We start from the raw sequence: 57,197 nt of genomic DNA, 5'->3' as shown, positions 1-57,197 counted from the left end.
AAACCGCCTGGCACCACCAACACACCAGCCAGACCGAGCCAGATAGCGTCACCCCTGCACCGACCGGCAGCAGGTAAACACCCCTCCATCAAAGCTGGGGAAGCTCACCACCGGCACGCCGTAGGGGTTGATGGCGATGAACCGGGTCTGAGTCCCCGCCGGCGCGGTCTACGTCGCGCCGCCCGCGCTGAAGGAGGGGCCGCTCACCTCGGTGACCATCCGCCGCCAGGTGCCGTCGTTCTCGGTCACGGGGTCGGTGGCGGTGACCCAGTCGATGATCTTCCGCTCACCGGTCGTGGTCTTCTGCAGCGCCGGCTGGTCCAGGTCGATGCCGGAGTCCATGATGCCGATGGTCACCCCGCGGCCGTCCCACTGCGGGTGGGCGGCTTTGAAGGACTCCGCGCCGGTCTCGTTGGTCGGCATGTACGGGTTCACAGCGCCGGTGCCCGCGCCGGGACCGCTGAGCGTCGCGCCCTGCGTGGCGGCCTTCGCGCCGGCGGTCGCGGTGCCGGCGGTCGGGTCCGGCAGCTGGATGACCTCGTCCAGGTCGATGGCGGTGACGCCCGGTAGCCTGGCGGCCTTGAGCACCTTGCTGGTGGGCACGGTGGCCAGGACGTAGCCGATCTGGTCGAAGCGTCGGTTGACCGCGTCGCTGAGGGCCTCGACCCCGTCGACGACGGCGTTGCTCTGGCCCTTCTCGGCGGCGACGATCAGGGTGACCGTCGGCGCGTGCTTCGCCTCGGCCTGGGCGAGCAGCTTGGCGTCGTGCGAGCCCAACGCCTCGGCGGGGGGTGCCCTGCGCAGTGTCGGGGGTGGAGGGAGCGGCGCTCGCGGTGGCGGCACCACCCGTCACGGTCATGGCACCGGAGGCCAGGACCGCAGCGAAGAGCGCGGCGGAGGTACGCCTGCTCAGGTTTCGGGATCTACTCACGTTCTCTTTCCTCCAGAGAACGGGGCCCTGAGATGACAGGGCGCGTATGAGCGCATCCTTCGTGGTGTTGGTAGTCGATGTCGATAGATGGATCGACGTTGTGATCTCCCCGTGACATCATCAGCTGGCTCTTCATCTCTGAGGGCGAGGTCGGCCGCTATGACCTCGAAGGACGGGTTCCCTGACCAGAATCGGCCACGGGCCACGCCGCGGGAATCCGGCGTCGGATCGCCGCTCATCGACCGCCGCGTGCCAGCAGGGTCGCGCGGATGTCATGCCGAGCGAACGGCGTTGGTGACGTCGACCGGACCGACCTCACCACGCTGGGCCGACGCCGCAAGCTCCGCCAGCAGGCCGCCTGCGGAAACCGCGTTTCGCCGGCGTTGCCGCTCTGTCGCTTATGCTGCCCTATCAGCACTCGTTCCGGTTTTCATTACCGCGCTCGTGGGTCGCGCTCCTCCCGCCGCGGGCTGATTCGCACTGCCCCGCAACGGCAAGGAGATGGGGGGGATGGTGCGGCGGCGTACATGCGCAACGACGCATAATGGTCCGACGGGCAGCGAGGCGACGTGTCGGCAGCGGTAGGCCCGGCGGCGCCCGAAATCACGGGAGGATGGCGGCCACGGTGAACCAGGCGATGCCGAATGTGACCCGGAACACCCGACAGCGGGCAGAGGTGCTGGCGCTGCTGCGCGAGGTGGAGGGCTTCCACTCGGCGCAGCAACTGCACCAGATGCTGCTCGCGCGGAAGGCGGGCGTCGGCCTGACCACCGTCTATCGAACGTTGCAGCTGCTGGTGGATGCCGGTGAGATCGATTCGACTCGACTGCCGGGCGGCGAACAGCTCTTCCGCCGGTGCAGCCAGAGCAAACACCACCACCACCTGGTCTGCCGAGACTGCGGACGCACGGTCGAGGTGGCCGGCCCGGCCGTGGAACGCTGGGCCGACCAGGTTGCCGCCCAGCACGGGTTCGTCGACGTCGGCCACACCTTGGAAATCTTCGGCACGTGTGCCGAGTGCGTGCGCTAAACGATCGACGGTCGTCTCCTGAAGCCAAGGCGGGAAGTCCGGAAGAACCCGGGCCCTGGTCGGTCGGTCCGTGGTAGCCGAGCGCCTCGACGTGGGGCTGACTCAGGGCGCGTCGCGTCGATGAAACTCATGGGCGCACTGAGGGAAGCTCCCAGTCCTGGCCGCCGACGCCGCCAAGCTGCACCAGCCCCTTAACCTCTTCCAGCTTTCCTGCAACTCGTTACCATTGTCGATATCCGTCGCAGGAGGGGTGCTTCTGGTAGGGCGGATTCCGGTCGGCGCGGCACCCTGGCGTGGCGTCGCGCCGGCCGGCTCCACCCGACCCGGCCAGAGCCCTTGCGGCCAACAGTGCTCTCGCACTTGTCTCACTCATGAGGCCGCTCACCCATCAGGCGGGTCCGCGGCGGAGCGTGCTACCTCCGGTCGCCTCGCGGTCTTCGATGTCTCACGGCGTGGCGCTGGGCACAGTCAGCAAGAAAGCTGCTGTCCGGTCAGTGGCCTGCTTACGTCGGGTCCGCCCCACCGCCGCTAGCCCGTCCGCCGGGTCGCCGGACCGGCGCGTCCAACCAAAAGGTCATGCGGGTGAGCCCTCAGGCACCCGAGCCCCTAATCAAAAACGGGAACCATTAGCATCTTGCCGAACCCCGGTGAGGAGATCCTTCATGGCCGTGCCCAAGCGCAAGATGTCCCGGTCCAACACCCGCCACCGTCGCGCACATTGGAAGGCGACTGTGCCGCAGTTGACGCCTTGTCCTTGCCCGCGCAAGGAGATGGCGGTGCCGCACCGAGCCTGTGCGCACTGCGGCCTGTACAAGGGGCGCCAGGTAGTGGATCAGCCGTGACGGGCCGGCTACCGGTGACAGTGCTGTCCGGGTTTCTCGGCGCGGGCAAGACCAGCCTGCTCAACCACGTGCTGGCCAACCGTGACGGGCTGCGGGTGGCGGTGATCGTCAACGACATGAGCGAGATCAACATTGACGCTGCCTTGGTGCGGGACGGCGGGGCATTGTCGCGGACGGAGGAGCGGCTCATTGAGCTGACCAACGGCTGTATCTGCTGCACCTTGCGCGACGATCTGCTCGATGAGGTGACCCTGTTGGCCCGGCGGGGCAGCTTCGACTACCTGCTGATCGAGTCCAGCGGCATCTCCGAGCCGATGCCAGTGGCCGCGACGTTCGCCTTCGGCGTAGAGGACGGGCAGATCCTCGATGACCTGGCTCGGCTGGACACCACCGTGACGGTGGTCGACGCGGCGGGCCTGCTGGCCGGCATCGAAGCGGAGGAGACCCTCGAGGCACGTGGGCTGGCCGCGTACGAGGGAGACGACCGGAGCATCTCCGACCTGCTGGTCGACCAGATCGAGTTCGCCGACGTGCTGGTGGTCAACAAGACCGACCTGGTCGCCCCAGAGGATCTGGCCGTGGTCGAGGCACTGCTGACCCGCCTGAATCCGGCCGCCCGACAGGTCCGTGCCACGCATGGCCGGGTGCCCCGGCGGAGATCCTGCACACGGGCCGGTTCGACCTGGAGCGGGCCGAGACGGCGCCCGGCTGGGTCGCCGAGCTCAATGGCGGGCACGTCCCGGAAACCGAGGCATACGGCATCTCCAGCATCGTCTTCCGCGACCATCGACCTATGCACCCGCAGCGACTGTGGGACCTGCTGGCCGGCGGGCTGGACGTGTTCGGTGTGGTGCGGTCGAAGGGATTCCTGTGGCTGGCCAGCCGCCCGGACGTGCAGGCACTGTGGTCGCAGGCCGGCCCTTCAGGCCGGTGCGATCCCGTCGGCGTGCCCGTCGTGGTCTCCGGGGAATGGCCCGAGGATCCCGACGAGCGCATCGAGCTGGAGTCTCGCTGGCATCCGGTCTTTGGAGACAGGCAGCAGAAACTCGTCCTCATCGGTATCGACCTGGACCGTCAGGGCCTACGGGTAGCCCTGACCGCATGCCTGCTCACCGACACCGAGATCGCCGCCGGACAGGATTCCTGGCGGGGGCTGCCCGATCCGTTCCCCACCTGGGACCTGAGCGACCTGCACGAACACGACCATCGCGACCCGGTTCAGATCTGAGCATGACAACCACCTGACTCGGACGATGTCACCCGGTAGCGGCGCGATCGTGAGCCGCTTTACCCCGTACGAAGCTGGGCCGCGGCGCGTCCGGGCCGCTGATCGCGTCGGCGCCGAGACCGTACGCGGACACGTGCCCAGAGGGCGCGCGACGGCGTCGAACTGGTGCGCGCGTTGGCATCCGGCCAGGCGTTGGTGTCATCGACGTCGGGCTGCGGCCCGGAGCGCCGAGGCGGTCCTCGCCGGGCTGGTCGCCTTCCTGTTGCCGGATCCTCAGCAGAAGAGTCGTCGTAGTGACCGCGCTCAGGCGTACCAGGGTGTGCGCCTGACGCTCACCGCCGGGCTGCTCAGCGCCCTGTGAGGAGTCCGGTCGGGCCGGGTGGCGCATAGCCCCCGGCCTGCAGCGCTATGACGGGGCGGCTACGCCCGGTGGGGGTCAGACCTGTGTGAGGTTCTCCAACGCGTGTGAGGTTCTCCAACGCGGCGCGCCGGAGCGCGCAGCGTCTCCCGCGGGGCTGCTGACTCGGCGCAGGGCTGCTATCTCGGTCGGGACGTCAGCGCGGCGGAGCGATCGGGTCATGGCGAGGGCCTTCCCGCCGGCGCCGCCGCTGACGGTCGACCGCGAGTCGGTCGCCGGGGGTGACTAGCTCGCGGTCGACCGTCAGGTGCCAGACCCGATCGTGCCGGGCGGCCCGCACCAGCTGTGACGCCGGCCGGTCCAGTCGATCGGCACCCGATGGTCAGCTGCTCTGGGGTCCGCGGCGGGCGTACTTCTGGCGGAACTTCTCGACTCGCCCCGCGGTGTCGAGCAGGCGTTGCTTGCCGGTCCAGAAGGGGTGGCTGGCGGAGGAAACCTGGACGTCGATGACGGGGTAGGTGTTGCCGTCGGTCCATTCGATGGTTTGGTCGCTGGTGGTGGTGGAGCGGGTGAGGAAGGCGAAGTCGGCGCTCTTGTCGCGGTAGACGACGGGTCGGTAGTCGGGGTGGATTCCGGGCTTCATGCGGGTTGCGCTCCTTCAGTGTCGGTGTCTGCCAGTTCCTCCGCCTCGAGGGGGAAGCAGCCGGCGAACGGGTCGTGGTAGGTGCGCCACATCGCCTCGCCGTCGGCGAGTTCGGCGTCGGTGAGCAGGCAGCGGGCGAGGGCGCGGTGCAGGTCGACGGGGTCGACGTCGAGGCCGATGAAGACCAGGTGCTGGTGGCGGTCGCCGTAGTAGGGGTCCCACTCCATGGCGGCGGCGAGGCGGCGTTGGTCGTCGACGTGCTCCCAGCGGTCCTCGGGCAGGCTTGCCAGCCAGTGTCCGAGTGAGCCCATGGCCAGACCGCCACCGGCGAACTCCCAGGCCACGACGGTGTCGGGTTGGCTGGCCAGCCAGAGGTGGCCCCGGGAGCGGATCATCTCGGCGTTGACCTGCTCCAGGACGTCGTGCAGGCGTTGCGGGTGGAACGGGCGGCGGGCACGGAAGACGGCGGAAACCACACCGCAGTCGGATTCCGGCTCGTGTGTTCCCAGCGTGTAGCCCTGTAGGCCGCGGGCGAATACCCCGGGGGTCTCTGGCCGGTGCCGATGGGTGTGGCGCAGTTGGCGGGTCAGCGTGCTGGCGTCGACGCGGTCACCGTCGATGCGGATGTGCACCGCCCAGGGCGCCATGCGCTGCAGCAGGACCGACAGCCGGCTGGTGTCGAAGGCGCCTTCCCGGGACTGTCCCCAGAGCACCAGGGTGTCGGCGTACTCGATCTGGCGGACCACGACGTCGGCGAGCGCTCTGTCGTCGTCCTCTGCGGCCTGGATGCCGAGTGCGGTGAGGTCGTCGGTGCTGGCGAGGCCGTCGAGTAGGTGTTCGGCGTCGAGGACGGTGACGTAGGAGTCGACGCGCATGAGCGCGGTGATGGGTGCGCCGTCGACGAGGCAGTGGGCGCAGGCGGCGGCGACCGCCTCGGGTTCCACCACTTCGGGCAGCATCAGCACCAGGTCGTGGCCGGGATGGCTGCGGGCGAGTCGGACGAGGGTGGGCAGCACGTCCTCGCGCAGGGTGCACGAGATGCAACCGTGCCTCAGGTTGACCTGCTCGTCCTCGACGATGCCTTTGGTGCAGCGCACCACACGGCGCACAGCGTCCTCGCGGATCCCGGTGAGGTCGTGGCGCACCAGCAGCAGTGACTCGTCGGCGGCGAGCAGCGCCCGGGCTACGGCGAAGGTCGCCGCTGGCCAGAACCCGGACAGCACCGTCAACGAGGGTCGGGTATCCGCGTCCGTTGTCACGACGTGGGTCGGGGCCTGTGGTGACGACGACATCGCACTCCTCTCGATACTTACTGAAAACGATTGTCATTCTAGGCGCACGAGGGCTGGTGAGGCGAACGGCGGTCAGATGGGCGCGACGGCTCCGGCTGGTTTCGTCAGCAATGACCCGGGGTGGACCTGACCGATCGGATGATGTAGAACTGAAAACCGTTGTCGTTATCATTCCAACGAGCAAGGGAGCGCTCACTGTGTCCCGACGTTGTGACGTCACCGGCGCGAAGCCGAGCTTCGGCAACGCCGTGTCCCACTCCCACCGGCGCACCCGCCGCCGGTGGAACCCGAACCTGCAGAACCACCGCTACTGGCTGCCGTCGCAACGGCGATGGGTCAGCCTCACCCTGACGACGAAGGCGCTCAAGACCGCGGACCGAAAGGGCATCGAGAAGGTCGTCGCCGAGCTGCGCGCCCGGGGGGTGAAGCTCTGATGGCCCGCCAGACCGATGTGCGACCGATCGTGCGGCTGCGCAGCACCGCCGGCACCGACTACACGTACGTCACCCGCAAGAACCGCCGCAACGACCCGGACCGGTTGGTCCTGCGCAAGTACGACCCGGTCGTCCGCCGGCACGTCGAGTTCCGCGAGGCCCGCTGATGGCCAAGAAGAGCCTGGTCAATCGGCAGGCGCGCCGCGAGGAACTAGTCGCCCGGCACGTCGAGGGGCGGGCGGAGCTGAAGCGGCTGATCGCCCATCCGGACACCGACCCGGAGGTACGCGCCGAGGCGGTGCGCCGGCTGAGCCGGCTGCCGCGGGATTCCAGCCCGGTGCGGCTGCGCTCGCGCGACCAGATCGACGGGCGCCCGCGCGGGGTGCTGACCCGGTTCGGGTTGTCCCGGGTGCGTTTCCGCGAGCTGGCTCTGCGTGGCGAGCTGCCCGGGGTGCGCAAGGCGTCCTGGTGATGTCACCACATGTACCACCGCTCAGGTCGCGCGGTGCTGAAAGGGGAGGTATGAATGCGACTCTGATGGCTCGCGGTTTCGCGGCCCTGGTTGCCGGGGCGGTGGTGGTCGCCGGCACGGTGCTGGCGCCGACCGCTGCGTCGGCGGCCGAGAAGGTGGTGTTGTCCAAGGGGCACACCGATGCGCTCGACGTGCACTACGAGGATGGTTCGCTGTCGTTGAAGGTGCACGACGACACTGTCAGCCCTTCGGTGACGAGGGACCCGGCCGACGTGACGTTCCAGGTTCTGCCCGAGGCGGCGATGGCTGTTCCGGACGATCCCCGGTTCGCCTTCCTCGGGCCGGCGGGAAGCCAGGTCTGGCTCCTGCCGTTGACCCAGGACCCGGATCTGCTCTGGCCGGGCTGGAACACCACGACGCTCGGTTCGGGGGTGTTCGAGGGGAACAAGGTGCGGCTGAGCCTGGTCGATGTGCAGGGGCCGGGCAGCGTCACGCTGTTCACGCAGGACTCGTTCGGCGGTCCGATCATCAAGTTCCGCTCCGACGACGGTCTGCCGGACGCGATCGACGTGCCGGTGCACACCCACGCGCACTCGAACTGGGCGTTCGGCGCGATGGGCAACTACACCCTGACGTTCCAGGCCGACGCGACGTTGACCAACGGCACGACGGTCAGCACCGGGCCGGTCAACTACGCGTTCGTCGTCGGTGAACTGTCCGGCGGTGGGCCGCAGGTCAGCCTGGCGGTCAGCGGCATGGCCGACGAGTACCAGCCCAACGACACGGTGACGCTCAGCGCGGTGCAGACGCCGCAGACCGAGCTGGACCACTACCACTGGTTCAGCAGGTGCCCCGGCACGGAGGACTGGGCCATCATCGCGGGTGAGGCGGGAGCGAGCTACTCGTTCACGGCCATTCGGGAGCTGAACGCCTGCGAGTACGTGGTCAAGGTGTACGGCGACGCCCACGAGGTGGTAGCGACCAGCGAACCCGTGGCCCTCTGGGTGGCGTTCCCGCCGCAGGAGCCGGGCACCTCGCAGACGATCACCGCGTCGATCGACGAGACTCAGGGTTCTCTGGTGATCAGCGTCAATCCGGACGACCGTGCCGTGGTGCTGCCACCGGCGCAGCTCACCGCCGGTGGTGACCGGTGGGAGAGCAACGGTGAGCTCCGTCCGGTCACGGTGACCGACACCCGCGCCGGCCGACCGGGGTGGAGTGCGTCCGGGCAGATCCCGGCGGACTTCGTCGGGCCGGATGGTGCGACGTTCAGCTCCGGCTACCTCGGCTGGAACCCTCGGCTGATCGCCCAGGGTTCCGGGCAGGGTGTCGTCGCTGGTCCGGAGGTTACGCCGTACGTCGTCGGGTCCGGCGGCGGTCTTGGTAGCAGCGCGGTGCTGGGAGCGGCGCCGGGCGGTGCCGGGCGGGGCACGGCGCAACTGGGCGCGGGTCTGCGGCTGAACCTGCCCACCGAGACGGCTGCGGGGACGTACTCCGCGACCCTCACCCTTACCGCGATCTGATCGCCCGAACCCGTCCGGTGGCCCGGCGCTGAACCGTGCCACCGGACGGTCGCGGGGTGGGAGGGCCGTTGCCGCGACCCGCTCACTCCTCTGATCTAGGAACGGAATTCATCCCCGCCATGCGCCTGCTCGCCGCCATCGCCACCGGCATCGTCCTGTTCGGCGCGGCCCCGGCACCTCCTACGCCGTCGCCTCCTACGCCGTCGCCTCCTGCGCCGTCGGCACCGTCTGCCGTGACGTGGGGAGTGTCGCCGTCGAGCGCGAAGGGCCCGAACGGCCGGCCAGCGTTCACCTACAAGCTCGACCCCGGCGCCACCCTAACCGACTACGTCGCGGTCACTAACCACTCGTCGCGTCCGCTGACCCTGAACCTCTACGCCAGCGACGCGTTCACCACCGCGCAGGGCGGGTTCGACCTGCTTGCCGGTGGTCAGAAGCCCACCGACGTCGGCGCCTGGGTCCGCTTCACCGGCGCCACCGTGACCATCCCGTCCACGTCCCGCCTGGACATCCCGTTCACGCTCACCGTGCCGAACAATGCCACGCCCGGGGACCACGCCGGCGGAATCGTCGCCTCGCTCGCCGCCACGGCGGCAGACGCGCAGGGCAACCAGGTCGCCGTCGACCATCGGGTCGGCGCGCGGATCTACCTGCGGGTGAGCGGCGAGCTGCGACCGGCGCTGGCTGTCGAGGACCTTCGGGTACGGCACACGGGCTCGCTCAACCCCCTCGCCGGTGGGACGCTCACCGCGACCTTCACCGTCCGCAACACCGGCAACGTCCGGCTCACCGGGCAGCCCGCGCTCGCCGCATCCGGACCGTTCGGCCTCGGCCGGCGCTCGACCGACGGGGCGGCCCTGGCGGAGATTCTGCCCGGTGGCGAACTGACCACCACCGTACGTATGACGGGCGTGCCGCCGCTGTTCCAGCTGACCGCGAGCGCCGCCGTCGCGCCCGCTGCGGTGGGCGACCAAGTCCTCGACCCGCAGCCGCACAGCCGCACGGCGCGCACCACCGTCTGGGCGATGCCCTGGCCACAGATGGGCCTGCTGGTCCTGCTCGCCCTCGTCGGCTGGGCGCTAATCGCCGCGCGCCGGCGGCGGGCCCGACAGATCGCCCGGACGGTAGCCGCCGCCCGGGAGGAGGGTCGTTCCGAGTCCAGCCGGGAGACCGAACGGACGCTGGACGGCAGGGAGGCCCCGGTCCCCGCCGCGATCGGTGTGAGTCGGCAGCCCAGCAGTGACAGTGAGCCACCGCAGCGCCCGGCGTCGGACGCCGACGATCGCGGGCCGGGTCACAACAACCGGCAGCCGGACATCGACCGCACGGTGCAGGACGAGCGATGACCGGGCTGTGCCGGACCGAGGGTGCCGCGCCGGCCCTCCCGATCCCGTCGGGCGGCGTCAGCCCTGCGAGTCACGCCGTCACGGCGCGACACCACCTCGATGAACCACTACGAAGCCGTCTGGGGAGCATGCAATGAGGATGAGAACCATGCGCGCCGGCGCCGCCGGTCTTGCGGTGGCCGTACTGGCGTTGGCTGCTGGGGGTGCGCCGGCGGCCGCAGAGCCGGCCGCGGTCACCGCGGCCGGCGCGGACCTGGTATCCGTCGCGCTCGACGGTGAGACGATGTCGCTGCGGCTGCGCGACGCCGCGCAGGTGTCGCGCGACGCGGCCGGACACGACCCGGCCGAGGTGGTGCTCGGCCCGGACGGCGGGCTCGCCGGCCGAGTCCCGGCAGGCAAGGGCTTCGCCTTTCTCGGTCCGCCGGGGCACGCCGTGTGGTCACTGTCCGCCGGCGACAGCGGGTTCCCGGCGCTGGATACCACCGCGGTACGCCCCGGCGTTGTCACCGACGACACGGTGGCCCTCACCCTGCACTCCGTGGAAGGGCCGGGAACGTTTACGGCGTACACCCTGTCCGGCCTCGGCACGGCGACCCCGCTCTTCGGCAGCGGCCCGGGTCTGGCGCGGACGGCGCAGCTACCGGCGGCGACGCGTACCGGCGGCGTGGTCTGGGCCTTCGACGCGGCCGGCGACTACCGGTTGACCCTGACTGGTTCGGCCACCCTGCGCACCGGCCAGCAAATCAGCACCGAGGCGACGTACCGGGTGCGGGTCCCGGCCATCAGCCCAGTCGAACAGGCGCCGCTACCGGCTGCTGCCAAACCGGCGCCGCGCCCGGACGAGCAGTCGGCAGCGCGCGCACTCGCCGCACCTCCGGCTGCGCCGAAGCCCGCCACGCCGAAGCCCGCCACGCCGAAGCCCGCCGCAGCGGCCCCGGCGGCCGCGAAGGCGGCGACCACCACCGCAGCGGGCGCCCGCCAGGTGATTGCCGACGGGCACGTCGACATGGGCCCCCAACTGTCCGGAGACAACTGGACGATCCGGATCAAGGACGACCGGACCAGCCCTCCCGTCTGGCGGGATACCGCCGACGTGGTCCTGCAGGTTAAGGACAACGCGAAGATCACGGTGCCGGCGGGAGCAGACTTCCTCGGCAAGCAGGGCGACGCCGTGTGGCTGCTGCCGCAGTCCCAGCAGGCGGGCATCGTGTGGCCCGGCTGGAACACTCAGCACGAGTCCGTCGTGTCGGGTGTCAAGGGCAACGTCACCTGGACGCTGAAGGGCGTCAACGGGCCCGGCCGGTTCGCCCTCTTCCTGACCGGCTCGTTCGGCAAGGCCGACGTGCTGTTCGACTCCGCCAAGGCACTCCCGCAGCAACTGAGCGTCCCGCTGAACACCCACGCGCACGGCAACTGGGCGTTCAGCAAGCCCGGCCTGTACCGCCTCGCCGTACAGATGAACGGCACCACCAGCGCCGGCAAGGCGGTCACCGACACGAAGACGCTCGCCCTCACCGTCGGCGACAGCACCGACCCGAACAGCGGCTTCGGCTCCGGCAGTGGCAGTGGCAGTGGCGCTGGCGGTGACAAGAACGGCGGTGCGGCGCAGGGCGGTGGCGGGCCCCTGCCCCGGACCGGTGCCGGCTGGGTGATGACCGCGGGAGCAATCGGCATCGTCTCCGTGGCGGTCGGGATTCTGCTGGTGGCCTTGGGCCGTCGCCGCCGTGCCGGCCTCTCAACGGCAGACGCATGAGCCCGCTGGTCGTGCCACGGCTTCGGCAGGCGATCCTGCCGCTGCTGATCGTGGGGCTGATCGCCGGCTGCCGGTCGGAGGTGGCACTGACCGCCGACGACGACCGGCTCCAGGTCATCACCACCACCGGCATCCTGCGGGATCTGGTGAGCAACGTCGGCGGTGAGCGGGTGGTCGTCAACTCGTTGGTGCCGGACAGGGCCGACCCGCACAGCTACGAGCCGTCGCTGCGAGACGTTCGGGATGTGGTCTACGCCGACGTGGCGTTCAGCAACTACCTGCTGTTGGAGGAGCAGGCCGTCATCAAGGCGCTGGACGCGAACCTGCGCGACGGCGTACCGAATATCTCGCTGGCCGAGGGCGCGGTGAAGTACGCCGCGGAGATCATCCCCCTGGTCGAGGACGTATCACTGGACACCATCTGGCTGGGCATGCGGGTACGCGGTACCGGTACGGCGCAGGGCGCGAACCGCTCCTCCGACGTGCTGCTCAGCGCGACCGCCGCGGATGGGCCCGGCCGGGTGCTCGCGTACCTGACCGAGTCGTTCGGCAACCCGTCCTTTTACGTCGACTCCGGTGACGGGTTCGACGCCGCCAACGGCTACCGAGACGACACCGCCACGCTGCCACCCGACGCCCACACCCACATGAGTTGGGCGTTCACGAAGCCGGGTATTTACCGGCTGACCATGCAGGCGCAGCTGGCGGTGACCCCCGACACCGCCCCCGTCCCGATGGGGGAGCAGGCGTTCACCTTCGCCGTCGGAGTGGACCCACACTCGGTGCCAGGCATGGCAGGCGCAGAGATACTCCACTCCGGCCACGCCGACACCACGGTCGACCTCGACGAGCGGCGGCTCTACCTGTTCGCCGACCCGAAGGGCAGCGGCGAGGCCAACCAGCGGGTGTATGACCCGGCCAGCACCGTGATCGAGGTGCCCAACAAGGCGCTGCTGGAGGTGCCCGGTGACCGCAGGTTCCGATTCCTCGGCCGGCCTGGCACCCAGGTCCACCAGCTTCCGCAGGCGGTGCTCGGCAAGCACGTGCACGGCGAGATTGACCCGCACCTGTGGCAGAACGTCCGCAACGCCATCTCCTATGTGGAGCTGATTCGAGACACCCTGATCGGCGTCGACCCGCAGGGCGCGACGGACTACCGCACGAACGCCTCGGCCTACATCCGGGAGCTGGAGACGCTCGACAACCAGGTCCGCGACACCATCGCCCGCATCCCGCCGTCGCGCCGGCACCTGGTCAGCACCCACGACGCGTTCGGCTACCTGGGCCAGGCGTACGGGGTCCAGATCTCCGGCTTCGTCACCCCGAACCCCGCCACCGAACCGAGCCTCGCCGACCGCCGCCGGCTCACCGAGACGATCCGCAACCTGAAGATCCCCGCCGTCTTCCTGGAGCCCAACCTGGCGGCCCGATCCACCACCCTCACCGAGGTGGCCCGCGAGGAAGGGCTGCGGGTATGCGCAATCTACGGCGACACCTTCGACCGGGACGTCACCACGTATGCGGACATGATGCGGTTCAACGCCGAATCGCTGCACGACTGCCTGACCACGGACAAGTGATGGAGGAGCCAGTGACGGCAGGACGGGCGCGCCGGCGCCCCCGTACGACCAGCGGCATCCTGCGCTGCGCGGTGGCCACGGTCATCGTGCTGGCCACGACGCAGACCCCGGCCCGGGCCGAGGAGCCGACACCGGGCCTCAGCCAGTCGATCGCCGCCGACCAGCCCCTGGCCGCCGGCCGGGCGGAACTCGCCACCGGACACGTCGACCTCGGCCCCCGCTACGTCGACAATCAGTGGACGCTGCTGATCCACGACGGCACGCAGGCGCGACCGGTGTGGCGCAACCCCGACGAGGTCCTGCTCCGGGTCTCGGACGCCGCGTTGCAGACAGTTCCCGACGACCCGGCGTACGCCTTCCTCGGCGTCGACGCCGGCAAGCGGGTGTACGTGGTGCCGCAGGTTCAGAACCAGAGCGTGGTCTGGCTCGGCTGGAACACCCAGGACCCCCGGGTGATGCAGACCATCGACCGTGGTGTCACGCTGACCCTGCTCGGCGTCCGGGGACCGGGAAACCTCACGACCTACCTGCAGTCGGGCAACTTCGCCGCGCCCCAGCCGCTGTGGCGCTCCGCCGACTCCACCGCGCAGCCGTTCTGGGCCGAGGTCGACACTCACACCCACGCCAACTGGGTGTTCACCGCACCCGGCGTCTACCTGGTCGCGGTCCGGGCGTCGGCCGACTTGGTCAACGGGGAGACGGCTTCGGCGATCCGCACGCTGCGCTTCGCCGTGGGCGACGCCACCAGCGCCGACGAGGCGTTCACCGCCGCCGCGGACATCCCCGCAGCAGCCGGGCAAGCACCAACAGACGAGGACCGGGCCGCAGACGAGGAGCCTGCCGGCACGTCCATGACACTGCTGCTCATCGCGCTGGCCGGCGCGGCTGCCCTGCTGGCCGTCGGACTGGTCCTCCTGCTGCTACGCGGACGCGGCGCGAAGCGCCGGGCCGAACAGGAACGCGCCGCCGCACGGTCGGAGGGCCAGCGGTGAGAGCACTCGACATCGACGGGTTGGACGTGGACCTCGGCGGAAGGCCGGTCCTGCGGGACATCCGGTTGCACCTGGACCGGGGCGAGCTGGTCGGGCTGCTCGGGCCCAACGGCGCCGGGAAGACCACCCTGCTCCGGGCCATCCTGGCACTGACGCGCATCCGCGGCGGCACCGTGACGGTGGACGGTAAGCCGTCGCGTCCCGGCCGTTCCGAGATCGGATACGTCCCTCAGCGTCACGAGTTCACCTGGGACTTCCCCATCTCGGTCGAACAGGCCGTGATGAGCGGCCGGGCCGGCCGCATCGGCCTGCTCCGCCGACCTGGCATCGAAGACTGGCGGGCAGTCGGCGACGCGCTGGACCGGGTGCAGCTGACCGGGTTGCGCCGTCGGCCGGTCGGTGAGCTGTCCGGCGGGCAACGTCAACGCGTTCTGGTCGCGCGAGCCCTCGCGCTCGCGCCGCGCATCCTGCTGCTGGACGAACCCTTCACCGGACTCGACATGCCCACGCAGGAACTGCTGGGGGACCTGTTCACCAGCCTGGCGACAGAGGACCAAGCGGTGCTGCTGACCACCCACGATCTCGTCGCGGCGGTGGACTCCTGCACCCGTCTGGTCCTACTCAACGGCCGGATCATCGCCGACGGGCAGCCGGCGGACCTGCAGGACGCCGACCTGTGGACGAAGACCTTCGGGGTGAGTGAAACCTCCCCACTGCTGAAGCTCGTGAGGGCAACCTGATGTCGATCACCGATTTTCTCACCGACCTGCTCAACCCCGACCTCGCGTTCCTGCCCAAGGCGCTGGCAATCGCGGTCATGTCCAGCATCGTCTGCGGCGTCGTCGGCTGCTACGTCGTCCTGCGCGGCATGGCGTTCATCGGCGACGCCGTGGCGCACGCGGTCTTCCCGGGCATCGCGGTCGCCTTCGTCCTGCAGGGCAGCCTGGTGCTCGGTGGCGCCGTCGCCGGTGTCGCTACCGCCCTGCTGATCGCGGTCTTCTCGCAGAACCGGCGGGTCAAGGAGGACTCGATCATTGGCGTCTTCCTGGTCGGCGCGTTCGCCCTCGGCATCGTGATCATCTCGCAGGCCCCCGGATACGCCGGATCGCTGCAGCAGTTCCTCTTCGGCTCGATCACCGGTATCCCGGACCGGGACCTGTACGTCGTCGGGGGCACCGGCCTGGTCATCCTCGGCCTGGTGCTCGCCCTGCACAAGGAATTCGTCGCGGTCTGCCTGGACCGGGAGATGTCCCGCGCCATGGGGCTGTCGGTCTTCTGGCTCGACATCGTGCTCTACGTCCTGGTCACTCTGGCCGTGGTGATCTCCCTGCAGACCATCGGCAACATCCTCGTCCTGGCCCTGCTGATCACCCCCGCAGCGGCGGCCCGTCTGCTCACCGACCGGCTCTGCGTGATGATGCTGCTCGCCCCGCTGATCGGCGGCGTCTCGGCGACCGTCGGGCTGTACCTGTCCTGGAGCTACGACACACCGGTCGGCGGCACCATCGTTCTGGTCGCCACCGCGGTCTTCCTTGCCGCCTGGCTGATGGCCCCGCGACACGGCCTCCTGACTCGACGGTGGCGACGCCCCGGCGGGCAGGAACTCGGCGATGACACGCATCCGAGTCCTCGTCCAGCCCTATCGTAGACGAAGCAAAACGACTATCGTTTCCATTAAGCGCCGGTCCACTAGGGACCGTCGCGGGAGAGGAGTATCTTCGTGCGTAGCACCGTCCGTCATCTACTGGCGTCGGGTGTCCTGGGCGTGGCGTTGGTCGCCACGGCCCTGCCCGCCCATGCCGCCACCACGTCTGCCGTGGTGTTCAACACCGGCCATCTCGACCTCGTGGACGTGGCCTACGAGGCCGGCGCGCTGAAGGTCGGGGTCCATGACGAGGACAACGGCATCGAGTACGGCGCCGACGAGGTCAAGCTGGTCGTCAAGCGCCAAGCCAAGGTCACCGTCCCCGCCGACCCCGCCTACGCTTTCCTCGGCACCCCGGGGGTGTCCAAGGTCTGGGTCCTGCCGCAGATCGAGAACACCAACCTGATCTGGCCGGGCATCGCCGCCGAGGAAATCGAAGCCGGCGTCTTCGCCGGCGACGCACTGACGCTCTCGGCGCAGTCCGTTACCGGTCCCGGCCAACTCGCGATCTACACCGAGAACGCTGTCGGCCAGCCAACCATCCTGGCCGACAGCGGTGACGGCCTTCCCGACGCCATCACGGTCGCCGCGGGTGACCACACGCACGCCAACTGGGCGTTCGACAAGGCCGGCACCTACTACGTGACCGTGCGCGCCACCGGCACCCTGGTCGCCACCGGCCAGCAGGTGACCTCCGCCCCCGCCACGCTGCGCTTCACGGTCAAGGCGTGAACGCCATGCGCACCCGCAACCGGTTCTTCGCCGGTCTCATCCTGACCGGCGCACTGCTCGTCGGGGCCGCCACGCCCGTCGCCGCGGCACCGGTGGTGCTCTCCAGCGGTCACGTCGACGTGATCGACGTCGACTACGCCGCCGGCGCGCTCACCGTCAACGTCCTGGACGGCACCGGCACCACCGCCGTCGAACGCAACCCCGCCGACGTGCTCTTCCGGGTGCCGAACACCGCCAAGATCACCGTGCCCGGCGGCTCGGCCTGGTCCTTCCTCGGCACCGGCGGCCAGGCGTGGGTCCTGCCACAGTCCAGCACCGCCGGACTGCTCTGGGCCGGGTGGAACACCACCGAGGTGTCCAGCGGCGTCTTCCAGAACAACCGGGTCACCTTCAAACTCACCAGCGTCTCCGGCCCTGCGGGTTTCAGCATCTACACCGTCTCCGGCGGCACCCCCACCGTGCTCTTCGACAGCGGGAACGGCCTACCCGACAGCCTCAACGTCAACTACAACACCCACGCCCACGCCAACTGGGGCTTCGACGCCGCCGGCACCTACGCCGTCACCTTCGAAGTCACCGGCACACTCGCCTCCAGCGGCGCCACCGTCAGCTCTGGCGCCAAGACCTTTACCTTCGAAGTCCTTCCCTGACCCGTCCCACCGCACCTGATCTGCCAACTCATTGTCGATATCCGCCCCGGTGGGACGCGTGGGCCTGGGGATCCGATCGGCGCGGCGCCTACTCCTCGTAGGCGCCGCGCGCCGACCAGTGCCACCAGCACCGACCTCCGCCGTGCCGCGTTCGCGGATCGACATCGCCGGTGGTCGGACGGCGAGATCCGCAGCCGGCGGGACGGCGAACTCAGCACTAACCTGAATTGGTTATCATTTCATCGGTCCGTCTAGGAGCGTGGTACCTCCGGTGGGCGGACCAGGGGAGGCATGGCGGTCTCGGTGGCGAGGCTGCCACGCCGCCACAGGAAGTGACGCGGACCCGAGGGGCGTGGCCATGACTGGCATATCGCCCGGCACCACCCGCAACACCCGGCAACGTGCCGAGGTGAGGGCGCTGCTGGAGGAGTCCGACCAGTTTCGCAGCGCGCAGCGACTGTGTGCAGATCTGCGCGCCCGCGACGTGGCGGTCGGCCTGACCACCGTCTACCGCACCCTGCAGGCGCTGGTCGACAGTGGCGAGATCGACAGTATGCGGCTGCCCAACGGTGAACAGATGTTCCGCCGGTGCAGCACCCACACCCATCATCACCACCTGGTGTGTCGCCTCTGCGCCCGAACTGTCGAGGTCAGTGGCCCAAGCGTCGATGAGTGGGCTCGGCGGATGGCCACCCGCCACGGCTTCACCGACGTCAACCACACTATGGAGATCTTCGGTATCTGCGCAGCCTGCGCCGACGGCTGAACTGCGGACTCGGGTGTCGCCCGCATCGAGTGTCAAGCGTGCTCCGTTCCCGGCAGAAGAAGGCAATGATTCTGCGCCGTGGTCTTCGGGTTGCTGGATATTCCACGCATGCATTGACGGCGACTGCCACATATGCGCACTCGTTTATGTGGGGTGAAGCGTCCAGTCGCTCGGCTGCCACCTCTTGGCGGGCGTCGGAACATCGGTTACGTTGAAGCAGGCCGTCGTCACGAAGGGTTTTTCGGCGAAAGGGTGGCGGCGTCCGTGGCGCCACGACTCAGCTGAGGAGTCGCATTGCCCCTTTTCCTGTCTCCGCGAATCGGTCCGACACTGCAGTCGGCGCTCGACGAAACCGTGTTAATGGCACAATTAACCGACGCGTTGGGATCTCCGCTCGGCGTGATCCTGCCACAGCAGTTGACGGACAATGTTGCGGCATTCCGTTCGGTTTTTTCCGACCATCGCCTCTCCGGTCAGATCTATTACGCGCACAAGGCCAACCGGTCCAGTTCCCTGGTGCGCGAACTCGCTGCCACCGACGCGGGTATCGACGTGGCGTCGCTCGCCGAGTTGCAGCACGCGCTCGGTGCCGGCTTCGTGCCGCAGCGGATCATGGCGACCGGGCCGAAGAACGAGGAGTTTCTCTGGCTGTGCGCCCGTACCGGAGTCACCGTCGGCGCTGATTCGGTCGGCGAGTTGGCGACGCTCGCCACATTGGTCACGGATTGGTCGCTGCCGCGCTCACGGGTGATGGCACGCCTGTCGGGCTTCACCTCGACCGGCGTGCAGCTCGGCAGTCGCCGCAGCCGCTTCGGGGTGCCGGTTGCCGGGGCGAGCGAGGTTCTCGACGTGATCGAGAAACACGCCGATGCCCTGGATCTGGTCGGAGTGGCGTTCCACCTCGACACGATCGGGCTGCCAGAAAAGGCTGTCGCGTTGGAGGGCTGCCTCGGCGTGCTCGATGAGTGCCGCCGGCGCGGTCTGCGGCCCTGGTCGGTAGACATCGGCGGTGGGTTCGGCGTGGACTACCTCGCTGACGGCGCGCAGTGGGAGCAGTACACCTCGGCGTTGACCGAGGCGGTGCTCGGCAGGCGGGCGTCACTGACCTGGAACGGGCACGGGTACGGGTTACGCGCCGAGGGTGGCCACGTTCGAGGCTCGTTGAACCTGTACCCCGCCTACCGGCCCGTCTCCGGACCCGCGTACCTCGATCGGCTGTTGCGAACAAGCGCGCCCGAGCAGCGCCGCCCACTCGGCACATTGTTGTTGGACAACATGTACGACGTGCACGTCGAGCCGGGTCGGGCCTTGCTCGACCAGTGCGGTCTGGTCCTGGCCAGCGTTCTGGAGGTCCGTGACGAGGCCAACGGCGACACGGTCGTGCGTCTGGACTGCAACGCACGCGATGTCAGCCTTGAGGAGCACGGGGTCCTGATGGACCCGGTCGTCGTGCACCGGACGACGCCGGCCGGTCCGGAACCCGTGGGGGTGTACCTGTTCGGCAATCTGTGTCTCGAAGCGGATCTCATCACCCGGCGCAAGGTCTTCCTGCCGTCCCGGCCCCGCGCCGGCGACCTGTTGGCCTTCGTCAACACTGCCGGCTACCTCATGGACTTCAGCGCCACGCACGCACTGCGCCAGCCGATCGGCCGCAAGGTCGCGCTGTACCGCGATGACGGCGCGTGGCGGTGGTGCCTCGACGAGCAGTACTGGCCCGTTCACCATCGTGCGGAGGCGCCATGAGGTTCGAGAGCATGACCGATGCCATTGGCAATACCCCGCTGGTGCGCATCGACCCGGCCGTGCACGGCCTAGGCAACATCGACCTGTACGCCAAGATGGAGTTGCTCAACCCGTTCGGCTCCCTGAAGGACCGCGCCGCGTGGAACATGGCCCGACCCCTGCTCACCCAGGCGATTGAGCGCGGCGACACCGTCGTCGAGTTGTCGAGCGGCAACACGGCCAAGGCCCTCGCCGTCATCGCCGGGATGCACGGGCTCACCTTCAAGAGCGTCACCAACCGCATGAAGGTCGCCGAGATCAAGGACCTGCTGCTGCTGCTGGGCGCGGAGATCGACGAGCTGCCCGGCCAGGCCGAATGCCTCGACCCCAGCGACACCGACGACCCGCTGACCAGGATGTACCACCGGCTCGCCGGGTCGGGCGGCGGTTACCTGCACACCGACCAGTACTTCAACGAGCTCAACGTCGACGCGCACCTGAACGGTACCGGCCCGGAGATCGTGAAGGACCTCGACGGCAGGGCCCCGGACTACTTCATCGCCTGCGTCGGAACGGCCGGCTCCTCCACCGGTGTGGCGGCGGCGCTGCGCCAGCACAATCCTGACGTGCGCGTCGTCGGGCTGGTGGCGCACAAGTCCGACTTCATCCCGGGGATCCGCACCATCGACGAGGTGCACCAGGTTGGCCTCTTCGACCCGGACGTCTACGACGAGGTGGAGACGATCACCGCCGACGACGCCATCGACGGTCTGCTGACCCTCGTGCGCCGATGCGGCACGCTCGCCGGACCGACCGGTGGCGGTGCCTACCAGGGCGCCGTACGCCATCTGCGCGGCATCGACGCGCAGCTCACCGAACGCCGCACGGCGGTCTTCATCGTCTGTGACCGCGTGGAGAGCTACATGAGTTACCTGCGAGAGCGGCGCCCCGAGCTGTTCGGTCGGCCCCCGCGGCGTAACTCCGTCCGTACGGTGACCGACGCGGAGGTGCGGCAGGCGGCGACGGTGGATGTCGCGGGAGCCGAGCGGTGGATAGCCGAACGTCGAGGGCTGGTAGTCGACCTGCGCAGCCCGTTCGCGTACCAGGCGCTGCACATCGACGGTTCGATCAACATCGTCGACGAACTCTTCGCCGAGTTGCTGCACGGTGGGCTGCCCTTCGGCCGCCGCCAGCCGGTGCTGCTGGTCTGCCCGGTGGGGGAGAAGTCCGCCCGCTACGCCGCTCTGTTGACCCGGATGGGGCATCCGGACGTACGCTCGCTCGACGGCGGGATCATCGCCTGGCGCGACGCCGGCGCCGAGCTGGTGCGCGACTGACATGGATGTTCTCGACGAGCTGCGCCCGTGGCAGGAGACGTTGCGCGCGCAGTTCCCGCTGATTACCGCGAACCCCGACGTGGCGTACCTGGACAGCGCCGCGACCTCGCAGAAGCCGCAGGCGGTCCTCGACGCCGTCCTGACCTATCTGACGACGGGCAACGCCAACGCCGCCCGGGGCACTTATCCGTGGGCGAACCGGACCACCACCCGCATCGAGCAGGCCCGGGACCGGCTGTGTCGCTTCCTCGACGATCCGGCGCCGCAGCGTTCGGGCGTGCATTTCGTCAGCGGCACCACCGAGGGCCTGCGCGCCATCGCCCGCGACTGGCTTGCCCCGCAGCTGCGCGACGGCGACGAGATCATCGTGCCGTTCGCGGACCACGCCGCCAACAACGCGCCCTGGCTGGAAACCGCGCAACTGCTGCGTCACCACGGCTTGTCCATCAACCTGCGAGCGATGCCCTATGACGCCGCCCACGACTACGACACCGATCGGCTGGCGGCGATGATCAACGATCGGACGCGCCTGATCGCCGCGACCCACGTGCACCACGTCTACGGCAACGACATGAACGTGCACAGGCTGCGCGCAGCCGCCGGACCGGACATCCCCATCTGCCTTGACGCCGCGCAGGGCGTGGGGCATCTGCCGCTGTCCACCGCGACGACCGATGTCGACTTCGTGGTGTTCTCCGGGCACAAGGCGATGGCGCTGCCGGGCACCGGCGCGATCTGGGCGCGCAATCAGCGCGGTCCGGTCTACGCGCAGGCCGGCTGGAGCGGATCACCCAACACCAGTGGCATCATCAGCCTGGTCGCCGCGCTGGACTGGCTCGACGCCGCTGGCTTGGACCGCGTCGCCCGATGGAACACCGCGCTCGGCGCGCGGCTCACCGACGAGTTGCGTACGCTGCCCCACGTTGAGGTGCTGGGCTGTCAGAGCAGCCTGGCCGCCGACACCCCTGTGCAGCAGCGCCAGGGCATCGTGGCCTTTCGCCACCGTCTGATCGGCTCGAACGACCTCGGATTCATCCTGGCCGCGCACGGACTTCTGGTCCGCGCGGACGGTCACTGTCAGGGCGACCAGGGCGAGAAGACGGCATCCGTACGGGTGAGCCTCCACGTCTACAACACCGCCGAGGAAGTGGACCGACTTCTATCGGTCTTGGCGGAACTCGACCGCGATTGACCGACACGCACCGCGATATGCCGGTTCTTCCACCGCGAATCACCTATGCTGCCGGAAATGGCTTCCGTTATCGTGTGGCCGTCCTGTCCGCGCGCCGCCCCGGAGTGCACCCATGGCAACGACCGCCCGCGCCCCCGGCGTCGTGCTCGATCGCGCGCAAGCCGTCCGGTGGCGTGAGAGTTGGGCGCAGGTCATGGAAGGATTCGTCCCGCACCTGGCCAGCCTTGAGGAGACGCTGTGCCGTGTCGCCGAGGCTGTTGGTGGCCGGTCGCCCGCGCGGGTGCTCGACCTGGGTGGCGGACCAGGGCTGCTCGCCGAGCGGATGGCCCGGCGGTGGACCGATGCCGCGATCGCCCTCATGGACATCGATCCCGTGCTACTCGCGCTGGCGCGCGGCGCCCTGTGGGGCGAGGTGCGGGCGCTGGAGGGCGACCTGTCGACGCCGGGCTGGGTCGACCGCGCGGGCGGCGGCTATGACCTGGTCACGGTGGTCATGACCCTGCACTACCTGCCCCCGGCTCGGGTGCGCGCGTTCTACGACGACGCCCGCCGTTGCCTGGCTCCCGGCGGGCTGCTCATCGTCGCGGACCTCATGCCCGACGAGGGCCTTCCATCGCTGATGGGCGCCTTGAACCCGGCCCCGGACGAAGCCGTCGCGGAGTTGGCCTGGGCGCAGTGGTGGAGCGGTATCGCGGACCTGAAGGTGCTGCGCCCGTTGCTGGCGCAGCGGGCGGCGATCTTCGAGAACCGCCCGCCGGCCGAGTTTACTGCTCCGGGCTCCTGGCATGCCGCCGCCGCTCGTGAGGCCGGATTCGGCGAGGCCGGGATTCTCTGGCGATGTGGCACGCATGCGGCGCTGGCGGCCGTGGCCTAAGGGCCGCCCGCCCGGTCCCGGAGCGCTGTGGGGACGACACATGCACGTGTGGTCATCTCGCTATTAGACGATACTTAGCGAAAACGATTACCGTTCCGGATCTCAGGAATGGAGTGTTTTCGTGAAGCATGGACAACGCACGATCATCGCCGCGGCGGCCGCCGCCGCGCTTGTGATTGGCGGTTGTGGCTCGGGTGACGACGCGGCCGAGGGCGGTAGCAACGCCTCGGCTGGCACCGGGCTCGCCGTGGTCGCCACGACCCCCGAGGTGGCCGACTTCGTCCGCACCATCGGCGGCAGCGACGTCACCGTCACACAGATCATCAAGCCGAACGTGGACCCACACGACTACGAGCCCACCCCGGCCGACATCCAGGCGATCGGTAAGGCCGCCATCGTCGTCAAGAACGGCGTCGGCCTCGAGGAGTGGCTCGACCAGACCATCGAGTCAGCCGGCTTCAAGGGCACCGTCGTCGACTCCAGCCAGGGCGTCACCCTGCGCGAGGGCGGCCACGAGGAGGGCGAGGATGGCCACGAGGAGGGCGAGGGCGCGCACGAGGGCGAGGAGCACGACCCGCACATCTGGCACAACCCGCTGAACGCCAAGACGATGGTCGCCAACATCGAGAATGGCCTCGCCGCGGCCGACCCCGCACACGCCGCCGCCTTCGCCGGCAATCTGAAGAACTACACTGCCGAACTCGACAAGCTCGACACGGACAACGAGGCAGCCTTCGCCAAGATCCCTGCCGACCAGCGCAAGCTCGTGACCAACCACGACGCCTTCGGCTACTACGTCGACCGGTACAAGCTGCAGTTCGTCGGCTCGGTCATCCCCAGCCTCGACACCTCCGCCGAGCTGAGCGCGAAGCAGCTCAACGATCTCGTCGCGAAGATCAAGGCCACGGGTACGAAGGCAATCTTCGCGGAGACGTCGCTGCCACCCAAGAGCGCCGAGGCGATCGCCAACCAGGCCGGCGTCAAGGTCATCGGCGGTGAGGACGCCCTCTACGGCGACAGCATCGGCGCCGAAGGTACGCCCCAGGGCACCTACCTCGGTGCGGAGCGGCACAACACCCAGGTCATCGTCACGGCGCTGGGCGGCTGACATGGACGACGTCGCGGTGGCCGACGCCGCCCTTCGCTTCACCGAGGCAAGCGTCGGCTACCACGGCACGCCCGTGCTCACCGACGTCAACCTCGACCTGGCCCCCGGGCAGCGCCTGGCCCTGATCGGGCCCAACGGCGCCGGCAAGTCCACGCTGATCAAGTCGATCCTCGGCCTGGTGCCGGTCCTCGCCGGCACGTCCACCGTGCTCGGGCGCGTGCCGGGCCAGGCCCGGGCTTACACCGGATACGTTCCACAGACCGACTCCCTCGATGTCGACTTCCCGGTGACCGCGGGCCAGGTCGTCATGATGGGCCGCTACCGACGCATCGGCTGGTGGCGTCCCACCCGCAGCGTCGACCGTCGAGTGGTGCACGAGGCGCTCGACCGTCTCGGCCTCGCCGATCACGCGAAGACCCACTTCGGCGTGCTCTCCGGCGGCCAACGCCAGCGGATACTGCTCGCCCGCGCCATCGCCGCCGAGCCACGGCTGCTGCTCCTCGACGAGCCGTTCAACGGAGTCGACGCGGTGAGCCACGACGCCATCCTGTCCGTCCTGCGCGAACTCAGCGCGGATGGGACCACCCTGGTGCTGAGCACCCACGACCTGACCGTCGCGCATGAGATCGCCGACACGGTGTGCGTGCTCAACGGACGGCAGTGGGCGGTCGGCCCGCCCGATGAGACGTTGACCGCCGACACGCTGCGCCGCGCCTACGGCGGACACGCCATCGAGCTGAGAGACGGCCGGACAGTGCTGGTGGAGCCGTGATCGAGCCGTTCACCGTACCGTTCATGGGACGCGCCCTGGCCGAACTCGCGCTGCTCGCCCTCATCTGCGGACCGGTCAGTGTCTTCGTCTTCGCCCGCCGCCTGTCGTTCGTCTCCGACGCGCTGACGCACACCGTGTTCCCCGGCGTCGTCATCGGGTTCCTGGCCGGCGGCATCGAGGGCATCGTCGTCGGGGCGCTGGTCGCCGGCCTCGTGACCGCGGCGGCGCTGACCCTGCTCAGCCGTGGCGGGGCGCTGTCCGACGACGCGTCCACCGCCGTGGTGCTCACCGCCATGTTCTCGATCGGTGTGGTGCTCGTGTCGCGGCGCTCCTCGTACACCTCGGATCTGACGTCGTTCCTCTTCGGACGCATCCTGACGGTGACGCCGCGCCAGATCGCGGAGACGGCCGTGCTGGCGGTCGTCATCCTCGGGCTGCTGCTGATCAGTGCCCGCGCCCTGATCTTCCGGACCTTCGACCCGGCCGGAGCGGCCGCCGCCGGCTTCCGGGTCGCCTGGCTCGATCTGTTGCTCAACATCATCGTCGCACTCGTCGTCGTCGCCGCGGTGCGCGCCGTCGGCACCATCCTGGTGGTGGCGCTGCTCATCGTGCCGGCCGCAGCCGCCCGCATGCTCACCGCACGCCTGTCGCTGATGGCGGTGATCGGCACCGCCCTCATCCTCGTCGCCGCATATGGCGGCCTCCTGGCCAGCTGGACCGCATCGGTCGACTACGGCATCTCCCTGACCTCGGCCTCCGCCGTCGTCCTGCTGCTCGTGCTCGCCTACCTGCTGCTGCTCCCGCTAGGCGCGCTGCGGGCGAGACACCACCACGGGCGGATCGTCTCCGACGCAAGGAGGTCCCCGCATGAACTGGTGGGATGACGCGCTGCACCGGGCCACGGCCGAGGTGCTGCTCGCCGGCGCGCTAGCCGGACTCGTCGGCGTTCACGTCGTGCTCCGCCGACTGTCCTTCTTCACCATGGCACTGACCCACGCCACGTTCCCCGGGGTGGTGGCCGCCTCCATCATCGGCGTCAACATCGTCGTCGGCGGCGTGGTCGCAGGCGCGGTCGTCGCGCTGGGCGTCGCCGCGCTCAGCCGCCACCGAAGCCAGAACACCGCTGCGGCGACCGGCGTCCTGCTCTCCGGTGGCTTCGCGCTCGGCGCCGGGCTCGTCGCCACCCAGAACGGCTTCAGCCGAGACCTGACATCGTTCCTCGTCGGATCGATACTCACCGTCAGCCCGCAGGACCTGGTGACCACCGCCGTGGCGCTCGTCGTCGTCGCGGCCGTCCTGCTGACCTGCGCCCGTCCACTGCGCTACACCGGTTTCGACCGGGCCGGCGCACAGGCGGGCGGCTTCGCCACCGGTGTCTGGGACGTCGTACTGCTGCTCGCCATCCAGGTCGCGGTCGTCACGATCGTCCCCGCCATCGGCACCATCCTCGCCCTCGCCCTGATCGTCGCGCCGGCAGCGGCGGCGCGCCAGTGGTCCAACCGCCTGAGCATCATCACCGCCCTGGCCGTCACGCTCGGCGCTCTCAGCGGGCTCGGCGGCCTGTACGCGTCGAGCCGCTGGGACGTCGCCGCCGGCGCGAGTATCACCCTGACCGCCACTGCGATCCTGGCATTGTCGACCGTGCTGTCCCGGCTGGTCAGATCTCGGCACATGGCCACCGCCCGCCTGCGGGCGTTCCCCGCATGAGCACCGCACATTTCGACGAGACGAGGCGTGCACTGGACCGCGCGGTGGTCGTGCTGCGCGCGATGGCGTATGAGCACCGAATACATATTCTCGTGCTGCTGCAGGACGGCGATCAGACGCCGGCGTCCCTGGCGGAGGCGATGTCCGCGGACTCGACGATCATCGCCCGGCACCTGCGGTACCTCAAGGAGGCCCGGTTGATCCGGCGCAAGCGCCGTGGGCGAGAAGTCACCTACACGCTGCAAGGGGAGGCCACCAGGCGACTCATCACGGAAGTGCTTCACCACGCCCGGCACTCGGCCTGAGCATGGCACGGAGAGTCTTGGGGTCCAGCCTTGCCGCCGCGCGCTGCTCAGGGCCGCCCAAGCTGCACCTTTTCGGCAAGCGGTACGGACTTGACGACCCGGGCGCAAGTGCGTCGCATCGCTCTGTCCGCCCGGTTCGCAGGGGAAATCTGTGCCCGGGTGGAGAAGCTCCTCGAAGCTCCTCGCCGCCCCCTTTTCGTCACCGGGGGCTGTCCCGGACTGCGCTTGCCGGTCTGAACTGGACCGGCTGGCCCACTGCCTCCACTGATAGTACAGCTGTACATTAATACAGCGGAGGATGTACCGTCAGGCGGTGGAAACGCTCACGCACGGACAGGTCCTGGCCCGCTTCGGTCACGCCCTGTCCGACCCGGTCCGGGCCCGGATCCTGCTGGCGCTGCGCGAAGGTCCCGGCTATCCGGCAGACCTCGCCGACCTGCTGGGCACGAGCAGGCAGAACCTGTCGAACCATCTGGCGTGTCTGCGCGGCTGCGGCCTGGTCGTCGCCGTACCCGAAGGCCGTCGGTCGCGCTACGAGCTCGCCGACGCGCGCCTCGCGCACGCTCTGGGTGATCTCCTCGGTCTCGTCCTCGCGGTCGACCCTGCCGCCTGCCCGACCGCCGCGACCGACGACTGCTGCTGATGAGCCTGCCGCGCATCTCGCTGACCGCGGCACCATCGCAGCCGCGACGGGCGGTGCTGATCCGTCGGGTGCGGCTGTTCGTGGCCTTGACCATCACCTACAACCTCATCGAAGCGGCCGTCGCGATCAGCGCTGGGACGATCGCCTCGTCGACCGCGCTGATCGGCTTCGGCCTCGACTCGATCATCGAGGTCGCCTCAGCTGCCGCCGTGGCGTGGCAGTTCTCCGGCCCCGACCACGAACGCCGGGAACGCGCCGCCCTGCGCATCATCGCGATCTCGTTCTTCGCCCTCACCGCCTACGTCGGCGTCGGGTCCATGCGGGCGCTGCTCAGCACCGACCGTCCGGAGCACTCCACGGTCGGCCTGCTGCTCGCAGCCGTGTCGCTGGCGGTCATGCCGATCCTGTCCGCCGCGCAACGCCGCGCCGGCCGGGAACTCGGCTCGGCCTCCGCGGTCGCCGACTCGAGACAGACCCTGCTGTGCACCTATTTGTCCGCCATTCTGCTCGTCGGCTTGGCCGTCAACTCGCTGTTCGGCTGGTGGTGGGCCGACCCGGCCGCCGCGCTGGCCATCGCCGCCGTCGCGGCCAAGGAAGGCCGCGACGCCTGGCGGGGTGACACCTGCTGCACGCCCGCCACGGTGGTAGGTGATTCCACTGCAACCGACTGCGTCGACGGCTGCTGCACCTGACGTCACGACTGGGCGGACACACTCCGCTACAGCGCTGGGCGAAAGCCCGGAAAGAGCACGCCTACTGGTAATTGGCGACGGTCGGAGTGCAGATCGTCCGGAGAGGCTAGGGGTGCGGTGGCAGGGTCGGGCTCCAAGCGGTGCAGGCGCCGTCCCCAGGCGGCGTGGGCGCGGTTCGGATGAGGGCCGGCGTCGGCGAGCCGGTAGCCGTAGGGTGGCCGGCCGCCGAGATGTCGGCCCTGCAACTCCGCCTGAGCACGCATGGCCGCAGTGGTGCGATGCCGCGCCGGGACACCTCCCGCTGGGAGTGCACACCGAGCAGGTCCAGCAACGCCAGCTGCCGCGGGTTGTCGAAGTCCACCGGCCCATAGGTCTCCGGCAGCCACAACTGCAGCCCGTGGCTGAGCAATGTGGGAGTCAACTGTTCAAGCTGCTGGCCGTGGAAGGCGCGCTCGTACTCCCCAACAACGATCGCGTCGAAACCGCGTGCCGAGTCCATCACGGCGTCGAGCAGCCGTGACGCCTGCGGCCGGTCCGGCCAGGGCACTCGGCGGGAGACGCCCTCGTCGAAGAACTCCACCACGATCCGGCCATGACCGGCGACCAGGTCGCCGGCGTGGTCGCGTCGCCACCGGCACGACGACGCCCGATCCTGGAAGTCGACGGTGGACATCCGGCCGTAGAACGCGAAGCGCAGTCCATCCGCAGCCGGGGTGAACCGTTGTGGCCGTAGCTTCCGCTGCCCGGCAGCCCAGGACGAAAGAGTGCTCCGTCCCGGTTTTGCCGCCGCCCTGGTCGCCATAGGACCTCCACGATCGGGAGATGCTTGCGGGGAGGTATGAGTGTTGTTCGTGTAAGCCTGCGGCAGGCGGACAGGGTGTCCGGCTCGTGCGGATGGTGCCCGAGCAGATCGCCTTCGCGGGCGGCCGGTCGTTGCTGCTCGGTCCGGGGGCGCACAGCACCCCACACCTGTGGTCCGTGATCGCCGACCTGGCCCCGGACGTGGTGGTGTTCGGGCCGTGTGGCTTTACGCCCGAACGGACCATCGGCGAGCTGTCCGTGGCGGCCGGATTCCCGCGCTCAACGGGTTTCCGTCGAGGCGGGTTGACCCGCCTGGCCGACGCGGGCATCGGATGCGCGTTGTCGCACGCCACGGTGGGGCGGCGTGCCGCCGCCCCACCGCGCGCTCAGGTAAGAGTGCTGCGGATCTCGGCGGCGCCGCTGACCAGACGGGTCAGGGACTGCTCGACCTCCGGGTAGCCGCGGGTCTTGAGGCCGCAGTCGGGGTTGACCCAGAGCCGGTCGGCGGGCACCGCGGCGACGGCGCGGCGTAGCGCGTCGGTGACCTCCGCCTGTTCCGGTACGCGGGGGGAGTGGATGTCGTAAACGCCGGGTCCGACGCCGCGTTGGTAGCCGGTGGTGCGCAGATCGTCGAGGATCTCCATCTTCGACCGGGACGCTTCGATGCTGGTGACGTCGGCGTCGAGGGCGTCGATCGCGGTCAGGACCTCGCCGAACTCGGAGTAGCACAGGTGGGTGTGGATCTGGGTGGCGTCGGCGACTCCGCTGGTGGCGAGCCGGAACGCCCGGACAGCCCAGTCCAGGTAGGCGCGCTGCTCGTCCCGGCGCAGCGGCAGTGTCTCCCGCAGAGCGGGTTCGTCGACCTGGATGATGCGGATGCCGGCGGCTTCCAGGTCGCGGGCCTCGTCGCGTAGTGCGAGGGCGGCCTGGTTGGCGGTGTCGGCGAGGGGTTGGTCGGTGCGGACGAATGACCAGGCCAGGATCGTCACCGGTCCGGTGAGCATGCCCTTGACCGGTCGGTTCGTCAGCGACTGCGCGTAGGTGGACCAGTCGACGGTCATCGGTCCGGTCCGGGTGACGTCGCCGTAGATGATGGGCGGGCGTACGCACCGGGAGCCGTACGACTGCACCCAGCCGTTGACCGTGGCGGCGAACCCGTCGAGCTGCTCGCCGAAGTACTGCACCATGTCGTTGCGTTCCGGTTCGCCGTGCACCAGCACGTCCAACCCGAGACGTTCCTGCACAGCGATGACGTGGGCGACCTCGGCGCGCATCCGCTCGGCGTAGCCGGTGTCGTCGAGCCGACCGGCCCGGTGCGCCGCGCGAGCCTGCCGCAGCTCCGCGGTTTGCGGGAAGGATCCGATGGTGGTGGTGGGCAGCGGCGGGAGACCCAGTCGGGCCTGCTGAGTGGCGGCCCGTTGGGCGTATGGGCCCCGTCGTACGTGTTCGGGTCGCAACGCGTCCAGTCGGGCTCGGACCCCGTCGTTACGCCAGGCCGCCGGGGTCGCGGGCAGGGCAGGGGGCAGGGCGCCGACACCGTCGCGCAGTGCGCGTCCGAGAGCGACGACCTCGTCGACCTTCTGCCGGGCGAACGCGAGCCGCCCACGCAGGTCCTGGTCCAGATCGGGTTCGGCGGCGAGGTCCACCGGCACGTGCAGCAACGAACAGGTTGTCGACACCGCGACATGGTCGGCTAGAGCGGTCAGTACGGCGCCGGTCGCGGTGGCGGTGCGTAGGTCGGTTCGCCAGATGTTGCGCCCGTCGACCAGTCCAGCGACGATCGTCTTCCCGCGTAGTGGGCCGGCGGCGGCGAGGCGGTTCAGGTTGCCTGGCCCGGCGACCAGATCGATGCCGACCGCCTCGACCGGGGTGCCCAACAGCGCTGGCAACGCGTCGCCGAGGTCACCGAAGTACGACGCGACGAACAACCGTGGGCGGTGCTTCAGGAGGCCGAGCCGGCGGTACGCGGCGCGTAGCGCGGCGATCTCCTGCGGGGTGCGGTCGGCGGCGTACGCGGGTTCGTCGAGTTGAACCCATTCGACGCCGGCACCGGCCAGGGTGCCGAGGATGTCGGCGTAGACAGCGATGAGGTCATCGAGCCGGTCGAACGGTCGGAATCCCTCGGGCGCGTCCTCGGTGGCCTTGGACAGCAGGAGGTAGGTCGCCGGGCCGACCAGCACCGGTCTGGTGGTGACGCCGAGCGCCTTGGCTTCGGCGTACTCCCGTACCGCCTTGTCGGGCCGAGCGGTGAACGGTGTGTCCGGGCCGACCTCCGGCACCAGGTAGTGGTAGTTGGTGTCGAACCACTTCGTCAGCTCCAGCGCCGGCTCGAACTCCGTGCCACGAGCCATGGCGAAGTAGGTGTCCAGGTCACCGAGGCCGAGGCGGCGGAACCGGTCGGGGACCGCGTCGACCAGGACGGTGGTGTCGAGTACCTGGTCGTAGAAGGAGAACGTGTTCGACGGGATCGCGTCCAGACCGGCGTCGCGCAGTGTGCGCCACACGTCTGCGCGAAGGCTGGCGGCAGTTAACTGAAGGGCGTTCGCGTCGATCCGGCCCGCCCAGTAGGACTCGACGGCGTGCTTGAGTTCCCGGTGCGGACCGATGCGGGGATAGCCGAGCACGGTGCTCAGCCCGAACGGTGTGGTCACGGAACAGGTGTCCTTCCCTCGAGGTCGACCACCGACCACACTGGAGGGACACGGCAGGGCACGGACCAACGACCGGGCCTCGCCCTGACCCTCCCGAGAGGTCGACGGCGGCGCACGCGGACGCGTACGCGGTGCGGGCAGGTCTTCGGACTCGTGGGCGTGACCGGGTTGACCGATCTCCTACTGGCCGTCGCTTCCCAGACGCTCACGCGTCCAGTGCGTATGACGGCTGTCGTTCCCACTCACCGCTGCGGGGCAGTCCCGGTTTCCCACCGGGTTCCCTCTTGCGACGCCGCACCGTGACGGTGCGGCGAACCAGCACTGCCGACCATCGTACGGCCTGCGAGCTGATCCTCAGGGCCGCAGTCACAGGCGGATTCCCTGTCGTCCGCCCGCCACCGGACCGGCCGGTAATCCGGGCACCCGGATTCCCGGCCGAGGCCCGCTACGGCGGGGAGATGGACGGAGCCTGCCCGGAGCCGAAGCGCCATCCTTCGACAGTGCCCTGCGCGGGGTTGTAGCTGCTGGCGCCGAGGGTGCTGTAGGACCAGGTGCCGCCGGGTACGGCGTGCCAGTACGACCAGTACGCGCTGGCAGGTGGCGTGTTGACACACGGTTCGGCGGCGGGGAGGGGGTAGCCGTTGATGCGGCAGACGAAGGCCAGCCCCCACCGTTGTGTACCGGTGACGGTGAAGCCGGCCCCCTGCAACGCGGCGAGGCCGGTCGGTGGGTCCCCGAGCCGGCAGCCGGTCTGCGCACCGAGGCCGAAGGCAGTGAGGTCGACCACCACAGTGACGCCCGCCCCCGGCGTACACGCTGCGGCGTGTGCAGCGCGCGGGAGCGGATCGACCGCGACCAGACCGGCGCCGGCGACGACGGCCGCGAGGAGTAGCGCGATCCGTCGGCGAGCCGTCACCCGCGGGGCGGTCACCACGGCGCACACGCCAGGACGGGCGCGGTCGGCTGGGCGCCGGCGGCCGACAGGGTCGCGTACCCGGTGCCCGCCATGCCGGGTGCGGCCTGCGCGGTGGCCCGAACAGCGGTGCTCGCGTCGAACCCCCCCCGAGGTGTACGCGATGGCACCACGATTGGCGGATGCCCCCGTGCAGTTCACCTGCAGGCTGATCAGGTGCTGGCGAGCGCGCAGCCACGGCAGTGATCGCCCGGCGGCGGACAGCGCCTGGGCGGCGAGTCCGGTGCTGTTCGCGTTGGGCACGCCGTTGGTGGAGAACGGGCCGTCGCTGTTCTGCACGGAGACGAGCCACTGCGCCGCCGAGGCCGCGACGAGTGGCCGGTCCGCCGCGAGCAGAGCCTGCACGGCCATCGCTGTGGCGTCGACGTCGCTGACGCAGGTCGCCTGCCCGAAGAGCAGCGGGAAACCGCCGTCGCCGCACCGGCTCGCGGCCAGGAACGTCACCGCCGCCGGTGCGCCCTTGGCGCGGTCCAACGCCAGCGCTGCGAAGGACTGGGTGAACGCGTTGCTGTAGTCGCCGAACGCCGAACGGTCGGAGTATCGACCCGATGGTGTCAGCAGGCCGTTGAGGCGGGTGAGTAGGTCGACCCTGCCGAACGCCGCCGGGTTGAGGCCGCGGACCTGGGCACCGAGGGCGAGTTTCGCTGTCGCGCCCGCGTACGACTCGGTGCCGTCGCCGATGTAGCCGGTGAGTACGGCGGGTTGGGCGAGCCACGACACGGCGTTGGCCGCAGTCGTGTCGGCTACTTTCGCCGCGGCGAAGGCGAACACCGCGTCGAGGGTGAGTCCCTGGTCGGGGTAGGCGACGCCGTCGAAGGTGACTTCGAAGCGTTCACCGTCCACTGCCTGACGGGCGAGCCACCCGGCTGCGGCGTCGACCCTGTTGAGTGTGGGCGGTGATGCTGACGCGGCTGACGGAGTGACAGTCAGAGCCAGCGTGCGGGTGGCGAGCGCTGCGGTCACGAGGACGCGTGCGCGGTGCCGGAGGGGGCGGTTGACCGTGAAACGGCGCCTTTCCGGGCTCCGATGGTCCGAGTCGACCCGACTCCGCTCGGGTGGCTCCGACCCGTGGGCCACGACGGGTGGGGATGGTCCTGACGTGCGCGGACGGGTACTCGGGCTCGCGGCATAACTACTGCTCGCCGCCTACCGTTGCGGGCCAGCGCCGGATTTCGACCGGACTTCCCCCGTCAGCACACAGGTATGAAGGTGTGGCGCACAGTGTCGCCACCTGCGAAGGCCTCCGTCAATGTCCGTGATCCGACGCCGCCCAAAACCCGCTGCTCACGAAACCGTGACGCCGCGCGATGGCGACAGACAGGACCGGCCGTGGCATCACGGCCTACACGACCGACCCCTTTCACCGGTGCCGGCTGACGTCACTTGTCGAGTCGAGGATGCGCGCATGCCCGGCGTCGACGCGCCGCTGGCCGGTACCGGTTGCGGCGTCACTCAGACGGCTTTCGGGTCGGTGCTGCCGGCCGGCGCCGCGCTCACCACCAGTCGCGCTGCACGCCTGGTGTTCCATTCAACGAGGCCGATCATGAGCGCGACCAAGCCGCCAGGGATGACGAGAACTCCAGCGCCGAGCCACGACCCGATCACCATGACCGTCACGCAGGCCGCCGGCTGCGCCCAACCCGGCAGCTTGTTCCACCATGCGTGGCGCAGCACGGCGCGTGACCACTGTTCCATCACCCTGGCCACCGCAGGGTCTGGGTGGAGTTCTCTGTGGCCGGCCCTGCGGATAGCCTCCCGTCGCTCTCCGCTCGGAAGCTGACGGAACGCCTTCACCGCAGCCCGCCTCTCGTCCCGGGTCACGTCAAAGAGCATGTTTCGCACAACGCCATGATGCCGGAACTCGTACCCCTCGAGACGCCCCCGACCGAAGCCTCCCGCCACCTCGCCCGCGACCAGGACCCGGTAGACCACCTCGCCGACGAGCTTTCCGCCGGACACCGTCCTGGTCTACCGCGCTAACCCCCCGAGCGTCGGGCTGAGCACATCCGACTCGGCTCCCCGGCCCAGGGTGGGCGCCACTCGATCCGATGTTCCTGCGATCAGTCACGCGCCCTAACGACACTCGCGCCCTTGTTGCAAGATAATGGCAACAGCCATACTAAGGCAGCAATGAGAGGACGTACCCCATGGCCGTGTACAACCTGCCCGACCTGCCCTACGACTACGGCGCACTGGAACCCGCGATGTCCGGCGAGATCCTGGAGCTGCACCACGACAAGCACCACGCCGCGTACGTCAAGGGCGCCAACGACGGGCTCGACCGGCTCGCCGAGGCCCGCGACAAGGGCGACTACGCGACGCTGGTCGGGTTGGAGAAGACGTTCGCGTTCAATCTGTCCGGGCACGTGCTGCACTCGATCTTCTGGAACAACCTGTCCCCGGACGGCGGTGACCGCCCGGACGGTGAGTTGGCGGCCGCGATCGACGAGCACTTCGGCTCCTTCGAGGGGTTCGCCGGGCAGCTGTCGGCGGCGACGAAGGGTGTGCAGGGTTCCGGCTGGGGTGTCCTGGCCTGGGAGCCACTGAGCCAGCGGCTGATCGTCGAGCAGGTCTACGACCACCACGGCAACGTCGGGCAGGGCTCCACCCCGATCCTGGTGTTCGACGCCTGGGAGCACGCCTACTACCTGCAGTACCGCAACGTCCGCCCGGACTACGTGGACCGGCTGTGGAACCTGGTCAACTGGACCGACGTCACCGCTCGTTTCGACGCCGCCCGCGCCGCGACCCCGAAGATCTGACCCGGCGTGAGCGGGTACACCCCCGAGGCGGCCGAGATCGTCCAGCGCGCGGCCGGGGTCATCGCGGCCAAACACCGCGGTGACCTCGCCGGCGCCGAGGCGCTGATGTCGGCGTTCAGCTCCGAGCAGGCCCGTACCCTCGGCTTCTACCTGCTGGCCGATCTCGCGCTGGGCCTGGTCAAGGCGCAGAGCGGTCAGTCCATGGACGACCTGGTCCGGGAACTGTCCCTGCTCCTGGCCGAGACCGCCCAGTCCCCGCCGGCATGATGGTCCGCTGGGTTCCGCCCACGAGCGGAACCCAGCGGGTAGCCGCAACGCCCACCGCCCACCCGAAGGGGCCCGATGCGCCGGAAGATCGAACACCGTGTCGTGACGATGGACGGGCAGTCGATGATCGTGCTGACAGTGGCCGACTTCGAGCGGCTCGACGCCGCCCGTCGGCAACTCGGTGCCAGTGAGGCCCAGGCGCACCAGCTTCGCCAGCAGTTGAAGGACACCCGACGTCGAGTGGCCCGCCTGGAGGGACTGCTCGCCGCGCCCGTACGTCCCGGGCTACCGGGCGCAGGCGCACGCCATCGCTGTCCTCACCACAGTGACGACCTGGAAGCTGATCAATCCGTCCGGTCTTCCACCTCGTCACCCTTGGCTGAGCGGCGGCGGGCGGAGCAGCCGGACGGATGGTCAGCGGCGGCCCGGCCGCCGCTGACCATCGCGCTACCCGGCGATCAGACGCCGTAGCGCAGGTAGATGGTGTCGCCGACGGTCACGGTCGTGCCGCGGGTCGCGGTGGCCGGGGTGCCGCCGTCCCGGGACACCTTTTAGGTGGAGGAGCCGCTGCTGGCCAGGCCGTTGATCGAGGTGATGGTGCCGGTGCCGCTGGTCGGGTTGACCGCCGTGACGCAGCCACTCGGAACGGCCGCGCCGATGGCGGCGTCCAGCACGGCGCCGAGGGTGGTGGTGGTCGCGGTCGGCGTCAGCGTGACGGCGCACGGCTTGATGCTGCCGCTGCCGTTGTCGATGATCACGGCGAGCCGGGTGGCGGTGCCGGCGGTGAATCCGCTCGCCGCGACCCAGGTGGGCGCGCTGGAGGTGACCGGGGTCGGGGGAGCGGCGGTGTAGCCGGCGCCGGCGAGCGCGCGTATCGCGTCGATGGAGGCGTACGCCGACGGGGTGGTGTTTGTGGGCAGGTACTTGAACCCGCCGCCGCTCAGCTGCTGCGCGCGCAGGAAGTCGATCGGGGTCTTGCCGGCGGTGGTGGTGAAGTCGGTGCCCTGGCTCGGGATGCCGCAGGCGTTCAGGCCGGAGACCGCCCAGGCGTTGGAGTCGGTGTTGACGCCGAACATCGAGCTGAACGCGCCGGATGCGTTGACCAGCTTGCTCTTGAGGAAGTTCTTCGCCTGAACGACGTCGGTGTCGGTGTTCGGGACCCCGGCGGCGCAGAGCGAGGCCATGGCCGCGCCGGTCATGTCGATGTCGCTGGCGGCGGCGAGTTGGGTGGGGTTGCCCTCGGCCTGGGTGAAGGTCCAGCCGCCGTCGTTGTGCTGGTTGTTACGGATCCGGGTGATCGACAGGTTGAGCAGGGCCTGCGGTACGCGGGCGGCGCCGGACTGGGTCTTCGCACCGGCCAGGGCGAGAGTGCCGAAGACGGTGCCGTTGAAGTTGGCCGGCGGGCCGTAGTAACCGGCCGAGCCGGTCTGCCAGTAGGCGATGGTGTCGGCGATCAGGTTACGGGTGGAGGAGACCCGGGCGGGGTCGATGCCGGCGGCGTAGGCGTTCAGCACCCCACGCTCGTAGTCGGTGACCACCGGCGTGCTGCTCGGCCAGGACGCGGCCGAGAGCTGGTTGCGGTAGACGGTGCGGGCGTTCTTGGTCGTGTCGCCAGAGGGGTAGACGTCCACCGCCGCGACGCCGGCGGGGGCGAACGCGCTGAACGCCCACTCGTTCGACAGGCCGCCGCTGGCGTAGCTGCCGTCGGCGGCCTGCAGGGTCCGCAGGTAGGCGACACCGTTGGTCTTGGCGGTGGCGATCTGCGCCGCGGTCGAGGTCGCGGCGGCGGGCGCTGCACCGGTCGCGACAGCGACGACGGTGGCGATCAGCGCGGTGGCGGGAGCTATCGCGATTCGTCTCCGGTGGCTGCCGGAGGAGAGGCGTGAGGACATCGGGTCTCCTTGGGGGTACGGGCACGACTGCCTCGACCCGGAGCCCGGGAGGGGCCGGCGGGAGCGGGGCGGGCCGGCCGCAGGACGCGTGGGACGGATACCGCAGGTGCTGCGTCACCACGTGGGTAGTCGGGCTCGGGACGGCTGGTGGTGCCGACCCGCGCCGCGCTCGCCGATCCGCTGGAGTCCTGCACCCCGACCCAGGACGCGATCGTCGCCGTCGACTTCGCCGCCTGGGCGGACCGGTGTTACGTGGCTGCGACGCCACCCCGACCACCGGCCTGGACCTGCTGCACGAGGCGGGCTTCACCACCACCGGCACCGCCCACGACGGCCCCGGATTCATCTGCCGGATCGGATCGCCCGATTTCGCGTCCGGTGCCGAACACCCGACACCGGCCGACGAGGCGTGCCAGTTGACGCCACCGGCGTCGGCCTACTGGTCCTACTGGATCGCCCCGGCCGGGCAGGACCACTGGACCTACAGTCCACTCGGCGCGATGGCGCAGCGGCCGGGCCCGGGTGAGGTCGAGGCGTGGGTCTTCGGCGGCACCGACATCGGCGGCACCACCGGGGCACCGAGCTTCACCCCCGCGTCAGTGCGCGCGAGCGGCCCGACCCCGACCGCCACCCCGACTCCGACGGCGACCCCGACCCCGACCTCGACGCCCGTGCCGACGCGACCGGGGGAAGCGCAGGTCAAGGCGGTGGCGAGTTACCTGGTGGGGCAGCTCGCCGACGGCGACCACGTCGACAACGGTTTCGTCGACTACTACCGGACCATCGCCGTCGCCACCGCCCTGGCCGGCACCGGTGGGCAGGACCAGACGCTCACCAAGATCGTCGACTATCTGCGGGCGCACGTCGATGCCGCCATCTTCCCGAACGGTGGCACCGCCCCACCCCACACCGCCAACGTCGCCAGCCTCGCGCTCCTGCTGACCAGCACCAGCGGCGATCCGCGCGCGTTCGGCGACCGGGACCTGATCGCCACGCTCACCGACCGGGTCTGCACCGCGACCGACGCCGACGCCGGCTGCGCCGCCGCCGGTGACTTCGCCGGATCGAGCGATCCGCTGACCCACGCGACCGCCCTGCTCGCGCTCAAGCGCGCCGGCGTCACCCCGCCGGCCTCTACCGTCACCCGCCTGACCGAGCAGCAGTGCACGATCGGAGCCTTCGCTGGTGTCTGGCGCAGCCCCACCGAAGCCTGCGACCCCGACCTCGCAGCCACCACCCTCGCCGTCCTAGCGCTGCACACGCTCGGCGCGCACGACGCGGCGCTGAGTTCGGCCAAGGCGTTCCTGGCCACGGCGCAGGAGCCCGACGGCGGTTACCAGCCGTACACCGGGGCGGGACTGACCGACACCTACTCGACCGGGCACGCCGCGCAGGCCCTCGCCGTGCTGGGCGACGCCGACCGGGCGGCGGCAGCCACCGGCCTGCTGGTCAGCCGGATCGTCCCCGGCGGTGGGCTCAGCCCCGACCCGAGCAACCCGGACGCTGACCTGCCCGCCACCGCCGCTGCGGCGCTCGCGCTGGCCGGAAAGAACCTCGCCGACCTGGGTGAGACGCCGCCACCGGCCGGACCGCGACCCGATCTGGTCAAAGGCGTATCCTACCTCGTCGCGCCGACGAACCTGATCGACGGCAGGTACCACGAGTCGTTCCCCGGCTTCCCCGACTTCGGGTTGAGCATCGACGGTGCCTACGCCCTGGCCGCCACCGGCGGGGACGACGCCAAGCTGCGGGCGATCGTGGAGTTCCTGCGCGGCGGCGGCGCGGTCGGCGAGAACGGCTTCACCGTCGACAGGTGGCTGGGCGTCGGCACCGACTACGCCGTCGGCGGCGCGATCGGCAAGATGGCCCTACTGGCCCAGGTCACCGGCTACGACCCCCGCTCCTTCGGTGGACACGACCTGATCGCCGCCCTGAGCGACGTGACCTGCACCAAGACCGACGCGCTCACCGGCTGCGCCGGGGCCGGCAACTACCGGTACGCCACCTCGGTGTTCGGGCAGCCGCTCGGCATCATCGCGCAGCACCGCGCCGGCCAGGGCGAGGCCGCCACCAAGCCGGTCGAGTTCCTCAAGGGACTGCAACGCGCCGACGGGTCGTTCCCCAGCCTCATCCCGGCGGCGGATGCCGACAGGGACGTCGACAGCACGGCGATGGCCGCGATGGCCCTCGCCCTGGTGACCGACGACCCGTCGGCGGCCGGCGCGGTCGACAAGGCGCTGGCCTGGATCGCCTCGACCCAGAAGGGGCACGGCGGGTTCCCGGGCGCGGCCGGTGACTCCACCAACTCCACAGCGCTCGCGATCCAGGGCCTCACCCTGCACGGCACCACCTACGCGGGTCAGATCAACAAGGCCCTGGCCTTCCTTGCCAGTCAGCAGAACGACGACGGCGGTTTCAGCGTCGCCGCCGACGGGCAGGCCGGCTCTGACGTGCGCGCGTCCACACAGGTCGTGGGCGGTGCCACCGGCATCTCGTTCGCCACGCTGACCCGCGACGTGCACGGGCTGCCGGGCACGGATCCGACCCCGACGCCAACCCCGACCCCGTCTGCGACGCCGTCGTCGTCAGCGAGCCCGTCGTCGGCGTCCTCGTCGACAAGCGTGGTCCCGTCGTCGCCGGCCGCCGGAGGACAGCCGTCGGGCCACCTGCCCCGCACCGGCGCGTCCATCCTGACCATCGCCCTCCTGGCGCTCGTGCTCGTCGTCGCCGGCATCCTGCTGCGGATCTCCGCACGACGGCGCGCGGTGACCGGCGACGGCGGTGTCTCGTGAGGGCCCGCAGGTGGCTGCGGTCGGCCGCAGCCCTATCGATCGTCGCCATGGTGGCGGGGACACCCGCGACCGCGGTGGCCGCCCCGCTGCCGATCGGGCAGTGCACCACGTCGACCGGGGTAGTCCTCGCCGTCGACTTCAGCAAGTGGGGCGGGCCGCCACTGCGCTCCTGCGGCACCACCCCGACCACCGGTTACCAACTGCTCAACCAGGGTGGTTGGCGCACCACCGGAACACAGCACGACGGGCCCGCGTTCATCTGCCGGATCGGCTACGCCGGCCACCAGGGCGGCACCCAATACCCCACCCCCGCCGACGAGAGGTGCGCTCTCACCCCACCAGCCAGCGCCTACTGGTCGTACTGGCACGCCGACCCGGGGCAGAACACCTGGGTCTACAGCCAACTCGGCGCGATGAGCTACAAACCCAAGCCCGGCAGCGTCGACCTGTGGATCTTCGGAGCGACCGACATCGGCGGCACCCAGGGCCGGCCCACCTTCAGCCCGGACAGCGTCCGAGCCCGCAACAACACGCCGATCGGCGCCCCCACCACCGCGCCACCCCCGGCCGCGCCACCCACGGCCCCACCCGGTGGCGGCAACCCGCCCGGCGCCGGCAACCCGCCGGCACCGGGTGCCCCCGGAGCCGGCAATTCCCCACCCGGCCTCCCCGCGACGGGAGCGCCGACGTCGTTCCCGGTGGGCGGTGCGCCGACGCCGCTGGCCAGCCCGACGCCTTCAGCAGTGGGAGTGCCGTCCGGGCCGTCGAGCGCGACCCCCGACGGACCCCGGATCCTGGACGCGGCGCCCACCGCGACGGCTGCCCGTCAGGACACCGGCTCGGCGTTGCCGGCGCTGATCACCGTCGGCCTGCTCGCCGTCCTCGCCCTGGTCGGCGGTGTCGTCGGCTGGCGGCGACGCCGCACCTGACCCGATGCCCCCGATCCGCACCGGTCTCCCGCACCGCCTCGCGGTCGCCCGGCTGCCTCGCCCCCTGCACCCGGTGGCCTGGTGGCTGTGGGCGCTCGCCCTCGCGACCGCCGCGAGCCGCACCAGCAACCCATTGCTGCTGCTGCTCATCTTCACGGTGCTCGGGTTCGTCGTCACCGTCCGCCGCACCGACGCACCCTGGGCGCGGGCGTTCCGCTACTACCTCTACCTGGCCCTGATCATCATCGCGATCCGGGTGGTGTTCCGGACAGTCTTCGCCTCCGGAATGACCCCCGAGGACCACATCCTGTTCCGGCTCCCGCACCTGCCCACCCCCGACTGGTACGCGGGCATCCAGATCGGCGGTCCGGTCTCCCTGGAGGCGACCCTGTCCGCGGCTGTCGATGGGCTCCGCTTGGCCTGTCTGCTGTGCTGCATCGGCGCCGCCAACAGTTTGGCCAACCCCAAACGCGCGCTGCGGGTCCTTCCCGGTGCGCTCTACGAGTTGAGTGTCGCCGTCACCGTCTCGCTGAGCGTCGCACCGCAACTGGTGGAGAGCGTCCAACGCGTCGCCCGAGCCCGCCGTCTCCGCGCCGGACGGACCAAGGGTTCCGGCGCGCTGCGGGCCATCATGATGCCGGTCCTGCACGACGCCCTGGACCGGTCGCTGCGGCTGGCAGCCGCCATGGACGCGCGCGGCTACGGCCGCGTCGGCACCGCCACACCCTCCTCGCGACGGCTCACCGGAGTCCTCATGCTCACCGGCATGGCGGGCCTGTGCGTCGGCGCGTACGGACTGCTCGACCCAGGGGTTCCCCGCCCAGTCGGGCTCGGCGGTCTCGGCGGCGGCGTGCTGCTCTGCGTGGCCGGGCTCGCCCTTGGCGGGCGTCGCGTCTCCCGCAGCCGGTACCGGCCCGACCCGTGGCAGTGGCCGGAGTGGACGGTCGCTGGCTGCGGCGTCGTCACTGCTGTCGTGCTCAGTGCCGGCACCGGCTACGACCCCGCCGCGGTCAACCCGAGCCTCTATCCGCTGCACTGGCCCAGCCTGCCCGCCCTACCGGCCGCCGCGATCCTCGTCGCCGCCCTCGCCGCGATCGCCGCACCGACATCCCCGCGCCCCCACCGCCCGGAGCCCGAACCTGTGCGACGCCGCGCCGCCGACACCGCAGGAGCACCGTCATGATCCGCTTCGAGCGCGTCAGCATCACCTACGACGGGGCGTCCCGCCCCACACTGCGCGACGTCGACCTCGACATCGACGAGGGGGAGCTGTGCCTGGTCGTCGGACACACCGGCGCGGGAAAGTCGACACTGCTCGGCGCGATCAACGGCCTCGTACCGCACTTCACCGGCGGCACCCTGCAGGGCAGCGTCCGCGTCGCCGGCCGGGACACCGCCCACCACCCACCCCGCGAGTTCGCCGACCTGGTCGGCGTGGTCGGGCAGGACCCGGTCGCCGGGTTCGTCACCGACACCGTCGAGGAGGAACTGGCGTACGGGATGGAGCAGCTCGCCCTCGACCCGGCCGTCATGCGGACCCGGGTGGAGGAGACCCTCGACCTGCTCGGCCTCGCCGACCTGCGACACCGAGGCCTGCACGAACTCTCCGGCGGCCAGCAGCAACGCGTCGCGATCGGCGCGGCGCTCACCGCCCACCCACGGGTCCTGATCCTCGACGAACCGACGTCCGCGCTCGACCCGACCGGCGCGGACGACGTCCTCGCCACCATCACCCGACTGGTCCACGACCTCGGCGTCACCGTCGTGCTGGCCGAGCACCGCCTGGAACGCGTCCTGCCGTACGCCGACCGGCTCATCCACGTCGCCCGCGACGGCACCCTCCGCCACGGGCACCCGGCCACCCTCATCGCCGATGCCACCGTCGCGCCGCCTGTCGTCGACCTTGGGCGTCTGGCCGGTTGGTCACCATTGCCACTGTCGGTACGCGATGCCCGCCGGCAGGCGACGACCCTGCGAGGCCGATTGCCGGCTACGCCGCCGCAACCACACCGCCACTCCCACGCCGACGCGCAGAACGCGCTCACGGCAACCGGCGTGGTCGTTCGCCACGGACCGGTCGTCGCCGTTCGCGGGGTCGACCTCAGCCTGGTGAGCGGTGAGATCACCGCGTTGATGGGGCGCAACGGCTCCGGCAAGTCGTCGCTGCTCTGGGCCCTGCAAGGATCGGGTCGCCGCGACGGCGGCACCATCAGCGTGCCCGACCCGGCGCACGGCGACCTCGACCCAGGCCGGGTCAGCGCCAGCCGGGCCCGCCGACTCGTCGGCCTCGTCCCACAGACCGCCACCGACCTGCTCTACCTGGACACCGTCGACGCCGAACTCGACCAGGCCGACCGCGACGGCGCCGAACCGGGCACCGCCCGGCGTCTCCTCGACGCCATCGCCGCCGGCATCGACGGCGACAGCCACCCCCGGGACCTGTCCGCCGGGCAGCAACTCGCCCTGGTCCTGGCCATCCAACTCGCCGTCACCCCCGGCGTGCTACTCCTCGACGAACCCACCCGTGGCCTGGACTACCAGGCGAAAGCTGCGCTGACCCGTACCCTCGACGACCTCGCCGCGCAGGGACGGGCCGTCGTCGTGGCCACCCACGACGTCGAGTTCGCCACCACCACCGCCGACCGGGTCGTGGTCATGGCCGACGGCGAGATCATCGCCGACGGCCCCGTCCCGACCGTGCTCACCGCGTCGCCCACGTTCGCCCCGCAGGTCGCGAAGATCCTCGCGCCGCTGTCCTACCTGACGGTCGGACAGGTCGCCGCCGCCCTGGACAACCCGGAGGTACGCGCGTGAGCACGCTGACCGTCGCCGTTCGCGTGCCCGGCCGCGCGGTGCTCGCGATCACCATGGCGTCGTTCCTGGGCTTCGTTGCGTTCCTTTGGCCGTTCGTCGTCGCACCGGGCACCTTCGGCTCCACACAGACCCCGCCGCTGATGTTCGGGGTGCTGCTGCTCCTCGTCCTCGCCGTCATCTTCGCCGAGATCGCCGACGGCAGAATCGACGCGAAGGCCCTCGCCATGCTGGGCGTGCTCTCCGCGATCAACGCGGCCCTGCGACCGCTCGGTGCGGGCACGGCCGGCATCGAGACGGTCTTCTTCATCCTCGTGCTCGCCGGTCGGGTTTTCGGACCCGGCTTCGGCTTCGCGCTCGGCTGCACCTCGCTGTTCGCCTCCGCCCTGCTCACCGGGGGAGTCGGACCGTGGATGCCGTACCAGATGTTCGGCTGCGCCTGGGTCGGCATGTTCGCCGGCCTGCTGCCCAGGCTCCGGGGACGGGCGGAGATCGCCCTGCTTGCCGCCTACGCCGCCGTCAGCGGGTACTTCTTTGGGTTCATGCTGAACCTGTCGTTCTGGCCGTTCTCCCTCGACCCGACCAGCTCGATCGCCTACCAACCCGGCCTGCCAATGCTGGAACAACTCCACCGGTACCTGACCTTCTTCACTGTCACCTCGCTGGGCTGGGACACCGGACGAGCGGTCACCACCGCCGTTCTCGTCACCCTTGCCGGACCAGCCGTGCTCAGCGCGTTCCGCCGCGCGGCCCGCCGGGCGCACTTCCAAGCGGCACCGATGTTCACCGCCGCCGCCGTGTCGACCTCGGCCCACTTTGAACCAGCCGCCGCTGGTCATGAATCTCAGACTTGATTGACGACATCGCGACGACAAACGGAAGAAGGTGGCCCCTGACCTGGCTCGATCTGGAGGTGGGCAACACCCCAACCTTGGTCGGCATTCGAAGGTAGACCAGGATCCCGACAGCGTCTGAAGCAGGCGATGATCGCCTGCGCCGTGTCGCGGCGCAACAGCCGCAACGGCCGGCACGCCGGTGAGCACCTCATCGCCGCCGCCCGTGCCTTCTACCGACGTGCCATCGCCGACGGGCTGATCGACGCCGCCGCCAGCCCCGCGCACCGCGTCGCGGAACCCCGACGCTTACCCGGCACCCGCCGAGCGTTGACCGCACACGAGTTGGAGGAGATCAACGCGATGGCGCGCACCAGCGGGAACGACGTCATCCTCGACGCGCTGCTCCTGCGCCTGCACACCGAGACCGCGTGCCGCCGCAGCGGCGCCCTGGCCCTACGGCTGGTCGACCTCGATACCACCAACGGACTCGTCCGCCTCACCGAGAAAGGATCCACTGTCCGCTGGCAGCCCATCACCCTCGATCTCGCCGGACACCTACGAGAGCACACCGACGCTCGCGGTGCTGTACTGCCGACCGATCCGCTCCTGCGTGCGATCGCCCGCCTACCCGACGGATCCTGGCTATCCAGGATCGGCGCCCTCACCGGCCGCGTCCTACGCGCCCGCACCCCCGACGGCATCGACCAGGAAATCCACGCCCTGCTCATCGTCTACCAACTGCTACGCACCGCCTCGACCGACGCCACTGACAGCCAACCCGGCCTCGAGCCCGACCGAGCCAGCTTCACCACCGCCCTGGTACACCGCCCGAGACCAAGTCGTGCACGCCGCAGGAATCATCGCCGACACCGTCGTCGACCTGGTCGGCGTCATCGGCGAGGACGGGCGGGACTGGCGCATCGGCACCGCCGCCGACGTGAGCTGGATCGCCGGGCACACCACTGACGGCGTCTCGATCACCACCGCCATCCCACTGGTCTTCGACGCCTACGCCACCACGCACCAGACCGACGACGTCACCGCCGCCGCCTACGAGCAGGTCCTGATCGAGGGCCTCACCACGCACACCGCCGACCCGCTTCCCGTTCGGGCTGCGACCACGACCACAGGACAGGCTGCCGCCGATCCCCTGCGTGCCCGGCCGCCGTGGTGGCTCTCCTGGGTAGGGTGGTGGACTGACCGCGTCCGGTGAAAGGTGGATGATGACGGCGCAGCCATCTCGACCGACGTTCGGGCTGGACGACTTCGGGCTGGACGACCGGATGCGGCTGTTCGGTTACGTGACGGCGGAGAACCGGTTCGCCTACCTGTGGCTGCTGCGGGCGTTCGACTCGGCACGGTCCAGCTACCACGTGGTGCTGCACACCTCTGACGTGGCCGCCGCGCTGGCGGCGTTGCACGAGGTGGACGCCGACTGCCCGGATCCGGCCGGGTTGGAGTTGCCGCGGCTGCTCGATGCCCTGGTGGAGTGGGGGGTGCTCGACCGGGGGCAGGACGGTTCACGGGCCACGACGCTGGCGGAGTACCGCAACCGGCACTCGGTGTACCAGTTCACCGAGGCCGGCTACCGGGCACACCGGGCGGTGGAGGCGGTGTTGTCGGCGAGCATGGACGACGCGACGTTGTCCCGGCTTGTCTTTGCCGACCTGCTGGCGGACCTCAACGCGCTCGCCGCAGCTAACGAGGCGGGGGACGCGGAGGAGGTCTACCGCAAGTTCAACCGGCTGGACCGGGCGTTGGCCGACATCGCCGAACGGGCTGCCCGCTTCTACCACATGCTAGGCGATCTGGGACGGACCAACGACGTACGGCCGGAGGTGTTCCTTGCCCACAAGGACGCCCTGCTGGCTCACCTACGCGACTTCCACGACGAACTGCAGCGGTACACGCCCCGGCTGCGCGCGGCGGTGTACGAGGTCGAGGCGACCGGGCTGGACCGGCTGATCGAGGCCGCGGCCGAGGCCGACGAGCGGCTGTTCCACACCCCGGTGCAGCGGCTGGAGGATTGGCGGCGGCGCTGGGCGGGGCTGCGGTCATGGTTGGCGCCGCCGGGCCCGGAGCAGCCCAGCGAGGCGGACCGGTTGTCGGACGCCACCATCGCCGCTATCGGTGACGTCCTGGCTCTGCTGCGTCGGGTCACCGAGGCGCGACGTGGCGGGGTGAGCCGGGAGTCGCAGCTGCGGCACCTGGCCGCGTGGTTCACCCACACCGGCACCCAGGAGGCTGCGCACGCCCTGTTCGACGTCGTGTTCGGCCTGGGTGCGCCGCGCCACGCTGGGGTGGCGCACCCGGATCCGGAGGCGATCGCGAGCCGGTTGTCGTGGTGGGAGGCGCCGGCGGTGGAGCTGTCCCGCACCCTGGTGACCACCGGCCGGGCACCGGGGCAGGGCCGGGGCCGGCCGGCCCGGCTGGACCGGGTCGACGAGCGCCGGCACCGGTTGCGCGGCGACCAGCTCGCCCGGGAGCGCCGGTGGGCCGACGCGGCGACGGCGCTGGCCGCCGAGGGCGTGAACGATCACCGGTTGGACGGGGCGCAGACCCAGGTCCTGCTGCGCCTGCTCGACATCGCCCTAGCCACCCGGGTGGGCGGCCGGGCCGGGGTGCCGCTGGCGGCCGCAGCGCACGGCGTGCGGCTGGCCCTCACCCCGACGCCGGGCCGGTTCAGCACGGTGCGCACCGCCGAAGGCCGACTGCATCTGGACGGGTACGCGTTGACGGTCACCGCCGCGCAGCACACCGCGGTCCGCCGTCCCGAGTTGGTGCCGGCGTGACCGCGGAATCCCACGCTCCCCGGCCGGCGGTCCACCGGTTCGCCGTCGACGTCCCGGAGTTGGAGTTGGCCGACTACCAGCGGGCGGTGCGGCTGGTCCTGCGCCACCCGCTGATCACGGCGACGTGGCCGGACGAGCGGGCGCTGCCCCGGGTACGGCGGTTCTCCGCCACGCTGCGCCGCGATCTCGCTGAGGCGTTCGGGTACCGCCTGGAGTTGCACGGTGCCACAGCCCGGCTGGTACGGGCGAAGGACCGGCTCGACGGCACCCAACCGGCGGTGTCACGCACCGGACGGCCGTTCGACCGGCAGCGCTACGCGTACCTGTCGTTGTGCCTGGCGGTGCTGGGCCGCGCCGGGATCCAGATCACCCTCAGCGAGTTGGCCGACTCGGTGGCCGGCGACGCGAACCGGATCACCGGCCTGGGGCTGGATCCGGACCACGGCCCGGACCGGCGGGCGTTCGTGGACGCGGTCGGCTGGCTGGAGGAGCGGGGTGTGCTGCGGCTGGCCGACGGCTCCAGCGCCGCCTGGGCCAGTGACCCGGGGGCCGGGGAAGCACTGTACGACGTGGCGCGGGACGTGGTGTTCGCGCTGTTCCGCCCGACCCGGGTGCTGCAGCACATCGATTCGGTGTCGGTGCTGCTGGACCGGGCGATGAGCAGCAGCGGCAACGCCGAGCGCCGGCAGGCGGCCCAGGCGGCCCGGCGGGCGGTGGTGGAGTCACCGGCCGTCTACCACGCCGACGTCGAGCCGGCGGTTGCCAACCATCTGCGCGGCTCCGCGCTCGCCGCCGACCTGGCCCGGCTGACCGGGCTGCGGGTGGAACGGCGGGCCGAGGGCGTGCTGCTGGTGGACACCGCCGGGTTCACCACGGAGCGGTTCCCGGGCACCGGCTCGGTGGCGCAGGCCGCGGTGCTGCTGGCGGTGGAGATGGCCGTCCGGGTCGCGGATCCCGACGGCCGCCGGGTCAAACGGCTATCCCCGCCCGACGGGCACGCCCGGCAGCAGGCGCTGGCGAGCCACATCGACACAGGCCTGCCCACGGCCACCCTGGTACGCCTCGACGACGCTGGTCCGGACGAGCCGTGGACCGCCGAGGACCGGGGTGACCACGACGAGGCCGACGGCGCTGGCCGGTTGCCGTTCATCACCGACAGCTTCCTGCGTACCGCCGTCGGGGAGATCCTCCAGCGGTACGGGACCGCGTTCGGGGCGAAGTGGCACGCCGACCCGGACCGGCTACGCGTCGAGGCGGTCGCGCTGCTGGAACGGTTCGGCGCGGTCACCGCCGTGCCGGGCGGGGTGCTCGTCCGGCCGCTGGTGGGTCGGTACCGCCACACCGTCGCCACGGTCAAGCCCCGCGCCACCACCGAAACCCTGTTCTGAGGAAGTCGATCGTGATCGAGCAACGCGCCGTCCGCCGGTTCGCCCCCACCCGGGTCGGGATCATCAACCTGTGGGACTACCGTGACGAGGAGTTCAGCTTCGTCGACGGGTGGCTGGTGCTGCGCGGGCCCAACGGATCCGGCAAGACCAAGGCGCTGGAGGTGCTGTTCCCGTTCGTCCTCGACGGGCGGATCGAACCGCGCCGGCTCAACCCGTTCGCCAGCGAGGACCGGACGATGAAGTCGAACCTGCTCTACCGGGGGCAGGAGGTCAGCCACGCGTACGTGTGGATGGAGTTCGGCGATGGCGACCGGTACGTGACCGTCGGCATCGGGTTGCGGGCACACCGGCACGTCGACCGGGTCACCCGCTGGCACTTCGTGGTCGACGGCCGGGTCGGGGTGGACTTCTCCCTGCTGGACGCCGACGACCGGCCACTGACCCGCCGCGATCTGATCGACCGGCTGGGCGCCGAGGCGGTGCGGGACTCGGCCGAGGACTACCGGCAGCTCGTTGACGCCCGGCTGTTCGGCCTCGGCCCGGCCCGCTACGAGCAACTGCTGGACCTGGTGCTGACCCTGCGCAAGCCGCAACTGGCCAAGGACCTCAACCCGGTCGAGTTGTCCCGCACGCTGCAACGGGGGCTGCGCCCGGTCGAGGACCATCTGCTGGTGGAGTCCGCTCGCTCGTTCGACGATATGGAGGCGGTCGCCCGTACCCTCGAAGGGCTGGTGGCGGCAGACGGCGCCACCGCCGCGTTCCTGACGGTGTACTCGACCTACCTCCGGACCCACGCGCGGGCCGCTGCCGACGCCCTGACCGCCCGCCGTGACGCGGTCACCAGCCGGTCGACCGCACTCGGCGACGCCCGACACGCGGCCGGCGCGGCGGCCGAGGCGGAGTCCGCGGCGTGTCAGCGGCTACGGGCTGTCGAGAGCGAGCCCGGACGGCTTCGCGCCCACCTGGACAGTCTGAAGGCCTCGGCGGCATACCAGTCCCACGAGCAGCTCGCCGACCTGCAGCGGCACGTGCACGACCTGGCCGAGGCGACCGGGCGGGCCGACGAGGCCGTCGTCGCCGAGGAGAGCGCGGTGGCGCGACGGCGTACCGAATCAGAACGGGCGACGGTCGCGGCTCGGGACACGCGGACGGCGGCCGACCGGCTCGCCGACGATCTCCTGCTCGACGCCGAGGTAGCCGGGATCACCTGGAGCGCCGACGACTCCGCCCTCGACGACCTGGCGGCCCGGATCACCGCGCGGGCCGCCGGCCGCCGTGACGACGTGCGCGCCGTCCGCGCGCAGGTGGCGCGGTATGACCAGGCCGACCGGGACCACGCCCGGGCCGCCGCCGACGCGGCCGGCGCCACCGCCGCCGTCGCCGTCGCCGAGCAGGCCGAGCGGCGCGCCGAGGATGCCGTCGCGCAGGCCCGCGCCCGGCTGCGCGCCCAGCTCGCGCAGTGGGCGCAGGGCAACGCCGGGTTGCTGGCCGACATCGCGCGCCCGGACCTGGCTGCCGGGCTGATTGCCGCCGTGGACACCGCCGGCGAGCCGGGCGCGCGGACCCTGCGCGAGGTGTACGCCGAGGACACGGCCACCGCAGTGGCCCAACGGCGGGACCGGCTCGCGGCGCTGGCGGCGCAGCGGGCGGCGCTGGCCGACCGGCGGGCCGAGGTGGCCGCCGAACGGGACCGGATCGCCGCCGAGCACGACGACGCCCCACCCGCCCCGGTGACCCGGCCCGCGCCACGCGCCGGCCGACCCGGCGCGCCGCTGTGGCGACTGGTCCGTTTCACCGACGGGGTAACCGGCGCGGACGCGGCGGCCGTCGAGGCGGCCCTGCACGCGGCCGGGCTGCTGGACGCCTGGCTGCACCCTGACCCCGGGACCGCGACGACCGCGCTGGCCGGCGACGACCTCGACGGCTATCTGCTGCCGCTGCCGCCGCACCGGCGGCCGGCCGGGGCCACCCTCGCCGACGTGCTGGCTCCCGAGGAACAGGACGACGTGCCCGCCGCGCGGATCACCGAGGTGCTCACCTCGGTGGCGCTGGCCGACGTGACCACGCCCGACGCCTCGCCGGTCACCATCGGCGTGAACGGCCGGTACGCCCAGGGCGTCGCCGCCGGCCGGTTCGCCAAGGTCTCCTGCGAGTACATCGGCGCGACCGCCCGGGCCACCCGCCGCGCCGCCCGGGTCACCGAGTGCGACCGGCTGCTGGCCGTCATCAACGCCGACCTCGACGCGGTGGACCGCGACCGCGCGTCCGTCGAGGCGCTGCTGGCGGCGGTGAACGCGGCCGCCGCGCACCTGCCGGCGCCCGCGCCGGTCCACACCGCGCTGCGCGAACTGGACCGGGCCGCCGCGACGCTGCGCGCCCGGCAGGAGGCCAGCGCGGCCGCGGCCGCCCGCCTCGACCAGTCCCTGGCCGAACGGGCCGCCGCCGCGGCCGCGCTGCGCCGCAGCGCGGCCGAGCGGTCGCTGCCGGTCGACCGGCTCGACGACACCGCCGAAGCGGTGAGCCGCTTCGAGAAACGAGGGGTACGCCTGGAGGGCGCGCGAACCGCCGCCGTGCGTGCCGCAGAGCAGGAGGACCAGGCCCGGCAGCGCCACGACGAGGCAGTCGACCGGTTCACCGCCGCGGCAGAGACCGCACGCACCGCCCGCGGGCGGCACCAGGAGAAGGCGGAGGCGTACCGGACGTTGCGCGACAGCGTGGGCGCCGACGCGGAACGGGTGCTGGCCGATGTGGCCCGGACGGCCGACGCGATCATCGAGGCGGAGCAGGCCGTCGAGCAGGCCCGCAACCAACTCGGCGCCGCCCGGGAGCGGCGGGTCGCCGCGCTGACCCGGGTGGAGCTGGGCGAGCAGGCCCTGGTTGCTGCCGTCGCCGAGGCGCAGCACGACGCCCAGCGGTTGCGCCCGTACGCCCAGCCGGACCTACTGGTTTTGTTGCGCTGCCCCGCCGACCTGCGCTGGCCGGCGCTGACCCCGGACGACGAACTGCATCCGCAGGTGGCAGCCCTGCACGAGGCGATCCTCACCGCCACGCGGGAGCTGAGCCCCACCGAGACGTCGCTGAAGCAGAGCGCCACCCGGCTCACCACAGCGCTGACCGAGCTGCAGGCGCAACTTCCCGCCGCCGGCCTCGACCACCGGCCCGAGTGGGACACCGACGACGGGGTGATCGTGGTCCGGGTCGCCGACGAGCAGGGCCTCACCCCCGTCGCCCACTTCGCCGACCGGATCGCCCGTGAACGTCGTGACCAGGAGCAGCTGCTGACCGACTCCGAGCAGCGGGTGCTGGAGGACGCCCTGCTCGGGCAACTCGCCCGACAGATCCACCACCGGACTATCGAGGCCCGCGACCTGGTGGCGGCGATGGACAGCCAGATGCGCGCCCGGCGGATGTCCTCCGGGCTCACCGTCGGTGTGGGCTGGCGGCTCGCCGACGACCTCGACGCCGAGCAACGCGACGTCTGCAAGCTCCTCGAACGCGACCCGGCCCGGCTCGGGCCGGCCCAGCTCACCACCATGCGCCGGCACTTCGCCGCCCGGATCAAGACGGCGCGGGCCGCCGCGCCCGAACGGCCCTACCGGGAACTGCTCGGCGACGTCCTCGACTACCGGCAGTGGCGGACGTTCGCGTTCACCCTCCACCGCCCCGGCAGCGGCACGGAGGCGCTGACCCGGGCCCGACACAGCCAGCTCTCCGGCGGCGAACAGTCGGTCTCCCTACACCTGCCGCTGTTCGCCGCCGCCAACGCGCTCTTCGGCTCGGCCCGACCCGACGCACCCCGGCTGCTCGGCCTCGACGAGGCGTTCGCCGGCGTGGACGACACCGGTCGGGGTGAGCTCATGGCCTTGGCGAAACAGTTCGACCTGGACCTGTTCATGACCGGCTACGACCTCTGGGCCACCCACCCGGCGGTCAGCGGCGCTGCACACTACGACCTGTCGCACTCCGCCGTGGAACACGCCGTATCGACCGTGCTGCTGGTCTGGGACGGCTCGACCAACATCGCCGACTTCGACGGAACCCTGGCCCGTGCGCTCGGCTCCCCGCAGACCCGCCGCGCCCCCGGTAGCCCGGACGAAACCGACCAGACCGGCCTCTTGCTCGACCTCGCAGACGAATGACCGACGGTCACGGCGAACCGCCGTCGGACCCCTCGGCTGCGCACCCGTCGCTCGTGCCGCCCGGCCGGTACCGGCCGGGCGGCACGACCGATCTCGTCGAGCAGGCCGGCTGGCGGCGGCTGCTGGCGGCCGCCCGGCGCAGCATCGAACGCACCGGTGGCCGGCTCGACACCACTGTGACGCTCTCCACCCCCACCGACGACGAACGCCTCGTGATCATCGGCATCACCGGCACCCATCGCTCCGCCGCGGCGGCCCGCCTCAGCATCCGACTTGGTGAGGTGGACGAGCACCTGCGCGCCGCACACGGAGTCGGCCTGATCGAGGTGCTCACCGCGACGGCCCCGCTGCGCAACCGACCGTCCGACCGCGCACGCGAGTCGGTGGCCCGCGATGCCGTCCTCGCCACGGCCCACGACGGCCGACACGCCGGCACCGCCTGGTACGCCGAATGGCTCGACGGCCTGCGCCGCGACGGCACCCTTACCCGCATCATCCGCACCGGACTGCCGTTCGAGCACGTGATCCGCGTCCTGGACGCGCTCCCCGCGGCCGACGAGCCGATACCGGTCTTCGCCGATCGGGTGCTGGAGGACACGAAGGCCCTCACCGACGGGCCGCTGCGCGGGCTCGTCCTCCGTGCCGTCGCCACCTGGCAGCAGACGGCGCTCCCGGTCGACGGCGAGCGGGAACGAGCGTTGTGGGAATCGATCGGTCTGGTCCCGGACGACCTCGCCAGCCAGGTGCTGGTGCTCAACGCGCCGGCCTCCGGCGGGCTGGTCGGAAGGTGGCTGACGGAAGCCGCGCAGGCAGGTGTGCCGATGCGGGTCACCCTACACCAACTGCGCCTGGCACCGCTCACACTGAACTGCGACGAGGTATACGTCTGCGAGAACCCCGCCGTGCTGCGCGCCGCCACCACCACGCTCGGTGCCCAGGCCCCACCGCTGATCTGCACCGAAGGAGTGCCTTCGGTCGCCGTCCACACACTGCTGGGCGCCGCTCACGGAGCGGTGATCCGGTGGCGCAACGACTTCGACTGGACCGGCGTACGACTGACCGCGGCGGCTCTCCAGCGCTATCCGGGCGCGGTGCCGTGGCGGATGACCGCCGCTGACTACCTGCCGAGGGCGGGCACCGGCACGGCACTGATCGGTTCGCCCACCCGGACGCCGTGGGACGAGTCGCTGGGCGAGTCGATGCGGCGGACCGGCCGCGCGGTGATGGAGGAGCGGCTGCTCGACCTGCTGATCGCCGACCTGCGCGTGACCGGAGCCGGGTAACGGCTGGCAGGAGTTGACCAACCTGCTGGATGCCGTAGGTCGAACGCCGCAGGCCCGCGTTTCGAACAGGGGTATCGCCGCAGATCGAACGTGCGCTGGTTGGGTTGACCGGTCCTCGACGAGGTACGACTCCGTCAGGCACTCCGACCGGAAGTCCGGCGGGCGACCAACATCAACCGGCGCAGGACATCACCCCAGCCGCCAGCGGACTACCGGCCATATGGTGACCGGAAGCCTTGTGTCATCGCCGAAACCCTCGCCGCGCTGCACGGCCGCACCAAGGGCATGGTGACGCTTCCGCGCCATCTCGACTGGTTCGGGCACCCCGAGTACGACCTGAACCGGCCCGCACGCCTGGCCAGCATGTACAAGGTGGTCCTGACCGAAGCCGCCACGGTCGAGGATCTGAACACCTGGCTCGATGCTGACCTCCTCCGGCGGCTCTGGCCAAGTCTCTGCCTGCCGCCCCAGGTCCGTCAGCGCTGGGAGGAAGCCTTCCCCGAACTCGCCCCGACCCACAACAACGCGACGTAGCGGTGGCCCCCTTCCACGAACGCCTCGCCCGTACCGGGCTCGGGACGGCCGATAGATACGGCTTCGCGCTGGCCGGCGGTTACGCGGTTCAGGCCGCCGCACCGGCATCGCCTGGCGCTACCTGCCCCGCGACTTCCCGCCCCACGCGACGGTCTACGGCTACTTCGCCGCCTGGAGCAAGGAAGGCATCTTCACCGAACTCAACTACCAGATCACCGGCCTCGTCCGCGACCACCACGGCCGCACCATCGAACCCACAGCTTTCATCATGGACAGCCAAAGCGTGAAGACCTCCACCAACGTCCCACTGTCCACACAGGGCACCGACGCCGGCAAGAAGATCGTCGGCCGCAAACGCGGCATCATCACCGACACCCGCTCAGGTCAAACCCGGACTCCAGCCATGATCACGAACGGCGGCTGCTGTACGAGGTTCGTGGTGAGGATGCTCCGATGACGACTGCGCAGGCAAGCGCCACCAGCGTTACGAAAAGCAGCAGGACAGGATATCCGGCCAGTCCGGTGAGCGACGCGAGGAGAACCGGCAGCCCGAAGCCGAGGTACGTAAGTGACCAATAGAGCCCGGTTAGCCCGGCCAAGGAATCCGGCGTGGACATTGCCTGCACCTCTGCCAGTCCGGAAACGATGCATATGCCGTAGGCGACTCCGAAGAGCAGCGCGGCGGCAACGGCGAGGAGCGAGGACAGCACCACGGCGTTGATGGCGAGCAGAGCAGTGGCCAGCGCGAAAAGCAGCAGGCCTACGACGCCCGGGCGGCCGCGGGTGAGTCGAGCCAGGCGGGGTGCGTATGGCTGGACTGATGCGCCGGTCACCAGGGTCAGTACGGCCACCAGGGTGGCAAAGGCAATCCGAAGGTCGCCGGTTTGCCCGGCGACCAAGGCCGGCCCTACCACGAAGGCAAGGGCGGGCGCACCGAACACCCACGGCGCCATCGGCAGCACTACCTCGACGAATCGTCGCCAGGCGCCGGGCGGCAGGTGAAGGTTCAGTCGCAGCGTTGGTCGGCCACCGGGGCCCCGCCGGCGTGTCTCAGGGGTGCGGAGCAGGGGGATCACCGTGAGTGCGGACAGCCCGATGTGAACCACGTACGGAAGAGCCGTCGGCGCCGGGCCCCATTGTGCAAGCAGCCCGGAGACGCCGGCGCCGAGCGCGAAGCCAGCTGTAAGCGTGAGTGAGGCGCGCCGGGCGCGGGCTGGCGGTTCGGCGTCGTGCTCGGACAACTCCTTGATCCAACTCGTCCCGGCCACCATCGCTGCCGCGACGCTGACGCCGCAGACCAGCCGGCCGGCGCACATGCCTGCGACGCTCGTATGGAAGATGGCGAGGATCACGCTACCGGTCATCCCGAGTGCGAGCGCCGCCGTGACGGTGGCGCGTCGGCCGTAGCGATCGGCGAGCGGCCCGGCGATCAGAAATCCGGGAATCAGTCCGAGGACGTAGAAGGCGAAGAAGAGATTGACCTCCAGCGAGCTGTAGCCATCGATTCTCCGGTAGAGCAGCAACATCGGTGAATAATGGTTGCCACCCCACGCCGCAGCTAGCACGGCCGGCGCTGCGGTGCGCCATATACCGTTGGGGACGGGATCTGCAGCTACCTTAGAGCGCGTTTGTTTTGTGGGTGGGTCGGGCGTGTCGCACAGTGGGTCCGATCGATGAGCCTGACTCATTCGATGGACAGGCATGGATCGAGTGCGGCGGTACCCGTCTGACCTGACCAACGCCGAGTGGGAGATCATCGAGCCGATGCTGCCGTCTCC

The 57,197-nt window shown here is 70.6% G+C and carries 49 protein-coding genes, 4 pseudogenes and 2 riboswitches; of the genes and pseudogenes, 44 read left to right on the top strand and 9 right to left on the bottom strand.

The window, feature by feature from the left end:
- Positions 1 to 171: 171 nt before the first annotated feature.
- A pseudogene (locus ACGFH9_RS28715) lies at positions 172 to 931 on the bottom strand (serine protease); the annotation flags it as partial.
- A 613-nt stretch (positions 932 to 1,544) separates the two neighbouring features.
- Here ACGFH9_RS28715 and ACGFH9_RS28710 point away from each other — a divergent pair.
- The 3 genes and pseudogenes from ACGFH9_RS28710 (at position 1,545) to ACGFH9_RS28700 (ending at position 4,031) form a co-directional block, all read left to right on the top strand.
- Entirely contained in the window at positions 1,545 to 1,961 is a 417-nt protein-coding gene (locus ACGFH9_RS28710) for a Fur family transcriptional regulator (RefSeq protein ID WP_203118058.1), read from the top strand.
- 662 nt (positions 1,962 to 2,623) lie between these two features.
- Positions 2,624 to 2,803, top strand: a complete 180-nt coding sequence (rpmF, locus tag ACGFH9_RS28705) for a 50S ribosomal protein L32 (protein WP_393225293.1) — start codon at positions 2,624 to 2,626, stop codon at positions 2,801 to 2,803.
- Positions 2,800 to 4,031 (top strand): annotated as a pseudogene (locus ACGFH9_RS28700) (GTP-binding protein). Before rpmF ends, ACGFH9_RS28700 begins: the two are co-directional and overlap by 4 nt.
- 740 nt (positions 4,032 to 4,771) lie before the next feature.
- Here the strand turns inward: ACGFH9_RS28700 and ACGFH9_RS28695 are convergent.
- On the bottom strand, positions 4,772 to 5,032 hold the full coding sequence (locus tag ACGFH9_RS28695) for a type B 50S ribosomal protein L31 (RefSeq protein ID WP_393225292.1): 261 nt from the start codon (positions 5,030 to 5,032) through the stop codon (positions 4,772 to 4,774).
- Positions 5,029 to 6,324: a CobW family GTP-binding protein gene (locus ACGFH9_RS28690; protein ID WP_393225290.1), complete on the bottom strand. Its 1,296-nt coding sequence runs from the start codon at positions 6,322 to 6,324 to the stop codon at positions 5,029 to 5,031. The genes ACGFH9_RS28695 and ACGFH9_RS28690 overlap by 4 nt, the downstream gene beginning before the upstream one ends.
- Positions 6,325 to 6,521: 197 nt before the next feature.
- On the opposite strand from ACGFH9_RS28690, the gene rpmB reads away from it, so the two are divergent.
- The 24 genes from rpmB to ACGFH9_RS28570 all read left to right on the top strand — a co-directional run bounded on the left by rpmB (position 6,522) and on the right by ACGFH9_RS28570 (position 28,569).
- Positions 6,522 to 6,758 (top strand): 50S ribosomal protein L28, encoded by a 237-nt coding sequence (rpmB, locus tag ACGFH9_RS28685; RefSeq protein WP_393225287.1) that lies wholly within the window; start codon positions 6,522 to 6,524, stop codon positions 6,756 to 6,758.
- The gene (gene rpmG, locus ACGFH9_RS28680) at positions 6,758 to 6,925 is read left to right on the top strand and encodes a 50S ribosomal protein L33 (protein ID WP_393225285.1); all 168 of its coding nucleotides are present in this window, start codon (positions 6,758 to 6,760) and stop codon (positions 6,923 to 6,925) included. The genes rpmB and rpmG overlap by 1 nt, the downstream gene beginning before the upstream one ends.
- Positions 6,925 to 7,230, top strand: a complete 306-nt coding sequence (gene rpsN / locus ACGFH9_RS28675; protein ID WP_393225282.1) for a 30S ribosomal protein S14 — start codon at positions 6,925 to 6,927, stop codon at positions 7,228 to 7,230. The genes rpmG and rpsN overlap by 1 nt, the downstream gene beginning before the upstream one ends.
- Positions 7,231 to 7,280: 50 nt before the next feature.
- Positions 7,281 to 8,753: a choice-of-anchor M domain-containing protein gene (locus ACGFH9_RS28670; protein ID WP_393225279.1), complete on the top strand. Its 1,473-nt coding sequence runs from the start codon at positions 7,281 to 7,283 to the stop codon at positions 8,751 to 8,753.
- 119 nt (positions 8,754 to 8,872) lie between these two features.
- Complete coding sequence (locus ACGFH9_RS28665; RefSeq protein WP_393225276.1) at positions 8,873 to 10,099, top strand: WxL protein peptidoglycan domain-containing protein; 1,227 nt, start codon at positions 8,873 to 8,875, stop codon at positions 10,097 to 10,099.
- A gap of 148 nt (positions 10,100 to 10,247) precedes the next feature.
- Entirely contained in the window at positions 10,248 to 11,852 is a 1,605-nt protein-coding gene (locus tag ACGFH9_RS28660) for a TIGR03773 family transporter-associated surface protein (RefSeq protein WP_393225307.1), read from the top strand.
- On the top strand, positions 11,849 to 13,432 hold the full coding sequence (locus ACGFH9_RS28655) for an anchored repeat ABC transporter, substrate-binding protein (RefSeq protein WP_393225273.1): 1,584 nt from the start codon (positions 11,849 to 11,851) through the stop codon (positions 13,430 to 13,432). Before ACGFH9_RS28660 ends, ACGFH9_RS28655 begins: the two co-directional genes overlap by 4 nt.
- Positions 13,432 to 14,424 carry a choice-of-anchor M domain-containing protein gene (locus ACGFH9_RS28650; RefSeq protein WP_393225271.1) on the top strand — a complete coding sequence of 331 codons (993 nt, stop codon included), beginning with the start codon at positions 13,432 to 13,434 and terminating at the stop codon, positions 14,422 to 14,424. The genes ACGFH9_RS28655 and ACGFH9_RS28650 overlap by 1 nt, the downstream gene beginning before the upstream one ends.
- Positions 14,425 to 14,450: 26 nt before the next feature.
- The gene (locus tag ACGFH9_RS28645; protein WP_393225304.1) at positions 14,451 to 15,164 is read left to right on the top strand and encodes an anchored repeat-type ABC transporter ATP-binding subunit; all 714 of its coding nucleotides are present in this window, start codon (positions 14,451 to 14,453) and stop codon (positions 15,162 to 15,164) included.
- Positions 15,164 to 16,072 carry an anchored repeat-type ABC transporter permease subunit gene (locus tag ACGFH9_RS28640; protein WP_393225269.1) on the top strand — a complete coding sequence of 303 codons (909 nt, stop codon included), beginning with the start codon at positions 15,164 to 15,166 and terminating at the stop codon, positions 16,070 to 16,072. Before ACGFH9_RS28645 ends, ACGFH9_RS28640 begins: the two co-directional genes overlap by 1 nt.
- A 72-nt stretch (positions 16,073 to 16,144) precedes the next feature.
- On the top strand, positions 16,145 to 16,801 hold the full coding sequence (locus ACGFH9_RS28635) for a choice-of-anchor M domain-containing protein (RefSeq protein ID WP_393225266.1): 657 nt from the start codon (positions 16,145 to 16,147) through the stop codon (positions 16,799 to 16,801).
- Entirely contained in the window at positions 16,798 to 17,451 is a 654-nt protein-coding gene (locus tag ACGFH9_RS28630; protein WP_393225263.1) for a choice-of-anchor M domain-containing protein, read from the top strand. The genes ACGFH9_RS28635 and ACGFH9_RS28630 overlap by 4 nt, the downstream gene beginning before the upstream one ends.
- A 358-nt stretch (positions 17,452 to 17,809) precedes the next feature.
- The gene (locus ACGFH9_RS28625) at positions 17,810 to 18,217 is read left to right on the top strand and encodes a Fur family transcriptional regulator (RefSeq protein WP_393225260.1); all 408 of its coding nucleotides are present in this window, start codon (positions 17,810 to 17,812) and stop codon (positions 18,215 to 18,217) included.
- 354 nt (positions 18,218 to 18,571) lie between these two features.
- Complete coding sequence (locus ACGFH9_RS28620; protein ID WP_393225302.1) at positions 18,572 to 19,960, top strand: Y4yA family PLP-dependent enzyme; 1,389 nt, start codon at positions 18,572 to 18,574, stop codon at positions 19,958 to 19,960.
- Positions 19,961 to 19,971: 11 nt separating this feature from the next.
- On the top strand, positions 19,972 to 21,276 hold the full coding sequence (locus ACGFH9_RS28615) for a pyridoxal-phosphate dependent enzyme (RefSeq protein WP_393225258.1): 1,305 nt from the start codon (positions 19,972 to 19,974) through the stop codon (positions 21,274 to 21,276).
- 1 nt (position 21,277) lies between these two features.
- Positions 21,278 to 22,468, top strand: a complete 1,191-nt coding sequence (locus tag ACGFH9_RS28610; RefSeq protein WP_393225256.1) for an aminotransferase class V-fold PLP-dependent enzyme — start codon at positions 21,278 to 21,280, stop codon at positions 22,466 to 22,468.
- A 112-nt stretch (positions 22,469 to 22,580) separates the two neighbouring features.
- On the top strand, positions 22,581 to 23,342 hold the full coding sequence (locus tag ACGFH9_RS28605) for a class I SAM-dependent methyltransferase (protein ID WP_393225253.1): 762 nt from the start codon (positions 22,581 to 22,583) through the stop codon (positions 23,340 to 23,342).
- Positions 23,343 to 23,463: 121 nt separating this feature from the next.
- Positions 23,464 to 24,450 carry a metal ABC transporter substrate-binding protein gene (locus ACGFH9_RS28600; RefSeq protein WP_393225250.1) on the top strand — a complete coding sequence of 329 codons (987 nt, stop codon included), beginning with the start codon at positions 23,464 to 23,466 and terminating at the stop codon, positions 24,448 to 24,450.
- Between the two features lies 1 nt (position 24,451).
- Positions 24,452 to 25,222, top strand: coding sequence for a metal ABC transporter ATP-binding protein (locus tag ACGFH9_RS28595; RefSeq protein ID WP_393225247.1), 771 nt, complete (start codon positions 24,452 to 24,454; stop codon positions 25,220 to 25,222).
- Complete coding sequence (locus tag ACGFH9_RS28590) at positions 25,219 to 26,106, top strand: metal ABC transporter permease (RefSeq protein ID WP_393225246.1); 888 nt, start codon at positions 25,219 to 25,221, stop codon at positions 26,104 to 26,106. Before ACGFH9_RS28595 ends, ACGFH9_RS28590 begins: the two co-directional genes overlap by 4 nt.
- Positions 26,090 to 26,929: a metal ABC transporter permease gene (locus ACGFH9_RS28585; protein WP_393225243.1), complete on the top strand. Its 840-nt coding sequence runs from the start codon at positions 26,090 to 26,092 to the stop codon at positions 26,927 to 26,929. The genes ACGFH9_RS28590 and ACGFH9_RS28585 overlap by 17 nt, the downstream gene beginning before the upstream one ends.
- Positions 26,926 to 27,234, top strand: a complete 309-nt coding sequence (locus tag ACGFH9_RS28580; protein ID WP_393225241.1) for a metalloregulator ArsR/SmtB family transcription factor — start codon at positions 26,926 to 26,928, stop codon at positions 27,232 to 27,234. Before ACGFH9_RS28585 ends, ACGFH9_RS28580 begins: the two co-directional genes overlap by 4 nt.
- A 298-nt stretch (positions 27,235 to 27,532) precedes the next feature.
- On the top strand, positions 27,533 to 27,877 hold the full coding sequence (locus ACGFH9_RS28575) for an ArsR/SmtB family transcription factor (protein WP_393225238.1): 345 nt from the start codon (positions 27,533 to 27,535) through the stop codon (positions 27,875 to 27,877).
- On the top strand, positions 27,877 to 28,569 hold the full coding sequence (locus tag ACGFH9_RS28570; protein WP_393225235.1) for a cation transporter: 693 nt from the start codon (positions 27,877 to 27,879) through the stop codon (positions 28,567 to 28,569). The genes ACGFH9_RS28575 and ACGFH9_RS28570 overlap by 1 nt, the downstream gene beginning before the upstream one ends.
- 106 nt (positions 28,570 to 28,675) lie before the next feature.
- Here ACGFH9_RS28570 and ACGFH9_RS28565 read toward each other — a convergent pair whose 3' ends face one another.
- Complete coding sequence (locus ACGFH9_RS28565; RefSeq protein ID WP_393225233.1) at positions 28,676 to 29,371, bottom strand: hypothetical protein; 696 nt, start codon at positions 29,369 to 29,371, stop codon at positions 28,676 to 28,678.
- Between the two features lie 86 nt (positions 29,372 to 29,457).
- Between ACGFH9_RS28565 and ACGFH9_RS28560 the strand changes: the two genes are divergently transcribed.
- Positions 29,458 to 29,829: a hypothetical protein gene (locus tag ACGFH9_RS28560; RefSeq protein WP_393225230.1), complete on the top strand. Its 372-nt coding sequence runs from the start codon at positions 29,458 to 29,460 to the stop codon at positions 29,827 to 29,829.
- Here ACGFH9_RS28560 and metE read toward each other — a convergent pair.
- The 3 genes from metE to ACGFH9_RS28545 form a co-directional block, all read right to left on the bottom strand.
- Positions 29,757 to 32,021 carry a 5-methyltetrahydropteroyltriglutamate--homocysteine S-methyltransferase gene (metE, locus tag ACGFH9_RS28555; protein ID WP_393225228.1) on the bottom strand — a complete coding sequence of 755 codons (2,265 nt, stop codon included), beginning with the start codon at positions 32,019 to 32,021 and terminating at the stop codon, positions 29,757 to 29,759. The genes ACGFH9_RS28560 and metE overlap by 73 nt on opposite strands.
- A 118-nt stretch (positions 32,022 to 32,139) precedes the next feature.
- A riboswitch (cobalamin riboswitch) is annotated at positions 32,140 to 32,356 on the bottom strand.
- Between the two features lie 110 nt (positions 32,357 to 32,466).
- Positions 32,467 to 32,955: a hypothetical protein gene (locus ACGFH9_RS28550; RefSeq protein ID WP_393225299.1), complete on the bottom strand. Its 489-nt coding sequence runs from the start codon at positions 32,953 to 32,955 to the stop codon at positions 32,467 to 32,469.
- A gap of 1,127 nt (positions 32,956 to 34,082) precedes the next feature.
- A riboswitch (cobalamin riboswitch) is annotated at positions 34,083 to 34,244 on the bottom strand.
- 202 nt (positions 34,245 to 34,446) lie between these two features.
- Complete coding sequence (locus tag ACGFH9_RS28545; RefSeq protein WP_393225226.1) at positions 34,447 to 34,953, bottom strand: hypothetical protein; 507 nt, start codon at positions 34,951 to 34,953, stop codon at positions 34,447 to 34,449.
- Positions 34,954 to 35,141: 188 nt separating this feature from the next.
- On the opposite strand from ACGFH9_RS28545, the gene ACGFH9_RS28540 reads away from it, so the two are divergent.
- The 3 genes from ACGFH9_RS28540 to ACGFH9_RS28530 all read left to right on the top strand — a co-directional run bounded on the left by ACGFH9_RS28540 (position 35,142) and on the right by ACGFH9_RS28530 (position 36,494).
- The gene (locus ACGFH9_RS28540) at positions 35,142 to 35,756 is read left to right on the top strand and encodes a superoxide dismutase (RefSeq protein WP_393225223.1); all 615 of its coding nucleotides are present in this window, start codon (positions 35,142 to 35,144) and stop codon (positions 35,754 to 35,756) included.
- A gap of 6 nt (positions 35,757 to 35,762) precedes the next feature.
- Complete coding sequence (locus ACGFH9_RS28535; RefSeq protein WP_088988713.1) at positions 35,763 to 36,023, top strand: superoxide dismutase; 261 nt, start codon at positions 35,763 to 35,765, stop codon at positions 36,021 to 36,023.
- A gap of 75 nt (positions 36,024 to 36,098) precedes the next feature.
- Positions 36,099 to 36,494 (top strand): hypothetical protein, encoded by a 396-nt coding sequence (locus ACGFH9_RS28530; protein WP_393225220.1) that lies wholly within the window; start codon positions 36,099 to 36,101, stop codon positions 36,492 to 36,494.
- Positions 36,495 to 36,574: 80 nt separating this feature from the next.
- Here the strand turns inward: ACGFH9_RS28530 and ACGFH9_RS28525 are convergent, their stop codons facing one another.
- The gene (locus ACGFH9_RS28525; protein WP_393225217.1) at positions 36,575 to 37,915 is read right to left on the bottom strand and encodes a prenyltransferase/squalene oxidase repeat-containing protein; all 1,341 of its coding nucleotides are present in this window, start codon (positions 37,913 to 37,915) and stop codon (positions 36,575 to 36,577) included.
- A 245-nt stretch (positions 37,916 to 38,160) separates the two neighbouring features.
- Between ACGFH9_RS28525 and ACGFH9_RS28520 the strand changes: the two genes are divergently transcribed.
- The 13 genes and pseudogenes from ACGFH9_RS28520 to ACGFH9_RS28460 form a co-directional block, all read left to right on the top strand.
- Positions 38,161 to 40,707: a prenyltransferase/squalene oxidase repeat-containing protein gene (locus tag ACGFH9_RS28520; RefSeq protein WP_393225215.1), complete on the top strand. Its 2,547-nt coding sequence runs from the start codon at positions 38,161 to 38,163 to the stop codon at positions 40,705 to 40,707.
- The gene (locus ACGFH9_RS28515) at positions 40,704 to 41,636 is read left to right on the top strand and encodes an LPXTG cell wall anchor domain-containing protein (protein WP_393225212.1); all 933 of its coding nucleotides are present in this window, start codon (positions 40,704 to 40,706) and stop codon (positions 41,634 to 41,636) included. The genes ACGFH9_RS28520 and ACGFH9_RS28515 overlap by 4 nt, the downstream gene beginning before the upstream one ends.
- Before the next feature lie 4 nt (positions 41,637 to 41,640).
- Complete coding sequence (locus ACGFH9_RS28510; RefSeq protein ID WP_393225209.1) at positions 41,641 to 42,819, top strand: CbiQ family ECF transporter T component; 1,179 nt, start codon at positions 41,641 to 41,643, stop codon at positions 42,817 to 42,819.
- Positions 42,816 to 44,450: an ABC transporter ATP-binding protein gene (locus tag ACGFH9_RS28505; protein ID WP_393225206.1), complete on the top strand. Its 1,635-nt coding sequence runs from the start codon at positions 42,816 to 42,818 to the stop codon at positions 44,448 to 44,450. The genes ACGFH9_RS28510 and ACGFH9_RS28505 overlap by 4 nt, the downstream gene beginning before the upstream one ends.
- Positions 44,447 to 45,301, top strand: coding sequence for an ECF transporter S component (locus tag ACGFH9_RS28500; protein ID WP_393225203.1), 855 nt, complete (start codon positions 44,447 to 44,449; stop codon positions 45,299 to 45,301). The genes ACGFH9_RS28505 and ACGFH9_RS28500 overlap by 4 nt, the downstream gene beginning before the upstream one ends.
- 129 nt (positions 45,302 to 45,430) lie before the next feature.
- Positions 45,431 to 46,249: a tyrosine-type recombinase/integrase gene (locus tag ACGFH9_RS28495; RefSeq protein ID WP_393225201.1), complete on the top strand. Its 819-nt coding sequence runs from the start codon at positions 45,431 to 45,433 to the stop codon at positions 46,247 to 46,249.
- Entirely contained in the window at positions 46,221 to 46,496 is a 276-nt protein-coding gene (locus ACGFH9_RS28490) for a hypothetical protein (protein WP_393225199.1), read from the top strand. Before ACGFH9_RS28495 ends, ACGFH9_RS28490 begins: the two co-directional genes overlap by 29 nt.
- Before the next feature lie 10 nt (positions 46,497 to 46,506).
- Positions 46,507 to 48,075 (top strand): TIGR02677 family protein, encoded by a 1,569-nt coding sequence (locus tag ACGFH9_RS28485; protein WP_393225196.1) that lies wholly within the window; start codon positions 46,507 to 46,509, stop codon positions 48,073 to 48,075.
- Positions 48,072 to 49,463: a TIGR02678 family protein gene (locus ACGFH9_RS28480; RefSeq protein WP_393225194.1), complete on the top strand. Its 1,392-nt coding sequence runs from the start codon at positions 48,072 to 48,074 to the stop codon at positions 49,461 to 49,463. Before ACGFH9_RS28485 ends, ACGFH9_RS28480 begins: the two co-directional genes overlap by 4 nt.
- Positions 49,464 to 49,474: 11 nt before the next feature.
- The gene (locus ACGFH9_RS28475; protein ID WP_393225191.1) at positions 49,475 to 53,602 is read left to right on the top strand and encodes a TIGR02680 family protein; all 4,128 of its coding nucleotides are present in this window, start codon (positions 49,475 to 49,477) and stop codon (positions 53,600 to 53,602) included.
- Positions 53,603 to 53,655: 53 nt separating this feature from the next.
- Positions 53,656 to 54,885 (top strand): TIGR02679 family protein, encoded by a 1,230-nt coding sequence (locus tag ACGFH9_RS28470; protein WP_393225189.1) that lies wholly within the window; start codon positions 53,656 to 53,658, stop codon positions 54,883 to 54,885.
- Positions 54,886 to 55,014: 129 nt separating this feature from the next.
- Positions 55,015 to 55,419 (top strand): annotated as a pseudogene (locus ACGFH9_RS28465) (hypothetical protein); the annotation flags it as partial.
- 97 nt (positions 55,420 to 55,516) lie between these two features.
- Positions 55,517 to 55,795, top strand: a pseudogene (locus ACGFH9_RS28460) (transposase); the annotation flags it as partial.
- A gap of 31 nt (positions 55,796 to 55,826) precedes the next feature.
- Here the strand turns inward: ACGFH9_RS28460 and ACGFH9_RS28455 are convergent.
- The gene (locus ACGFH9_RS28455; RefSeq protein ID WP_393225297.1) at positions 55,827 to 57,107 is read right to left on the bottom strand and encodes an MFS transporter; all 1,281 of its coding nucleotides are present in this window, start codon (positions 57,105 to 57,107) and stop codon (positions 55,827 to 55,829) included.
- Between the last annotated feature and the right edge of the window lie 90 nt (positions 57,108 to 57,197).

Source organism: Micromonospora sp. NPDC049102 (genome assembly GCF_043197485.1).
GTDB lineage: Bacteria > Actinomycetota > Actinomycetes > Mycobacteriales > Micromonosporaceae > Micromonospora.
The sequence above is the reverse complement of the archived record's forward strand: the minus strand, read 5'-3'. Positions and strand labels throughout refer to the sequence as shown.

Excerpts from the sequence above, each read along its gene's own strand:
- ACGFH9_RS28660 (WP_393225307.1), top strand. The coding sequence starts at position 10,248 with ATGCGCGCCGGCGCCGCCGGTCTTGCGGTGGCCGTACTGGCGTTGGCT.
- ACGFH9_RS28650 (WP_393225271.1), top strand. The coding sequence starts at position 13,432 with ATGGAGGAGCCAGTGACGGCAGGACGGGCGCGCCGGCGCCCCCGTACG.
- ACGFH9_RS28540 (WP_393225223.1), top strand. The coding sequence starts at position 35,142 with ATGGCCGTGTACAACCTGCCCGACCTGCCCTACGACTACGGCGCACTG.
- ACGFH9_RS28505 (WP_393225206.1), top strand. The coding sequence starts at position 42,816 with ATGATCCGCTTCGAGCGCGTCAGCATCACCTACGACGGGGCGTCCCGC.
- ACGFH9_RS28570 (WP_393225235.1), top strand. The coding sequence starts at position 27,877 with ATGAGCCTGCCGCGCATCTCGCTGACCGCGGCACCATCGCAGCCGCGA.
- ACGFH9_RS28670 (WP_393225279.1), top strand. The coding sequence starts at position 7,281 with ATGAATGCGACTCTGATGGCTCGCGGTTTCGCGGCCCTGGTTGCCGGG.
- ACGFH9_RS28565 (WP_393225233.1), bottom strand. The coding sequence starts at position 29,371 with ATGGCGACCAGGGCGGCGGCAAAACCGGGACGGAGCACTCTTTCGTCC.
- ACGFH9_RS28605 (WP_393225253.1), top strand. The coding sequence starts at position 22,581 with ATGGCAACGACCGCCCGCGCCCCCGGCGTCGTGCTCGATCGCGCGCAA.
- ACGFH9_RS28585 (WP_393225243.1), top strand. The coding sequence starts at position 26,090 with ATGAACTGGTGGGATGACGCGCTGCACCGGGCCACGGCCGAGGTGCTG.
- ACGFH9_RS28690 (WP_393225290.1), bottom strand. The coding sequence starts at position 6,324 with ATGTCGTCGTCACCACAGGCCCCGACCCACGTCGTGACAACGGACGCG.
- ACGFH9_RS28625 (WP_393225260.1), top strand. The coding sequence starts at position 17,810 with ATGACTGGCATATCGCCCGGCACCACCCGCAACACCCGGCAACGTGCC.
- ACGFH9_RS28665 (WP_393225276.1), top strand. The coding sequence starts at position 8,873 with ATGCGCCTGCTCGCCGCCATCGCCACCGGCATCGTCCTGTTCGGCGCG.
- ACGFH9_RS28510 (WP_393225209.1), top strand. The coding sequence starts at position 41,641 with ATGCCCCCGATCCGCACCGGTCTCCCGCACCGCCTCGCGGTCGCCCGG.
- ACGFH9_RS28455 (WP_393225297.1), bottom strand. The coding sequence starts at position 57,107 with ATGAGTCAGGCTCATCGATCGGACCCACTGTGCGACACGCCCGACCCA.
- ACGFH9_RS28485 (WP_393225196.1), top strand. The coding sequence starts at position 46,507 with ATGACGGCGCAGCCATCTCGACCGACGTTCGGGCTGGACGACTTCGGG.
- rpsN (WP_393225282.1), top strand. The coding sequence starts at position 6,925 with ATGGCCAAGAAGAGCCTGGTCAATCGGCAGGCGCGCCGCGAGGAACTA.
- rpmF (WP_393225293.1), top strand. The coding sequence starts at position 2,624 with ATGGCCGTGCCCAAGCGCAAGATGTCCCGGTCCAACACCCGCCACCGT.
- ACGFH9_RS28525 (WP_393225217.1), bottom strand. The coding sequence starts at position 37,915 with ATGTCCTCACGCCTCTCCTCCGGCAGCCACCGGAGACGAATCGCGATA.
- ACGFH9_RS28530 (WP_393225220.1), top strand. The coding sequence starts at position 36,099 with ATGCGCCGGAAGATCGAACACCGTGTCGTGACGATGGACGGGCAGTCG.
- ACGFH9_RS28580 (WP_393225241.1), top strand. The coding sequence starts at position 26,926 with ATGAGCACCGCACATTTCGACGAGACGAGGCGTGCACTGGACCGCGCG.
- ACGFH9_RS28610 (WP_393225256.1), top strand. The coding sequence starts at position 21,278 with ATGGATGTTCTCGACGAGCTGCGCCCGTGGCAGGAGACGTTGCGCGCG.
- ACGFH9_RS28615 (WP_393225258.1), top strand. The coding sequence starts at position 19,972 with ATGACCGATGCCATTGGCAATACCCCGCTGGTGCGCATCGACCCGGCC.
- ACGFH9_RS28595 (WP_393225247.1), top strand. The coding sequence starts at position 24,452 with ATGGACGACGTCGCGGTGGCCGACGCCGCCCTTCGCTTCACCGAGGCA.
- ACGFH9_RS28655 (WP_393225273.1), top strand. The coding sequence starts at position 11,849 with ATGAGCCCGCTGGTCGTGCCACGGCTTCGGCAGGCGATCCTGCCGCTG.
- rpmG (WP_393225285.1), top strand. The coding sequence starts at position 6,758 with ATGGCCCGCCAGACCGATGTGCGACCGATCGTGCGGCTGCGCAGCACC.
- ACGFH9_RS28640 (WP_393225269.1), top strand. The coding sequence starts at position 15,164 with ATGTCGATCACCGATTTTCTCACCGACCTGCTCAACCCCGACCTCGCG.
- ACGFH9_RS28695 (WP_393225292.1), bottom strand. The coding sequence starts at position 5,032 with ATGAAGCCCGGAATCCACCCCGACTACCGACCCGTCGTCTACCGCGAC.
- ACGFH9_RS28575 (WP_393225238.1), top strand. The coding sequence starts at position 27,533 with ATGTACCGTCAGGCGGTGGAAACGCTCACGCACGGACAGGTCCTGGCC.
- ACGFH9_RS28495 (WP_393225201.1), top strand. The coding sequence starts at position 45,431 with ATGATCGCCTGCGCCGTGTCGCGGCGCAACAGCCGCAACGGCCGGCAC.
- ACGFH9_RS28710 (WP_203118058.1), top strand. The coding sequence starts at position 1,545 with ATGGCGGCCACGGTGAACCAGGCGATGCCGAATGTGACCCGGAACACC.